Genomic DNA, 50849 nt, shown 5'->3' with positions numbered 1-50849 from the left:
CTCTGTAATTTCGCCATCATGCTTGTCAGTTTGTAAATAATAAACTGTCAACCTATATCAGGACAAGACACTTATACCTTATACCTTCCGCCTTACCACTCATTCCGATCTTTTCATTATCTTTGCGTTGATAACTGCGAATCGTTCTTATGCCTATATTAGACCAACACATCCTTTATGAAGACGCGCATTTAGTCGCCATTAACAAGCCATCCGGTTATTTGGTGGAGGCGTCTGCCAAAGAAAAAACAGCCTTAGAAGAGATGTTAAGTGCTTTTTTGAGCGAAAAACATCATCAGACGATTCAGGTACGGGCGGTTCATCGACTCGATCGTCGGGTCAGCGGATTGTTACTTTTTGCAAAAACGTCCGAGGCTTTAGCAGGGATGATTGCACTGTTCAAAGCAAAACAAGTCAAAAAAACCTACTGGGCCATTGTGGCCAACCGCCCGGCTATTCCTTCCGATACACTTGTGCACTGGTTAACGAGAGACAAAGAGCAGAATATTACCTTTACCCACAATGAGCCTCAAGCCCATAGCGTCGAGGCAACATTGGCCTATCGCCTGCTCGAAGAAGCGAATCACTTCTTTCTAATCGAGGTCTTCCCTTTTACAGGTCGTACACATCAAATCAGAGCCCAGTTAGCGGCCATCGGCTGCCCCATAGTCGGCGATTACAAATACGGCTTTCCGCGTGAAAAACCGAGAAAAGCAATTGCCCTTCATGCGAAACAATTGCGCTTCACTCACCCGATAAGTCAGCAGCCCATTTCCCTCGAAGCGGCTATCCCGGATGCGCAGTTATGGAACAGTTTCAGGCATGCTTCTGCGGCGCTTGATAACGATAAACGCTCTTCAGAATAGGTCCGTTCTTGATCCAAAAACCCCAGTGTATTCGACGGATCTTCCCCTTACCTACCGCAGGCAAGCCCGCTTTTTACGGTTAGCCAGACAATTGAAGCGCTGTATAGCGGTGTTGCTCTTTTAAGCGTTTCGCACTTTTTCACACCTTGTAATCTAAATCTGTAGACATCGCCTCCGCCTATTTTAAGTATATTTGCCTAGGACTGTCCTTAAATCGTCACGAAGTATCTTATCGATCATGCTGGATGCTACTTTTTACACCAACGTTCTCTTTCAGATTATTTTATTCCTTTATTTCTTAAATGTAAACGGCACACTTACGAAACATCAGCATTTTAGGTTTAACAATGTGCTGGCGTTCCTCTTTGTTCTCTTATTATTCCACATTTTATATATTATTGTTAACATCGGCAGTCCAATCGGCTTATTATACGGCCCGCTATTGTATCAAAGTTCGCTCGCACTGGATGGCAAGACTTTTTCGCGCATCCATTATATTCCCTATCTTTTCTTATCCTTAATGTATTTTTGCTATACCATCGCTTTTCACTTTGCCATATCCGCCCCCTTTCTCGAAGATTTTTACTATCCGCTGTACCTATTCGCTATGCCTTTGTCTATCTCGATTTATTCATTACTGATTGCCTATAGGCATGTAAAAAATCCGTCCGATACCTTATCGCCCCAGCATAGCTTTTTGAGCCTACTAACGGTTTTGAGTTTTTGCGTTTCGGTTCCGCTCTTCCTTTTTGCTACCGCCCCCTTCGAGCATCGCTATGGAGGTATAAATCTTCCATATCTCATTTATCTGCTCCTCGCATTGGCTGGCTTATATATTGCGAGCTATTTCTACGCGGCCAACTTAAACATGTTCAAGGCCCAAGCATCGATATCAAAGCCCGATCTTGACACAAATGCGAGCGCTCCGATTGTTTCAGCAATTCAACGTTGTCTAGCACAAACCCCAATTTATTTAGATGATAGCTTAACGCTGCAAAAATTGGCACAACACATTAACAGCTCTCCACAGGCCTGTTCAAAAGCAATGAACGAACACTTGGGAAAGAACTTTTACGAGCTGCTGGCCGTATATCGAATCGCATATGCAAAGAAATTGATCGAGGAAGATATTTTTGGGAAGCTGACGCTCGAGCACATCGCCCGTCAATCGGGGTTCCGTTCCAAAAGCTCATTCAACCGGTATTTCAAAATGCTTGAAGGCTGCGCTCCGAATGCTTACAGAAAATCCGTAGAAAGTAAATCGGCCTGAGTTAAACATGACGACATTTGCATTCACTCTGATAAACTGGGCGTTGGTAACGCTTGTCACCATTTGCTTTATCAACCTGTATCTGGCTTTAAAAGTCAAAGAAAAAAGCGCGCTGGAAACCGTAATTAACTGGGCGATCTGGTTTTTAAGCATTCATGCGGTTTACGTCTTAATCGTCAGCACATTTTTTCACCGCCTCCCTTACCTTGACTGGGCCGCGCCTTTCGGCTTAGTATATGGCCCTTTATATTTTTTGGGCGTCCAATCGACCATCCATCATAGGCTTAGTCGGCGTAAAACCATCCTCCACTTCATTCCGTTCTTAATTTTTCTAGCCATTTTTGTAGCCGGAATACCCAGTGCTGCCGATCCGCATGCATACAACGCACAGCTTATTCGCCAGTATCTCTACAAAGTCACGGCGGTTTCCTTTATCTCTTACAGTCTTTTGGGAGCCTATCTTTCTAGAAGAAATCAATTTCACCGCTCCTTACTCGTCGGGATACTTGGAAAAGCCTCTTTTATGCTGCTATTAGCCAGCTTTATCTATTTCGCACAAGAGACTTATCGAACGGGATCTTATTGGGCATATAGCTTACCAAGATTGTCTGTGTACAGTTTGCTCATCTTATTTGCTTTACTAATTTTCAATCACAAGGTGACGCTGCTACGGAAAGCGGTTGCTCTTGATCGGCCGCCGGAAGACGAAGCAAAAGCGGCACACCGTAGCGTCGAGAAAAGAAGTTATGCTAAGTCTGCGCTATCGAAAACCGCGCTCCAACATTATCAAGAAAAGCTGGAAACCTGCATTCATGACGAGCAATTATTCCTCGATGCGTCCCTCACCATAGAACGTTTAGGCGATCACTTGAATATACCGAAGCACCATCTTTCTCAGGTTTTCAATACGCAGATCGGCAAAAGCTTTACCTCCTACATGAACGAAGCCCGAATAAACTTCGCATGCAGATTATTAGAACAAGAATCTAACACCCCCATTGAACAATTAGCTTACCAGAGCGGTTTTAACTCTAAAGTTTCATTTTATCGCCAGTTCAAAAACAAGCTGGGATGTACTCCATCCGAGTACCAAAGAACCGTCAAAAGCCGGGAATAAGAAGTTCCATTTTATTGGGAAGTACAAATTTAAGTCGTTTTGAAACGATTTTCTGAACAGGCAAACCTTCTTTTGCACGAAATTTCACAGATATGACAGCTCAGTTCCGCGTATTATACATAGACGACGAAATACCTAACCTCATCAACTTCCAATCCTTGTTTAGGAAGGCACATCAAGTTTTTGTAGCACAAAGCGTCAATGAGGCCAGGCTTATTTTGACACAGCATCCAAATATACACGTCGTGTTTTCAGATCAGCGGATGCCAGACATGATGGGAACCGATTTCTTCGAAGAAATACGTGTGACCCACCCATTGATTATCCGCATTTTAGTAACCGGTTTTGCCGACCTGAACACATCTATTCATGCAATCAATAAAGGACAGGTTTTTCGCTATATCCAAAAACCTTGGAAGACGGAAGACGTCGAACAAGCGTTGTTAGACGCCAGCAAAGAATATCTCCGTTTAACATACTTTCAAACCAGAAATGAAGAACTTGAATCCGCTTACCAGGCGCTGGAAAACTATGCCGACCACATTAGTCATGATATAAGAGGACCGCTGTCAGGCATTCAAACCATTTCGCAGTTAGCTGCAAACAGCCATAGCATCGAAGAACTCAACGAAATTTTACTGCTGATAGAAAGCACCTCAGCGCAACTTAGCCAGTACACGGCCGACTTGCAACATTTTTATCGGGTCCAACGCGGTAAGATCGCGTTAAAAACCACAGATATGGCGCTGTTAGTACAGGAAATAAAAGCGGTATACCAAGCTCCCATTAGCGCAGCAGGCATTACATTCCAGATTAAAAACGAGGTAGATCAGCCGGTACCGACCGATCCTACTGCATTGAAATTAATTATTCATAATCTGATATCCAATGCCGTCAAATACCAACAGCCCGAACATTCGGAACCTTGGATACATGTTCACCTCTTTTTAAAAACGTCCATCCTTTACATTGAGGTAAGCGATGGGGGGATTGGCATGAAACCCGATCAGCTGGCGCAAATCTTCACCCGTTTCTATCAATCCGATCCCACGAAGGAAGGATACGGCGTTGGCTTATTCCATGCGCAGCAAATGGCTACCAAATTGAATGGCAGATTAAGTGCAACGTCCACGTATCTAAAAGGCAGCGCCTTTTTGTTGGAAATACCGGTTTCGCTTTAGTCGTCCTCAGGCATCTCCGAGATTTCATCCAGACAGATGATATCCCCCGGTTGATTAATTAAATAGTTAATATCATAATAATGCAGCCTACCCAGTCGATTTATTACATCGTAGCTGTAAATTGCCTTGATGTGCGTCATGGCGTCAGCCTCTTCGTGCGGGTTATAGACATAGGTCATCGGCTGTGAAGGAAATTGGACGAAATCCGGATCATCAAAAAAAATAGCAGCATAAAACATCGCATTGTGAAGAGGCTCCTTTTCCAAAGCTTTACAAAAAGCGGCAAGATCTTTTTTGGTTACCAAATCCCCCATTAAGAACAGCTGGATCAGGTAAACCTTTGAAGCGTTTGTTTCGATTCGTTTCTTCACAAACGTTATTTTATTCTTTTCCATAGAGTAGTATAGATGTATTGCTATTTTAAGGTAAAGCAATTTCGTCAATATCTTTATAACTTTAGCATTTATTTTGATTTTGCACCTGCTTATCTATCTTTGTATGTTTGGCAAAGTCGCCAACTGCAGCTGAACATTATAATCCGCTATTATGCTACATCCTCTGTACCGCCTTTTTTTCAGTATGGCCCTGATAAGTGCCATGGTGTCCTGTGCCCCTACTAATACGCACTCCACAAAAGCAGGTCTCGATAGGCGCCATTTCGAGTCGCTCGTCAACGGCGATTCTACCCATTTGTATACATTGAGCAATACCAAAGGGATGGAGGTAGGCGTCACCAACTACGGAGGTCGCATCGTCTCGCTTTTGGTTCCCGATAAAAACAATAAAATGCGCGACGTCGTTTTGGGATTTGATCGTATTGACGATTACCTCGCAAAGCCCAATTCTTTCGGTGCCACCATGGGACGTGTAACCAATCGCATCGCGAAAGGCACCTTTCTGCTCGACGGAGACACCATTCGGATTGATAAAAACAATGGACAACATGCTATTCATGGCGGGCGCGAGGGCTGGCGCCAACAGGTATTTCATGGACGCCAACTCAACGATAGTGTCCTGTTGCTTTCCTATTTTTCGCCCGATGGAGAGTCGGGCTTTCCGGGCAATGTACAAGCAGAAGTACGGTACACGCTGACGGAAGCGGGCGCGCTCATCATCAACTACACCGCGGAAACCGACAAAAAGACGGTCGTAAACCTAACCAATCACAGCTTTTTTAACCTCAGCGGTAACCCGCAACGCCCGGTGCTCGACGATATCCTTTTTGTCAATGGCAAACATTTTACGCCCATTGACAGTGAAGCGATTCCGACCGGCGATATCTTAGCCGTATCGAACACGCCTTTCGACTTTACCCGGCCCATCAGCATCCGGGAAGCGATTGAACGCGACAGCACGCACCAGCAGCTGCAGCTGGTGTCCGGTTTAGATCACAATTGGGTGTTGGACACCAAAGGGGATTTACAGGTTCCCGCCGCAACGGTATATGCACCGTCCAGTGGTATTAAGTTAACGGTCTTTACCAACGAGCCTGGTTTGCAGGTTTACACCGCTAATAGTTTAGATGGAACGGAAAAAGGAAAAGGAGGAACCCCCTTCCAGCAGTACGGTGCCATCTGCCTCGAAACGCAGCACTTTCCTGATTCGCCAAATAAACCACAGTGGCCTTCCACAGTATTACAGCCCGGCAGCCAATATCGTAGCACCTGCATCTATCATTTCAGCGTTGAAAAGGCCGAATAAGGAGCATTTGCATTTACTCACCAATTTTTCTTATGTTTGATGAAAGGGAAAAGACATGAAATCATATAGCCTAATTAGCAGCTTCCTCATTCAACTGCTATGCATTATATCATTGCAGGCCCAAGAATCAGTCTCACCAAAAAGGCCGAATATCATATTCATCATGAGCGATGACCATGCCTACCAAGCGATCAGTGCCTACGGCCATAACTTGAACAAAACGCCTAACATCGACCAATTGGCCGAGGAAGGAGCCCTATTTACACGAGCCACCGTTACCAACTCCTTATGCGCACCCAGTCGGGCTGTGCTGCTCACCGGAAAACATAGCTTTATCAACGGCAAGGTAGACAACGTATCGCGCTTCGATTGGAACCAAGACAACTTTCCAAAACTGCTCCAGAAGGCCGGTTACCAAACAGCATTGATCGGGAAAATCCACATGGACGGCTTGCCACAGGGTTTTGACCATTCGGCGGTGCTGATCGATCAGGGAGAATATTACAATCCGAACTTCATCATCAATGGCCAAAAAAAGCAACTAAAAGGCTATGTTACAGACCTTACTACCGACATGGCTATTCAGTGGTTAAAAGATCGCCAAATCGACCAGCCTTTTTGTCTTTTATATCATCAAAAAGCACCACATCGCGAATGGTTGCCTGCCCTTCGCCACATCAAAGAATACACCCAGCTAAAGGTGAAAGAGCCCGCGACACTATATGACGACTATCACGGACGTGGCACAGCAGCCAAAACTGCCGAAATGAACATCCTAAAAGATATGAACTGGGCCGCCGATAACAAGGTTCCTCCCCATATCATGGACGAACTTGGATTGAAAGAGCGACTTGATTGGGACAAGAACGCCTATAAAAACAACCTGGGACGGATGACCGAGGAAGAACGTGCTGCCTGGGATGCCGTTTATAATCCCATTATTGAGAAGTTTAAAGCCGAATATCCCAGCATGTCAGCACAAGAGCAGATGCAGTGGCGCTATCAACGTTATATGCAGGACTATTTAGGCTGCATTGCTTCCATTGATGAAGGAGTTGGCAAATTAATGGCCTATCTAAAAGCGAACAACTTGAGCGATAATACCATTATAGTCTACACTTCAGATCAAGGCTTCTATTTAGGTGAGCACGGCTGGTTCGACAAACGCTTCATGTATGAAGAATCACTCCGTACACCACTTATTGTCCGGTATCCGAAGGAAATCAAAGCGGGTACCAGGATCGATAAGCTCGTACAGAACCTCGACTTCGCTCCTACTTTTTTAGACTATGCGGGCGTAGATATTCCTTCCGATATGCAAGGGGCCTCCTTTCGCAAATTAGTAAGCAACGAAATTTCTTCTTGGCGAGATGCGATTTATTACACCTATTATGAATACCCCTCTATCCACATGGTGAAACGCCATTATGGTATCCGTACCGAACGCTATAAACTTATCTACTTTTACTACGATGTGGATGAATGGGAATTATATGACTTAAAAAACGATCCGCAAGAGCTAAACAATGTGTATAACGATTCAAATTATGCAGATATTAAGAAGGACCTACATGCTCGGCTGGTGGAATTACGGAAGCAGTATGGGGATTCAGACGAACATGACGCCCGTTTTCTGAAAGCCTATTTAAAAAATTAGCAGCAAATGCTTCTTCGACCATATCGAAAGCCTCCCACAGCTTACGGCCTACTGCGTACAGCCTAGCAAAAACACAAAATCTGCTCTTTTTTTCACTATTAGCTATCTGTTTACCACCTAAACAACCGCTAATTTCGGCGTCAAAAATTACCTTGTAGACATCTTAAAGGCCGAAATTTCACACTTTCATATTTATCACATTTTTTACACAATTTTCTCCGTACTTTTGCAACCGTTCAACCGAAATTGAGAGAATACATTGGCACAACGCATTCTACAACCCGATCCTACCGTCATCCTAACGTTCCTTTTTCTCGACTTTTCATTTTTAACAACTTAAAAGTAAACGTATGAAACATTTTTTTCGCGGGGGTTTAGGACTTGTCCTGTTCCTTTGTTGCACAGCTTGCGATAAAACCCCTGTACCCGGTGGAGAAAACGACCTTCAACCAGCCTCCCCTATTGTCAGCAGCAAACCTGCACCAACAGACACCATTGCGCCAAGCACTTTTTACCTTGGGGTAAACGGCCACCCGTTAAATCAAGAAGCGTATGCCACGCTTTCGGCCGAAGAGCAAATGCAGCTACTCAAGTCGCTCGGCATGAACCTCTACCGAGTAGATTTCACCGTAACGGGTCAAGGAAAGATCGTTCCCTCGCAGCGGTATGAAAAACTGCGGGCCGCTGCCAATGCTGCGGGTATCACCATTTTACCTATGCTACCGGATGCTAAATTAGATTACAACGGAACGGAAGAAGCAGCATATCAGCAAGGCTACGCAAGGGGATATGGCTTCGCTGAAGAAAATGGAAACGATTTTACCTATTACAACATCGGCAACGAATTAGACAATGATTGCATTCTTCCCAACAAATCAGGAAGAGCCGCCGAACACTATGATTTGAAAAAGTTCCGTGTAATCGCCGCACACTTAAAAGGGATGGACGATGGGATCAAAGCTATTGATCATACTGCACAAACCATGATCAATGCCGGATGGATGCACTATAAATACCTCCAAATGCTGGAAGACTATGGCGTTAAGTATGACATCATCGCCTATCACTGGTATAGCGATATGGAAAGTGCCGCCGCCAGCGCTTATCAGATAAATGATATCACTGAATTCCTAGCTACACAGTTTACAAAACCTATATGGTTCACAGAGATCAATATACGAAATAAAACCGGATCGGTTTCAGACGAGGTACAACGCGACTTTTTAAATACCGTAATAGCCAAATGTCAAAAAAATCCGAGAGTAAAAGCTGTCGTGGTTTATGAGTTGTTCAATCAACCTGTTTTCAAGAGCATCGAGTCGCATTTTGGCTTGTTCGATTGGGAAAAGCCTTACAGTAAATACAAACCTAAATTGTGGGCTTCTGAACAAATGGAAAAGTCTTTGAAATAGGCTAAAAAAAACACTGCTTATCTCGGGCGAGATAAGCAGTCTCTACATTGATCAAGTATCCAACCGTAACCTTAGTAGAAGTATCGTTTTCTAATCTATAGAATAACCGTTTGTTTTAATGAGATCAAAGTTAACTATAAAAAGCGTAATTTATTGCCTCTTTTATCACTTGTGTATTTTTTGTATAAAAATGAGCAATTTCGTAAAACAGAATAAGACTAGATAATATCTCCGAACTCCTTTATCATCCACAATTTAAGTTCTTCCCGATCTATTTTCCGTCAAGTATAATCGGTCAGATCATTCAATTCGATATCTGCTGTTTCAAAGCTCTCCGTCAGCACCCAACGGGCGTTGATACGAAGGTAAGGAATGCTAAACAAATTATTATACTCAATTTCCTTACACAATAACTCACTTAAGTCCTTTAAGTTAAATTGCATTTTGTTTTTTTATTAAGCCAAAGTTAATATACATCAACCATTCTTCATAAAATAAAGTACAATATACCTGAAAACCGGGATCATACGCTCCCATACAAACCTCGATTCCCTATACACGTTTACCGAACAAAAAGCGCTCTTTACCGAATTCTTTCTGTCGCTAGCCTAATTCCACTGGGGCAGGCAGGAAATGCGTACTACCTTTGAATCAAAGAATAAAACATAAAGCAAATAATAAAATATTAACCCTTAAAAACGTAAGTCATGAAAACGTCCATCAAATTATTCATTGTCGCTATCATCCTCTTTTCTTCAAGCGCCTTCGCTAGTGCGACAGAAGACCGAAACTTGAGTACCGCAGAAAACGCCATCCACGAATATATCGATGGTATCACGCTAGGCCGTACAGAAAATATTGAAGCACTGTTTGCAGAGAGCTTCAAGCGCAATACGGCAGGCAATGGAGCCGTTTATAGCCATAGCAAAAAGCAGGTGGTCGACTTCCTAAAGCAAAACAGAAATTTAAAGCAAAACTGTATAACGCAGTACGACGTTATTGAACAAAGTGCTCAATTTGCGTTGGCGAAACTTGAAATGCGCTATCCGGAATTTACCAAAATAGAATATGTACAATTATGTCGGGAAGGCAGTGAATGGAAAATCAACCAAGTCACTACTACGTACAAACAGTAAGCGCGAAATCGGTGCGCGATCGCTCCACTCCCCTGAAGTGGGGGAGTGGTCGAAATAACAGCAAACCGATGGGCTACTACATACGGGCAATCCAGTGAGCATCCTGTCCATAGCTTTGCGGCTCTTTCGCAGCAGTAATTACCAGTTCCCCCCCTGCCTGCAGCTCTGCATGGCTTATCCAAAGTTTATTAATATCCTTTCCATTCAACGTTACCCGCTTTATGTAATGATTTTCAGGACTAAAGTTCTCCACACGAATGTGAAAAAGTTTATTAGTGCCTTTCAACACAATTCGCTCAAAGAGCGGAACATTCAGGTAATAAATAGGCTCCCCCACACAGGCTTGCTGCATACCGATAGCCGTTAACACGAACCAAGCGGACATCGCCCCTGCATCGTCGTCCATTGTTCGTATATATGCCTTCGGCTCATTCTTATAAATCCGATCAATATGAGAACCGATGCCCCGACTGTTATCATTAAAATAATGCTGTATCACCGTATCTACCGCCAACTGATGCACCAGCTGCTGATATTTCCAAGGCTTGTCGCTTGCATAATACAGCATTTGGGCCTGCATATCCGGCTCATTTGCGCGATTAAAATAGTGATGATCAAAAAAATCGTCCAATTGCCGAGTAAAAGCCGACTTACCACCGGCGAGTTCGACCAACCCCTTCACATCAAAAGGAACAGCCCAACGGTATTGCCGAATCGTTCCCTGGTACATCCCCCGAGCCGACATACGGTCCACATCTCTTTTGGTCAAGTCCTTAAAATCCGTGTTCCACTGTGTTCTATACTGCAGTGCTTTTGCGCGATAGTCCCGAGCCCCCTTATCGTCTCCCAATAAGTTACCGATACCGGCGAGCGCCCATAAATCATAAGCCGACTCCAAGGCCCTGTCGGGCTTCGTATGATCTAGCCGATCAGCTTCTGCTAATAAGGAGTCTTTTATAGAAACAAAGTCAACGGGGTAGCCTTTTTTTGCGGCATCCAGTAATACCACCACGGCATGCTCAGTGCGAACCGTATTGCTAGGCTCGGTAGGCCCTGCAAAATCCTTTTTACCATAAGGATAAAGGTTGGCAATAGCACTTACAATATCGCCATACAAAGCAGGATAAGCGATCGACAACAAAGGAAGTTGTGTTTTATAGTTATCCCAAATAGCCCAGCCATGGTATGTTGGCTGCTCCGTACGGTATAGCTTACCATCAATCGCCCGATAAGTTCCGTCTTGTTCCGAAATCCGATACGGACTCTGTAAGGTTCTATATAATAGGGAATAAAAAAGTTGCTGCCTATCGGGATCGCCAAGCACCTCGATCTGTCCGAGTAAAGACTCCCAAGCCTGCTCACTTTCACGTCGGAGAGAAGACGGAGCGGCTTCCTGTGCATTTTCAGCAGCATGCCGTTCGTCCACGGATGATGTCCCGACGACCAAACGAAGCTCTTTTAGTCCCGGTGGCAATAGGGCAACCACCCCATGCTCACCCTGCTTCTTCCAGATTACGTTCTCTGGCAATCGTATCTGATAGTACAGCCGGTACGTACCCACGTGGCAGGTGGTCTTAGCCGCCACCCAACCGGTAACTGTGTTGCCCGACAGCCGGTGTTCTTCCTCGACAAAAGCTGCATTGAAGCTATGGGCCAAATCGAGACTTATTCCTTTTTCGCCTTGCGGAAAAGTATAGTGGTGTAAACCTGTCTGCTTGTTCACCACCATCTCGGCCTTAATTCCGTTGGTAAAAGAGATCCCATACGTCCCGGGAGCAGCCTGTTCGGTCACTTTCATTAAAGGAGCTCCATCGTCTTGCGCCCCAAGAAAGGGTTTTATCAGCAATAAACCGCCACTCCCTTGGCATCCTACTCCCTCGAAGCGATTGTGTGTAAATCCCCAAACTTCTTTTGCTAAAAATTCATAGCCCGTATGGGTATGGGGATAAGTTTGCGGCGCTATACTGAGTGCACTAAACGGGTAGGACGCAGCCGGAGACAGCTGCCCATGATCCCCTGATGATCCCAAAAAAACATTAACCTGCTCAAGCCTTCTTGTCTCGGTCTGTTGCGCCATAAGCAATTTGGCACTCATTAAAAAAATAGCAATTGATAGTCGTATATTAAATATTTGCATGCGGTACAGCTAAATCAACAAAAAAACCAAAGATACGCAATACTCCGTTTAGGAATCGTTAATGATTTGTTAAGTGTCAGGACATTGGAACAGCATGGCTGCAGCTTATAACGCCTGCCTGTCGCAGGCAGGTAAAACTTATAACTTAAAACTTACTACTTAAAACTTACAACTTACAACTTATAACTCCCTTATAGCCTCCAACACCTGGTGTAGATTATCAAATGTTCGGTCGACTACGAGCGACTTTCTAATATGCTCATGCGTCTGCACCGCCCAACAAGTAAGGCCAGCTGCATCGGCGGCTTTTGTGCCTGTGAGCGAATCTTCCAGCACCAGACAATCCTCCTTATTGAACCCCAGCTGCGCTATACACATCAGATAAGGTTCTGGATGCGGCTTAGTATGCGTAACCTCCGTCCGCGTAACAAGCAGCTTGAAATACTTCATTAGATCGTGCGCCTCCAGGTAGTAAGTAGCAACCTCCCGCTTACTGGAAGTCACAAGTGCCAGGGTCACCTGTTTGCCGTGCAAATAAGTGATCAGCTCTTTCGCACCCGGCATCAAAGGCACAAGTTCTTCCTCATACTGTTGCGCTATCGCGGATTTGACCCGCTCCAAAAAGGGCTCGACCTCCGTTTGGAAGCCATGTTCACCTTGCAACACTTCCATTGCCTGCACATCCGTTTTACCCGCAAGTGACGTGAGCCAGGTATCGCTATCCAGCTCAAAGCCGTACTCGGCCAACACCTTTTTCCACGCTTTGTAGTAAAACCACTCCGAATCTATTATCGTTCCGTCTAAATCAAACAATACTGCTTTCAGTTTCTTTCTCATATTTTTCGTTTCTGCTAATAAATACTTAATAGACACTAGTCGTATGCAAAATGCAAAGAAAAGTCGGCTTTTACCCTATCCTAAAAACAAATAGTTACAGCTTGTTCCGAGCGACTTACTATGCTTTGGTACGGCTATTGCATTACGAAGTACATTGTTGACTTTAAAGCCCTTTTACTATGGAAATTACAACGACTACCATACACGATTTACATTGGGACTTTCCAAATGCACAAGATTTTTCCGCGCAGATTATTAATAATAAAATCACGAAACTTTGCTTTCAGGACGTGGGAGAGCTGACAAACTCACATCTCGATTCACTTAATGAGAAATACCTACGCAATATCCATCGGGCCCTCAGCGATTTATTTCAGCATATCGACCAAGTGCGCGGCGTAGGCAATATTCCTGTTCATGAAGACGACAGCGACGCAATTACTGCAGCGGAGCGTGCCCAGCTGCAAAAAGACGAAAAAGATATGTTAGAACACCGGGAGAGCATCATGAATAGAATTAGGAAGTTATAAGGCCAAAAGCAAGGTTATATAGAGCAAAGAAAGGCTGCCTAAAAAGTCGCTTTCTTAGCGTCATGTCGAACGTAATCTCTCCCGAAGTATCGGGGTTCGCTCGAAATGACGGCCAAGTGATCCTGTTTTAGACAGCCGTGGTATCGCTTACAAAAGCGATGTTATTTCTCCCACCACACTTTCGTCATGATGTTATCGCCGCCAATACGGTCGGCCGCCTCTTGATAATGCGTTGGATTGTAGCGACGTACCTCCGTCGGGTACATAAAACGCTTGGGCATCACTCCGTCGTGTAACATGTATTCCGTTTTTGGAAGTTCAGGAAGACCTGTCCGCCTGTATTCAAACCATTGCTGATAATCATTATAAAAAAGTGCGATATACTTTTGTTCCATCAATTGCTTCATCGTTCCATCGAAAGCAACCGCTGGATGCTGTAGATAATTCACCGGCACGGCTCCGTTTTTCCACTGCGTAATCCCTGCTACAATCCCTTTTTCATAAGCCTGTTGTGCAGCACTTAAATCGCCGGCACGCAGAGCCACCTCCGCCTTGATCAATTCTACCTCTGCATAGCTCATCATCACTTCAATGACCTCGGTACCCAAAGTCGTGTATACCATTAGATCTGCGTTCGGCTGACTTGGATTAAAATTAAATTGTGAAGCATCGCCCGAGTGCGCCGCGGGCACACCGACATAGCCTATATCCACCAATTGGCCATTTTCCAAGCGGCTTCCTCTTGTCATAAACAACGCGCGGCGGGGATCCTCCTTTTCATTTAACAAATCGACAAAGAAAGAGGCCATCGCCTTTGCGTTGGCATAGTCCTGCCTTCTACCCCAAGCATAATCGTAAGGTGAATTTCCGGTGATGGTTACGAAGGCTGCTTCATCATTGCTGGTAAATACCGGATATTGTTCCGGGTTGCTAATAATCGCCTGTAAGCGCTCATAACTGTTCATCTCCGGACGGTTTGAGGCGCGCAGTAACAAACGCAACAATAACGAATTATTAAAGCGTTGCCACTTCGTTTTGTCGTTACTGTAAAGTAAATCCTCGCCGAACATCTGCGAATCGTCGGTAGCATAAATGGTATTAGCTTCTTCCAACTGCGCAATTAAATGTTCGTAGATTTCCTGCTGCGTATCGAAGCGCGGCTGGGTGATACCCGCAGCAGCCTGCATCGCTTCCAAGAAAGGTACATCTCCGAAGCTATCCGTTAAAATACCTACAATGTATGCTCTCAGCGTGGCAGCTACCGCCCGATATACCGGCAGGTTGTAATTATCCGCTGCTGTTTCCATCTCACGGATATTGGCCAGCCATGTATAACAAGTATTCCAGGTACCGTTGCCCGAATTCTCGTTCAGGTCGTAACGGTGAATCCCATTAGAAACGCTGGGATGTGGAATACAGACCTGCATCAGTTGCCAGTCGAAGTTGTAGCTCTGCGAAGTAAAGTAGGTACTCATGTTATAAATAACAGGCGTCAGCATACTTCCCGGCGATACCACCTCCAGTTTATTCGGATCGACGTTGATCTCTTCAAAATCTTTGGTACAAGCACTAAAGCCCAGTAAGAAAACGGTTGCAAAAGGCTTGATATATTGTTTTATATTCATCTCTCAAAAAAAATTAGAATTTCACACTCAGATTCATCCCCCAGGTTCTTGGCGTAGGCATTTGGCCCATTTCTACCCCCGGAATAATCGTAGCACCGTTGAGTGCTGCCGTTTCCGGATCAAAAATCGGGAACTTGGAAATCATCGCCAGGTCGCGTCCAAATAGGGCGACGCTCGCACTTCCCACCCGCAATTTATTGCAGAGCTCTTTTGGCAGTCCGTATTCAATGCGTACTTCCCTCAATTTAACATAGGAAGCGTCAAAGCTATTGGTCTCCACATTCGCTCGTCTGTAATAATCCGCGTACCAGGTATTAATAGCTACCGGCGTGGTATTAGGCGAGTAGCTGCCATCGGCATTTTGCACCACCCCATCGCCAATCACGGTTCCTGTTTCCCGGCCCAGTAAGGTGTGTCCTAGTTTTCCTTGTTCCGTCATTTTGTGGTGACTCTGTGAGTAGACAATACCACCGTATTGCCCGTCGATCGACACCGCTAAACGCCAGTTTTTATAGGAGAATTCATTCTGCCAACCGCCACGCCATAAAGGATAAGCGTTTCCTATTTTCTCTACATCTGCGGGACGCAAAGCCAAGCCCGTGTTTCCGTCAAACACGACTTGTCCGGCCTCGTTCCTTACCAGTCCGTAACCATATAAATCACCGATCGAACCACCTTTCGTTGCATAAAAATAAACCGTACCGCTCTCCGCATAAAGTTGCTGATCTACACCCATATCTTCGCTCAGCGTCAAAATCTTATTGACGTTCTTGGCCCAGGTAATGGTGGTGTTCCAATTGAAGTTTTTACCAACTACAGGTCGACCACTCAATAGAAGCTCAATCCCTTGGTTCTGGATTTTTCCGGCATTGATAAAGCGCTCACTATAGCCGGTGGTCACATCAAGTGGTACCCTGAGCACCTGGTTTACCGTATTGTTGGTATACAGGTTCACATCCGCATTTACGCGATTATTGAATAGTACCACATTCACCCCTCCTTCCCAGGAAGTAGAAATCTCCGGCTTCAGGTTATCGTTAAACAATACACTGGGAGCCCCCGCAGAACCCGGGAAAGGCGAAGTCTCAAAATAACTGCGCGTGCGATATGGATCGGTATCGGTACCTACCTGTGCCCAAGATAGGCGTGCTTTGGCAAAGGAAATGACTTCCGGTAATTGGAAGAGCTCGCTCAATATATAGCTCGAGCTTACCGATGGATAGAAATAAGAATTATTGCCATTTGGTAAGGTGGAAGACCAATCGTTTCTTCCTGTTATATCCAAGAAAATTTTATCTCTCCAGCCTAAGTTAACCAAACCATATACGCTATGCGTTTTACGCTCGATGGCTTGATTTTCCGCAACAGCTTGTCCCAAAGCATTTGAAAGCTTATAGATTCCGGGAACCATCAAGCCCCTAACGATTCCGTTACTTGTTTTAACCTGACTGTGCATGAAGTTGGCACCGACGGATCCGGTAAAAGAGAAGTCCTCGCTTAAGTTATCGCGGTAAGTTAATAACCCATCCGTATTCGTTTCCTTGAAAAACACATCCTGTTGCTTATAATAGCCTTGCGGAAAATTGGACGTATTGTAGGGGCGCCGTTGCTCGCGTTGGTCCTGCCTCATATTCAAGCCCGAGCGCAGCATCAGCTCCCATTTATTGTTAAAGCTATAGATTCCCTGCAAGTTACCCTCCAAGTTCGTGCTTTTCAAGCTGTTGGTCATTTCGTAGGCAATCAGGAACGGATTTTCGATGTAGGAGCTGAAAGGGTGAATCTGTTCAATGTTCTCCATCCCCGGTTTCCAGATTGGGCGGTACCAATCCAAATCAACGTTCGGGTTCTGAAATATCATGAAGTAGCCGATCGACTGGTTATTATAGCCTGTCCCCGGCAAGTTATCGCTACTCTTATCGGTAAAAGACATCTTCGCGTTTAGCTTCAACTTTTCGGTCAGCTGTGCGCTGGTGTTCAAACTAGCCACTAAACGGTCGAACCCGGTATTCGGCATGATCCATTTGTTTTTGGTATGCGTAATCGACGCCCGTGCAGAAAAGCGATCCGTTGCACCGTCCAAGGCCACGCTATTAGTAAAATTGGTTCCCGTTCGCCAGAAACTTTTGATGTTATCTTTATAGGGCACCCAAGGTACACGCGTAGCCGACTGCCCTCCAGTGTTCGGATCGTATTGGTAGTACGACTGCCCGTCAAACTTAGGTCCGAACGCACTGGACGTGGAACCTGTATTGGCACCGTCTTCCGACAGGTCGTATGAATAATAAAGTTCTCCGGCTGCATTGCGGTTCTGCACTCCTTGTCCGTACTCATACTGATAATCCGGCCAACGCAAGACATCGCTGATGCTTGTATTCGAATTGAAACTAACACCGATGCCACCTTCATGCTTCGCCCCGGATTTAGTGGTGATGATCAAGGCTCCGTTAGCGGCGCGACTACCATACAACGCTGTTGCCGCAGCACCTTTTAATACCGTGACCGATTCGATATCGTCCGGATTAATATCCCCTAAACCGTTACCGAAGTCGATCGGCACATCCTTGTCCACCCCACTCGCGCCAGCACCATAAGCTTGGTCGACACCCGAGCTTACATTACCATTAATCATCGGAATACCATCCACCACGATGAGGGCTTGGTTTTTAGTAGGGTCTAAGGACAAGTTACCCCGAAGATTGATGCGCGAAGTGTTAACCGGCCCCGAGCCCGATTGTATAATGTTCAAGCCAGCTACCTTTCCTTTCAGCGCTTCCGACCAGTTATTTGGCATTGCTTCAGTAAGATCTTTATTGTCGAGCTTGGATACAGCATAACCCAATGCTTTTTCATCCCTTTTGATACCCAATGCCGTTACTACCACCTCGCTTAAATCGGTACTTGAACTCCCCAAAGAGATGAGTAGGTTCTGGTTTTCCTCTGTAAAACTAGCTTGGTAAGGCTGATAACCCATGTATTGAAAGCGGACCTCCACGCCACGCGGAACCCGCACCCGGAACTTTCCGTTTACATCGGTTATCCCCACCGCCTTTCCTCCGGCTACAATGGAAACGGAAGGAATTGTTTCGCCGGTTTCGGCGGACTTCACCAAACCACCGATGGTAATTTCTTCCTGTGGTTCATTTAATGTAATGTTGTTGTTCAGTTTGGCCAAACTTACCTGTTGCGTCACCGTGAGGCTGGCAACCAATAAGCTTGTAAAAAAACAGGGTTTAAAATGTCTCATGCTACCTTTCAAATTTGGCGCAAGAATAGCCCAATCATGTTAAGTACCTGTTAACTTTTTGTTATGTAAAAAAGTTGTTCGCTAATAGTCGCGCCTATTGCCCGTCAAGGCATTTTATCTGTTTTTAGCAACAAATCCCTTCCATAGCTTCCAAAATTACAGCAACTGTCCACTAAACTGGACAGCCCTGCCCTATTCTTTACCTTAATTGCATGGTCTGTTAACCCAAGCTTCTCTTTGTGCATCGCTCAAAGCCGTAGCATAAAACAACAAATAATCCTATTTTACCCGTCACGGCACCTAAAATGACGTAATAAGACCGTTCTCGCCCAACATTTCAAAGAGCAAATAGATTTTGGCACATGCTTTGAATAAATAATGGCAGGTTTAGGTTGATTAAAAAAAGAAGAACGCCCAGCATCCCCAAAAGCTGGGCGTTCTGTTTTTATAAGAATAAAGGAACTACATTCCGTCAAACTGAAAATCGAAATCAAGCTTGGCATCGTTGTTTGCCTCAATCACTATCGTGTATGTCCCAAGCGGCAACGCGCTTGAAACCGCATCGCGAGTCAGCGTAAGTGCGGTACTAGTAAATGGCGCCAAGGGCTGAAGTCTTCCGCCTGCCACTCGTTCCTTTCGCCCTTTATGCAAGTGATAGAGTGAAACCTCCGCTTCTTCTGAGATTATCTCTCCAAAATTCTCAATCTGGACGGTAAAAACGCCTTTGTCCTTTAAAAAAACAGGTTTACGCGCTGATAAGATGGACGATCGGTAACTTTGCCAAGGCGCACGCATGTAGCCATAAAGCAACTTTCCTTTTTTCGTCTTACCGATTAACTTTGGAGCAAATTCAGCTTCCGTAATTCCGTGCTCCACCCCATCGAACGTCACCAACAGATCCCTTCCACTAGCGGTGGCGCGAAGTGCTTTACTTCCACCGCCGAAATTAACCTGATCCGACGCACCAAACCGTAAAGTGGCCAAGTCTATTTCCTCCAAGGGATCAAAGCCCGGTTCCGCATGTATCTTAACTTGGATCGTCTTCATTTCAGGCGTCGGCATGTCTTTATTAAGCAAAGTAATCAGCAATCCTGGGTTCAGGGGAATCGCTATGTTTTTTGAACTGTGATTGTCGCCACCCTTATCTTCGTCTTTTAACACATCAATCACCGCGAAATTTGCTTGTATGGCCCGACCGTAGGAGTCCTGAAACACTTTCATCCGCTCAAATTTAAACCATTCCTCTTTCGTGCCGTCCGTATGTTGCGCAATCTGGTTTGTATACGCCTCGCCCGGATCGGTAACCCAATGCACTCCATCTTTTGATCGAAGATAAAAAGCGATGCGTCCGAGCCAGTCATTCACGATCAAATGATACTGAACGTGATCACGCCATACTACCGGATCTTCAAACTCACCCGCTACTGCGGGGTAGACCCGCTTATCGGTTACCTGATGGTAGGTAGACAAACCATCGCGACTAAACCAAACACCGCCACCCCGGCATACCATCAGGTACGAACCGTCAGACCGTTGGGCAAAGGTAAGATTGGATAGACCTTCGATAATTTTTCGACCTCTGGAGTCGAAGTGGAAGGTATCTTGCTTCCAAGGCCCCTGCGGCGAAGGAGCTGTATAGCGCTTGTCAATTACATATAATACATAGGTTCCATTTTTCGCGCGAAAAAGCTCGGGATTATGACCCGATCCGATGGTATCCTTAATGAGATAGGGCCCTTGCATTTGCTTACTAACCGCTCGATACACGATCGAATAGGGCCACTGATGGTGCCCCTTTACCGATTTTTCATCCCAACCACAGACGTACAAATTATAAAGGTCCGTTGCGCGGTCGTACCGAATATTACCGCCCCAATACGAACGCAGGCTGTCCTCTATCCCATTATCTACATAACGGTCCTGCACGCCCTTAGCGCCCCACACGCCCTCTCCGCTATGCCCCCTCACCATCGGTAAAAAGCGATCAATAAAGCGCCCGCCCAACACCAAGCTGTCCCAGCGTGCAGGCCGCGGCCGTTCAACCACTTGCCCGTTGGCGAAGCCAGCCATGATGAACGAAGCGAAAACAGCACAGATTAGATTTTTCATATTCTACTGAATGATATTAATAATTCGGGTTCTGCACTAACACACCTTCACTTTTGTCAATTTCCGTTTGCGGCAGGGGCCACTCGTAAAAACGTTCTTCGAAGCGATAAGTTAAAACACCGTCGTTCACATTATTGAGCACTTCTTCTGCTATGCGCCAACGTTTCAGATCGAAGTAACGCAAGCCCTCGAAGGCCAGTTCCATCCGCCGCTCATGCCGGATGGCTTCACGCATTTCGTCCTTCGTTAGACTCGCCGCAAGCGGCTGCAAACCTGCCCGCCCGCGTATCGTATTCAAAGCATCTAAAACCTCCGGCGTTGGTCCCGACAACTCGTTTTCAGCTTCCGCAAACAACAGTAAAACCTCAGCATAACGCAACATGACCCAATCTTGCTGACTTTGCGTAGAATAACCATAAGGAATTAAGCCCGGACTGAGAAACTTCTTTAAGCCATATCCCGTCGGAACGTTATTTGAAGGCCGATGTATGACTCCGTCAAAATTCACTTCCCTATCAAAGATTGTCAGGTCGCGCCGGAGATCTCCCGGTTCAAACGCGTTGAATAGATTCGGTAAGGGGCTTACTACGGCCCAATCACCGTACCACTGATCCATCGTCGTTGCGTTGTCCGGTGCTAAGAATTTAATGGAAAAAATGATTTCAGGGTTACCTTCTTGCATCCCGTCTCTAAAAACGCTTTCAAAAGCCGGAGCCAGTGTATAGCCAGCCGTCCTAATTTCCCTCGCAAGCGCACTTGCCTCTGCCAATAGTAGCGGATCCGGTACGCCTTCCCGGTTATAAGCGGCATACATCAGCACCCGCAACTTCAAGCTCTGCGCAGCGGTTTTTACGGCATGGCCTCCACCGTTTGCATACAAAATGGACGGCAAAGTATTGATGGCAACATCCAAGTCGGCCAAGGTCTGATTCAGCACTTCCGAGGCTGCAGCCTTAGGCTGCGCCTGATTGTCGAGCGTTAAAGGTTCCGTAACAACAGGCACCGCTCCATAGCAGGCATAGAGCATATAATAGTAAAAGCCGCGCATGAACCGCGCCTCTCCTTCGTAACGGGCACGACTCGCAGCATCCAATTCCGAGCCGTCGTAGGCGCTTAAATTAAACAAAAAACTATTAGCCCGTGCTATTCCGGCGTAACTCGCATTATAGATATCGGTGATGTAGCCGCCGGAAGAGGGAAAAATTTCTCCCCTTACTATACCTTGACTCCCGTTGTAGTTATGCTGACCATAACCGTTATCTGTCAGCACATCCCAATTGGGCATACCATAAGAAAAGATACTATTCTGCAACTGCCCGTAGATAGCTGTCAAAGCCATATCAAAGTCGGCCTTCGTTTTCCAATATTGATCGGCCGTCAGTCTGTCCAAAGGGTCTTTATCAAGAAAATCTTTACCGCAACCGCCTAAGCCTAATAAAAAAACGGTGGTGCACGCGAGCAATATATACTTTTTCATAGGAATCTGCTTAAAATTGTACATTAAGTCCAAAGGAATAAATCTTGTTTTGCGGATAGCCAACGAACACCCCGTTACCGCCCCGTTCCGGATCCAGCCCCGGATAGTTCGTTATTGTAAACAAGTTATCGCCCGAAAAGAATAAGCGAAGTTTTTTCAACCCAATTCGCTCGACTAGCGCAGCGGGAAATGTATAACCAAGCGTAACATTCTTTAAACGAAGATAAGATGCGTCTTGTAAATAATAACTGGAAGTACGTCGAATCTTGGCCGGCGCATCGAAGCCCCAATAGATGCGCGGCATGGTGTTAGAAGGGTTTTCAGGCGTCCAGCGGCCGCGCCACTCCGTCGTGGGCGGCGAGCCTTGCACAAACGGTACCGTACCCCAATCGGCTACATAGATCTTCCGGCCTTCCACACCTTGGAACATAAATGAGAGATCAAGATTTTTCCAGCTGGCATTTCCTGTAAACGCGTATTCAAAAGACGGATATTGCCCACCAAGATAGGTCCGGTCATCATCATTAACCACGCCATCCCCATTATGATCCTTAAAAATGAGATCGCCTGGCTGTGTATCGTCATTATATTGCCGCGGCGCAGCCTGTATTTGCTCCTCCGTTTGAAAGATCCCGATCCACTCCAACATATAGAAGGTGTCCCACGGGCGGCCTTCCTCTTTAATGGTGTTACTTCCAATTTCCCGTTGACCAAAAGTCACCAGCTTATTTCGAAAACGATCGATATTCCCCCCAAAGCTATACGACAGCCCCTCGAAAGCGCCAGATGTTACCTGATGGCTATAACGTAGCGCCAGCTCAATCCCCTCGTTCTGCATGGTGCCGTTGTTGACATTCGGAGCAGTAAGCCCCACCACCCCCGTCACTTGAGAAGGCCGCAGGATATTGCTGGTCGTCTTCCTATACCAATCGAGAGTCAGGTCCAAACCATTAAACACCGCTAAGTCGAGTCCGACATCAGCGATCTTTGTTGTTTCCCAAGTAAGGAGTTGATTTGCTAAAGCTGTTTGAGCTGCTCCGGTTGTCAGGTTGGTATTATCAAAAGGATAATTCCCCGTATAGTTCAACACTTCCTGATACGGATAAGGGTACGTTTCCTGATAAGCGTAAGGATAGGGTGAGCTGCCGCGGACATCTATATTAATATTCTGGTTACCAAGCTCTCCATAAGAAGCCCTTACTTTCAAGTTATTAAGCCACTGGAAATCACCGTCTTTTATAAAGGACTCCTCCGAAATCCGCCAAGCTCCCGACACCGAAGGGAAAGCGCCCCAACGGTGGTCGCTATGCAGACGCGAAGTACCATCATAACGCATATTGGCTTCCAATAAATAACGCTCTTTATAGTTATAGGTTAACCTACCAAAGAAAGATTGCATCGCCCATTCATAGGTAGAGCCACTTGAATTCTGCACGGCCAGTCCACCGGCGTCCAATTCACGTAAATCATTACTAAAAAAATCCCGTCGGTAACCATACAAGTATTCGTGCTTGTTGGCCTCCTGACTAAGACCAAGCTGTGCCGACACGTTGTGGCCTATGCCCAGCTCATCCTCATATTTTAAATAGGTGAAGAGGTTGGTATACCTATTTTCACTGCTGTTAACACCAAGGCCTTTTCCACCGACATCCAGGTCGGTCGCAAAATCACCGGTCTGATAATTATAAAGCGGCACCACCGGACGCCAGTCCTTTGATTTGTCAAAATCACCTACAATAGCGGCTTTAGAATACCAGTTCAGCTTTTTGCTCAACTGCACGTCTAGCCAGCCTTGTAGATTGACGGAATAGTCACGATTTCTCCAAAAGACCTCATTCTCTACAATGGCCAGCATGTTCTTGTTGTTATATTCGAAATCATAGGCCTTAAACGAATAGCGTCCGTCCGGCAGTTTAGGTAGGTAAGTAGGCGCTTGGGATATCGTTGCGATAAAAGCATCTTCCGCCCCCTGTCTTGGCCTGGAAATATCACCTTGTTTTACACTGATGTTTGCACCCACCTTAATGTGGTCGTTAATAGACGAACCGATGTTAAAACGGGCATTATACCTTTTGTATTCAAAGCCCTTCATTACCCCCGGTTGATCGATATAACCAACCGATAAGTTATAATGTGTACCTCCGGCACCTCCACTGATGCCGAGATTATGCGTTTGCACAAAAACCGGATTAAACATGATGTCCAACCAGTCTGCATTCGGGTATTGAGTCCTGTCAGTGGCATTCCGATACAAATCGATGGTTTCCTGCGGGTAAAGTCCTGCGGCATTACCATTATTTCGTCGTGCCTCGTTCCAAAGCTCCATATATTCCGCAGAGTTGGTAATCAGATCGAACAAGCGAGTCGGCGTGTGTACCGCACCATTAAACGTATAATCTACCACGAATCCACCCGATTGCCCTACTTTGGTGGTGACCAAAATCACGCCGTTGGCCGCTCTTGACCCATAGATTGAAGCCGATGCAGCATCCTTAAGCACCGATACGTTCTCAATATCATTCGGGTTCACGTCACTCAAGCTTCCCTCTACCCCATCTATCAGCACGAGCGGATTCGAGCCCGCCCCGCTGAAGGTTCCCTGTCCGCGGATGCGCACGGAGAGCCCTTCATTTCCTGGTTCTCCAGAATTCTGCACCACCCTTAAGCCGGGCACTTGCCCCTGCAACATAGACGCCGCATTTGTTACAGGCCGCCTCACCAGATCTTCTCCGTTTACCGTTGCTACGGCCCCGGTTAGATTGGCCTTTTTCTGCGTGCCGAAACCTACTACGACCACCTCATCCAGATTCGCTGGATCTTCCACCATCGTAATCTCCAAAGATATCCGGTTGTTCAATGGCACTTCCTGCTCCTGGTAGCCGACATAGCGAAATATCAAGGTGGCATTAGCGGGCACCGAAATGGAAAAGGCACCCGCCTCGTCCGTAGAAGTACCTTTTCCCGCCGCATTTTTTAATAGCACTGATACGCCGCTCAAAGGTAAGCCACCTTTATCACGCACTATACCTTTAATAGCCACTTGCTTATGTCCACGCGCCCGCTTCAATACAATGTTATTGCCCGAAGCTTCATAAGCAAGCTGTAAAGGGTCTAATAGTTCGTCGAGCAGCTCTTCTAATGGCTTTTCCTCCGCTTTGATTTCGATAGTCTGGTTCACGTCAATAAGCGCCGGACTATAAATAAAATGGATGTCGAACGACTGTTCGATATCTTTTAACAGGGTATGCAATGACGCGCCCTTTTTAGAGAACGTGATGCGTTCATTGAGTATTCCCTGTGCGCGGGTATCCGCCGCCCACGTGCTCCCCAGCAGGAATACAGCCATTAATAATTGTAATGTGCCTCTCCTCATGACAACAGTAAATGTTGATTTTTTTTCCATACATTTGGTTGTTAGGTTTTAGTGAAAATTTAACAAAAGAGCCCCCTAACCGTTCGAACAGACGGTTATACACGACAATGGGCCACAAAACCCGCTAATCATGTTTCCAGCTTTTTAGCGGGTTTGTTGTATACTTACCTCTAGGTTTGCTTCGTTTTATTCATATGATTTTATTGTTGGTTAATATTTAAGGTAAAAATGATAATGCCATCTTCCAATTGATAATAAGCTTCCACAGCCTTTGCAATTAAACTTAGTTTTTCTTGTAAAGAAACGTTGCCTAAAAAAGCGGTAATCGGCCGTTCTTCCAATAAAGGGTCTTTAATCTGCACGCTTACACCATAATGCGCCTGCAATACTTCGGCGACTTCGCGCATGGGGCTATTTTCGAAATCAAAAGCTTTTCCCAGATCTTCTTTGAGGTGCAAAGCATGTGCAGAGGGCACCGCTACCCACGTTCGGTCGCCGAAGAGCCGCGTTTCCTCGCCGGCTTGTAACACCAACCCCCTGTCGTGATGAGCCGCGTCAGCGCCTTCTTTTTCTTTGCCTTTTACCCGAACGGCACCACTGGTTACCAACACGCTGTGACTTGCTATATTAGGCCTAGCATCAACAAAAAAACTAGTTCCCAAAACGGTTGAGCTCAATTGATCCGTATGAACAATAAAAGGAGCCTGCATACGCTTACTGACATCAAAAAAGGCATTACCCACCAATTGGACTTCCCGTTTGGACATAAAAGAATCCACGCAATAAGTTAGGCTGGCTTCCGGTTGCAAGACAACTGTTGATTCGTCGGGCAGTGCGACCAGTAATGCTATATCCGCTGTATTCTTCACTTGCTTACTGCCGGCACCATCCAGACTAGCAACAGCCAGTTTCGTCGACCGATAGGTGGGTACCTTCCAAATCCAATAGCCCAGAACCATCAGCACAAGTGCCGCCGCAATCCAACTAGTGAACTTAGGGATAACGAAGAATTTTGGTAATTCGACGAGGCCTGGACTTTGCCATGCAGCTGCAATAATAGTCTCCTTTAATCCGGCAGCATCACGATTCAAAGGCTTTATTTTCATATTCAGTAAGAGACGCCGAGCCTCGGACGCATAAGGTTCGAGTAGAGGAAAAAGCACCAACACTTCCTGCCAATACAGATCGCTTGCCGACTGCGGTGACTGCACCCAATCTATGAAATCATCATCGCTCAAGAAATCGATCGTTTTATAATGTTTATAGCGTTGCATTGGTTAGTTTGCGTGTGTATCTGTTAGTATATAGACACACCAGTACAAAATCTACCTATGTTTTTCGATTTTTTTTAAAAAAACGGTATATTGAAACAGAGGAGCATACACAAATGCGTAATAAGGGCTTCATAATCTACCTTTTTCTTCAACGCGAGCAGCGCGCTGCGCAACAAGTTGTAAACCGATTGACTCGTTAGATTCATTATTTCCGCAATTTTTTGCTGCTTAATGCCTTCATAAAACCGTAAATAGAGAATCTCGCGCTGCCGAGGAGACAGCTGATCGATATACATTTTCATTTGTAGTTGCACCGTATAGGCTGGTTCATCCGGATCTTCAAGCGTAACAGTAAAGTCGGGAACATGGCAAGCGGCCGTACTCAACTCGTCATTCATCTGCCATTTAGGAAGCTCGCGAAAAATCTTGTTCCGAACGGCCTTCATTAAGTAGAATTTAATTGAAGCAGGCTGTTGAAGAAATGTCCTTCGCCTCCACATGAAAAGAAACACTTCTTGTATGCAATCTTTTACGAGCTCCTCGTCTTGGCATAAACGTATTCCATAGGTATACAGTGTATCGGTATAACAGGTTACTAAGGCCGTAAAAGCGTGCTTTTGTCCGCTAACCAATCCATTCCACATAGACCGGTCATCCCATTCGAATTGCTCCCTCATAACAGGTTTATTTACTTGTGTTAGTATATTTTTTATTGAGGAAATACAAAACTAATTATTAGCCTATGAAAAAAATTACATGATATACTCCAATGTCTCAGCAATCTTAACATGTTATGGCTTTCCGCCAGTATGAGCAAGCCCATCCGTCACGTCTACCGGAACTTCTCGTCATGTCGAGCGGAACGCAGTGCAGCCGAGACATCAGTCGGTATATACACAGATACTTCCGCTACGGTCGGTATGACGGTTACCATTCGGATATTTCGTTCCATAAGTCGTTCCAAGCCGGATTAGTAGAGTTTATTAACAGTTCCTTTTTTAATCGGCTCCATTTTTTTAATTGTTTTTCTCTCGCAATGGCTTCCTCAATTCGGGAAAAGTTCTCATAGTAAACACATACCTCAAGATTGTATCTGTTTGAAAAGGACTCCGGATGAATTCTCATTTTATGTTGAGTAATTCTGTTTCTTAGATTTTTCGTTACCCCAATATAGAGTGTTGTTCTGGTTTTATTGGTTAATATGTAAATGCTTCCGCCATATTCCATATGCTAATTTAGCGTTTCCATTTTAATTAAACATTTCTATTTGTGTCATTAGGTTGTGTGAAGCAAAAATAAAAGGCCTTCTCCTCCGTCATGTCGAGCGGAACACAGTGCAGCCGAGACATCAGTCGGTATTTACGCTCAGATACCTCCGCTACGGTCGGTATGACGACGCCTGGTCGGTATGACGAAGCCCTTTCTCCGTCACGTCTACCGGAACGCAGTGCAGCCGAGACATCAGTCGGTATATACACAGATACTTCCGCTACGGTCGGTATGACGACGCCTTCTCCTCCATCATGTCTACCGGAACTTTTCGTCATGTCGAGCGGAACGCAGTGCAGCCGAGACATCAGTCGGTATATACACACAGATACCTCCGCTACGGTCGGTATGACGACGCCTGGTCGGTATGACGAAGCCAAAATTTACCAAAAGAAAAAATATCCTTACCTTTAAACTGTACAATATCAACAGGCTATGTATAAACCCCTTCTGCTCCCACTGATTTTACTGTTCTTCGCTTGCACCTCTGGTGGCAATAACGATAAGGCTGCCGTTGGCAAAAAGTTAATTTTAAAAAATGCGACACTCATCGATGGAACGGGTGCCGAAGCGCGTCAAACGGATATCACCATTGAACGCGGTAAAATCACCGCCCTCAATTCAACGGTGGATACCGCCGAGGCAGAAGTGATCGACCTCAGTGGAAAAACTGTTCTACCGGCTTTTATCAGCGCGCACGTACATATCGGCACCCTGAAGGGAACATCCGCCAATGCTGAAAACTATACAAGGAAAAACATTCTGCGGCAACTGCAGAATTATCAGCAATATGGCATTCTCCATGTACTGTCCATGGGCACCGATCGCCCCCTCTTGTTTGCTAACCAATTCTATGATTCGCTAAAAAACGGCCAATTAGAGGGTGCGCGACTTTTTTCAGCAGGCATCGGTTTTCATGTGCCGGACGTGAAAACTCCTGCCGGCCCGCCAATGGATTTACTATATAGACCCAAAAGCGCTGCGGAAGTGCCTGCTCTGATGGATTCGCTGATGCAATATAAGCCGCGCGTTGTCAAAATTTGGGTGGACGATTTCGGTGGTAGCGCAAAAAAAATGGACCGCTCCGTATACCAAGCCGTTATTCAGGAGGCTCATAAACAGCAAGTACCGGTGGTAGCGCATGTCTATAACCTAGCCGACGCTCGCCAACTGGTGGCCGACGGGGTGGACGTGCTCGGCCATAGTATCCGCGACCAATTGGTGGATGACGAACTGCTGAAACAAATGAAGGCGAACAAGGTGGCTTATATCCCAACATTGACGCTGGATGAATTTGCTATCGCCTATGCCGGCAATCCGGAATGGATAAATGATCCATTTTTTAAGCAAGCCTTGGAGCCTGGCGTTTACGAAATGCTCCATACAGCCGACTACCGGACAAAGGTGAAAGAAGATCCGCAATACGCCCGAAACGTCCGCGCCTTCCAGCACGCCCTGGCGAATGTGCAGCGTATCGCTCAGGCAGGTATTTTGATCGGATTGGGTACCGATTCGGGCGCTTCGCCCGTCCGCGTACAAGGATTTTCCGAACACCGCGAACTGCAGTTACTGGTAGAGGCCGGACTGACTCCTTTGCAGGCGATTTCCATTGCTACACAAAATGCGGCGAAGATCTTAAGGATCGATGATCAATATGGAACCATCGAGAAAGGTAAAGTGGCCGACTTACTGGTACTCAGTGCCAACCCATTGACCGACATTAAAAACACACAAAAAATCGAGGGAGTCTTAAAGGCAGGCAAATGGGTGCGCGGTGGTAACGATTAGCCAAGGCCTTATTTTATTTCCGAAAAAGCAAAGCCACTTGCTCTCCTCCGGCCATAATAGTCATCTGCAAGGTTTGGTTATCATCGTTTAATACAATATTCGCTTGTTGCCGCTCATTGCCATCTATTAAATAATAGGTTCCGTCTTCATTTATCCAGTCAGATTGAAGTGTTTCCGTCTGGCAGCCGCTTGCATCTTCATTCGGCACCGACAAGGTTAGATTCATGGTGCTTTCGTTGATCGTTAAACGCGAATCGCGAAAGCAGGCACGCTCGGTCACATCAACCGCTTGCCCGCCATCGTAAATGGCTCTCAAATTCCAAGTGCCGATTGCCGGATCGGTTACTTTTAATTCTTCGTCATCGTCTTTTGAGCAGGACAGACTGATGGCAATCAATACCACCGCGAAAAGCATTTTCAGGAAAGTTGGAGCCTTTTTCATTGATCAGAAGTTACTATTAATAATTATACAATCGTTCGATGAGCCAGCTTCACGCCCGACACTCATCTAATTAACAGCCACTAAATTAACGAGAATAGCAATCCCTGTAAATCGCAGAAAACCCTTGTTTTGACTCATGGAATTCAGGGATATTTTTAAAGGGGTTAAGCTTTAGGGTATAAGGCGTATGCTGTAGGCAGTAAGCGCTAGGCTTTAGGCGACAGACAATAATAAATCAATCGCATAGACCCTTCGGCTTCGCTCAGGGTGACGACCGGTAACTGACAACTGGTAACCAATAACCGGCAACTGACAACTGGTAACGACAACTGGCAACTGACAACTGGTAACCGACAACCAACAACTTAATTAACCAATAACGAACTACCGCTCCACCAGTTCCTTTACCTGCTCGCCATAGTAATCTATTTGTCGACCGTCGAGCTTCAACAATTCGTACCACCTTCGGAACGCTCCCACAAATACCACCAACATTAAGAGCATAGCCACCATGGCCAAGACAGCCAATAAATATTCCCCTTTGGGAAGGTAGCTGTCAACGATTTGCAGATAACCGGCCCAAAAAGTAATAAAGGCCATAAAAACACCCGGTATTGCCGCACATAGGGCATGTTTGCCCCGATTTAAACGAATCAGCATGGTCGTACAGACGATCAAGCCACAAGCGGCCAGCAGCTGGTTACTAATACCAAATAAAGGCCAGATACTGCTTACATTACCCGTATAAACCAGATAGCCCCAAGCGAAAGTAAAGAGCAAACTGCTGAAAATAATCCCCGGTGTCCAGTTCTTATCGTTAAACCTAGGCCATACCGATCCCAGCATTTCCTGAAGGAAAAAGCGTCCTACACGCGTGCCGGCGTCAATAGCTGTCAGAATAAAGACCGCCTCAAACATAATCGCAAAGTTATACCAGTAGGCCATCAGCGCATCCATGCCCGGAATTTTATTAAAAATATGTGCCATGCCTACCGCCAGTGATACGGCTCCGCCCGTTCTGCCATGGAGATCCAATCCGATTTTCTCCGAAAAATAATCAATTTCAACGCTATGCAGCGTCGGATGTGCAGCCAAAAAGGCATCGTATCCTTCTTTCGGCGTGTTGATCGCAAAATAGTCGCCCGGCATCAGGGTACAAGCGGCAATCAAAGCCATCAATGCCACAAAACCTTCCACCAACATGGCCCCATAGCCCACAAATAGAATCTCACGTTCATGGGCAATCATTTTCGGCGTCGTTCCCGTTGCAATCACTGCGTGGAAGCCCGATATCGCCCCGCAGGCGATCACAATAAAGATAAAAGGCAGCACCGGCCCGCCGATAACAGGCCCGCCCCCATGGATAAAAGAAGTGAGCGCCGGCATTTCCAACGTGGGATGAATGAAAATGACGCCAATGGCCAGCATCACGATGGTGCCTATTTTAAGGTAAGTAGACAGGTAATCCCTCGGAACCAGCAACAGCCATACCGGGAGTACAGACGCCAGAAATCCATACGCGGGAATGGCTATAGAAATTGTCTTGATATCCCAACTGAAGATATTATTAATCACTTCATATTGCATCAACTCATGACCACCGATAATGCCCGCAATCAGTAGCACACCGCCAAGGATGCTTGCAAACAACACGCTGTTCGCTTTATAACGCATAATCAAACCCATAACAATCGCAATAGGCATGGTTATCAGTACGGTAAAGAGCGACCAGGCCGCCTCATGCATGGCATTAATGCAGGCTAAGGAAAGCCCGGCCAGCGTTAAAATAAGAATAAACAAAATCGCGAAGCCAGCCACTGTTCCGGTGAGCTTACCGATTTCCTTCGAAGCGATGGTTGCTAAACTCTGTCCTTTATGCCTAACGGAAGCGAATAGCACCACCATATCATGGACACCACCTCCCAGCACACAGCCGATCAAGATCCACAAGGTGCCGGGCAAATAACCAAATTGGGCAGCCAACACCGGCCCAACCAAGGGGCCTGCTGCGGCAATGGCTGCAAAGTGATGGCCGAAAAGCACATGCTTATTCGTTGCTACGTAGTCTTTGCCATCGGCAAACTCCAGTGCAGGCGTCTGGTGTTTATTGCTTAATTTCAAGGTTTTATTTGCCAGGTAGATGCCATAAAAGCGGTAAGCTATGGCAAAAAGCAGTATCGATGTAAAAACCAGCGTAAGTGCGTTGATACCATTTAACGATTCCATGGGTTGTTCATAATTAACGGTTTACGATAAAGCGATTACACAAACTTAGAGAAAAACATTGGCATTGGCATTGTTGATTCCTTTTAATTCACCAAAAAACAACATCCCCCAATCAAGTAGGGGGATGCGCTTTATTACTTAGGTGGCTGATCCTCCTTGGCTACCGTAGAAATCGCTGAAGCGACTATTCCAGCGGTTGCTAAGTAACCGGCTATGGTAAGCACTGTTGCCGGTAACGTGATCGGTGCGGTTAATAAGGCGCCGCCAATAGCCCCTAAAGTTAAACCGATGGTTCTTACTTTCTTAAAGAATGTCGGAGTTGGTGATTTGATTCTTTCTGTTATTTCTTTCATTTTCGTTGTTCGTTATTCGTTGTTGGTTGTGAGTGGAAACTAGTAGCAGCGGCTGTTGCAGTAGCAGGAACCCATACGTACTACTTGAAACGTACGACTTAAAACATATTTGTAGTTCGTTGTGAGTGGAAACTAGTAACAGCGGCTGTTGCTTAGCAGGAACCCATACGTACTACTTAAAACGTACGACTTAAAACATGTTCGTTGTTGGTTGTGAGTGGAAACTAGTAGCAGCGGCTGTTGCTTAGCAGGAACCCTTACGTACTACTTAAAACGTACGACTTAAAACATATTTGGCATAATGCCTAAGGCCTAAAGCCATTTTCCAAAAACTCCATCCGTTGCCTTAGTAAATTGTAATTGGCTTTTGTTTCGGACTTTATCAGCTGCATGCTTGCTTTCATTAAAGCGACATCCTGTTCCATTTTACGGATGTTTCCATGTAGCTGTTTTAAGAAATAAGCTATAATTGATAATAAAACACTGATAATAGTTCCCAATAAGGTTATTAATTCTAATGATTTCATTGTTGTCTTTTTTAATTAAAATTTTCATTTTCTTTTCCCCTTTGATGGGAAAAGAAACAAAAGGATCAAGGCTGTCTAGGTCTCGCTAAAAATCCAATTGCCCGTACACCGTTTTGCGGAGCCGCCCCAATCCTCATTTCCTTCCCTTCGCTTCTTCGCATAACGTTTTTTCCTGCTCTTCCAATTGAATTTTCTTTACGCTTACCCTAGAAGGCCGTTTTATCCTACGCGCGAGCGCCTCGTATCAGCACTGCCGTTCCGATCCCTTCCTCACTTCGCTCGACATGACGTAAGAAGGTGCTACTGCTTCTGTTACTGCTACTATTATCGCTCACAACCGGCAACTGGCAACTCACAACTGAACCATTAACGGTTCAATCACTAAACTCCGCCCCTCCTCAGCGGCCTCTGCCAATAAAGGATACACCCGTTTATAGGCATCTGCGGAATGCAGCACGCGGTAATTTCCATCAATCAATTGATAATAGCTTCCGGTTAAAGGGCAGCCTCTGGTATCGCTATGGTAATTCCCAATGTGGATGAACACCAAACTGAAATTGGGGATCCCTTTAATCTCGACCATCCCCCGGTGCATAGAGCTGTACCTACTTCGGTACCTGGCATTCATGCCGGCCACTTTGTTCAGCCCAAGCTGATAGGTTCCGGCGGGGATGGCCGTTTCACCAGGAATTTTTTCATCCCTTACTTTGTCCTCCAGCATATAGCATTGAAAGAGGTTATCTATGTATAGCTGGCCGAGAGTCGTATTGACGCCTTCGGCGATTCTTATTAGTTTAATCATATTATTTAGTTTTTGGGCGTTAGCTGTAGGTTGTGGGCACTATGCAATAGGCTCTAGGCTTTAGGCTTCCACTTACATTCAAAAAAAGCAAACCGACCGAAGTCGGTTCGCTGTGAGATCGCCTACGATACGGTAATCGTACCTGCGTACTGGCTGTTGGAAGTGACCTTACCTTCGCGGTGGGCCATGATTATCCACACGGAAAGCTCATCGCCCGAAAAGACGGTGGGCAATTCCAGATTCAAGCTCCCGTCTGCACGTGTGGTTTCTTCAACAATATCGAAGAAAGCTTTATTCTTGTTATACACTAAGACGATCACCTCGTCGTCAGCAAAAGCATTAAAGCTGTTCATTTTAGGCTGCCAAGTCAAGGTCGCCTCGCCAGGATTCGTCTCCGCTAAGTCGAGCCCGAAAAGAGGAGCCAGTCGCCCGCGGCTAAAATAAACCTCTTCATAAGCAATTTCTAAGTTTGGGTAATCCCCTACAATGCCCTCTTTTAACATATGCCTAAGCGCGACATTGTAGCCCGTCGACTTTGTCTGTTGCAGATCGCTAAAGCCGATATTCAGTAGATCCTTGATAGGACTCAAAAAGGCCACGGCCAAACCGAATTTAGCTCGCTGCGCCAATTGTGCTTCTGTGGCCGGCTTGTTCGACGGTCGCGGCAAACTCCTCATATAATCAACCGAGCGCCAGCGGCTACCGATATTATTACCAACCTTACCTGAAAAAGCACCATTGATTCCCTTTAAAAATGTTCCCATTTGTCTTTTTTTTAAGCGTTTTACATTTTTTAACTCAAGTCAGACACATTATGCATACCGGTATTTTCTGTATCCTTGACGCAAACATAGGGGCAGAAAACAGCCCAGGCAATTAATGATCGGAGACGATTGAAATTGATGGCAGGTGATAGCAGCTGATAGCTTTTCGAAGAACACCGAGCACTTTTTTGGTTAGTATGCAGGCAATGACAAGGAGATGCAGAGGAGACATGCTCCGGACAAGTTCGACAAAGGTTCGAAAAGCCTCGAAAGCTACCGAAGCTACGTCGAAGCCTACCGAAGCATAGCCGAAGGTTTCCCGACCCACACAAAGAGCGAAGTCGAACAAAAGGCGAAGCTACGTCGAAGCCTAAGCGAAGGATTATCGCAGCAGTGTCGAACGAGTCTCGAGGAAGCCTCGAACAATCGCCGAAGCGTATTCGAAGCATAGCCGAAGGGTCGCCGAAGAAGGATCAGATTCGCCCTCGCCTTCGGCTTTCTTCCAGCGCCTCTACCAGGTCGTCCTCGTAGAAATAATGACGATTTCCCTTGATCCGCGGCTTTAGCTCGCCATTTTTTACGTGCCGGTAATAGGTTGCTTCGCTGATTCCTAGCTTGTCCATGACATCTTGGGCACTCAAGAGACGATCAGGCAATTTTTTGCCGCCGTTTTTCGTTCCATGGCCGGTTATATTTTCCAGTAACTTGTGGATCTGTACCACTGTCTGTAATAATAAGTCGAGTTTGTTCATCGTCGTTGAATGGTTAAAAGCAGGTTAACAGGTCAAAAAAACATTATCTACTTAAAGCTTATGCTCATTTAACCAGTCGGAAAAATCTTTGGCAAGTCCTATTCGGGAGATCGGGAGGTGTCGCTTAACGTGATATAGAAAAACCTTTGAATCGGCATAACTCTTATAGTACTCGGTGTTGATAACAAAGGAATTCGATATACGGACGAACAGGTTCTTCGGCAACGCATTATATACACGCACCAGCGGTTCGCTCAAAACAATTTTTTCTTCTTCTGCCAGTACGAGTTGCGCGCCGCCGTCTATCGCTTCAATATAGAGAATATCTTCAAAAAGCACCTTATAATTTTTACGGTTATTCTTTTCGTTCACAATGCAATACCGTGGAGTAACGCGCATACTATTGAGTATCGCATGAAATTGAGGCTCGCGCAAGCGTGTTACCACATCGAAGAATCTGGAAAAATCAATGGGCTTGAGTAAAAAATCAGCCACCCGGTGTTCAAAACCGTCGTACGCATATTCCCTGTGGCCCGTACAAAGGACAACCTTCGTGGGAGGCTTTATCCATTTTATCAGATCAAAGGCCGATAGCTCCGGCATCTCTACGTCCAGGAATAGAATGTCCGGGTGATATTTTCTTAGCTTATCGAGTGCTTCTGTAGGAGCTGTCGTTTGAAAGAGGATGCGGACATGCTGCATTTTGCTTAGATATTTCTTTAATAAGCGTATAGTCTCCGGATCATCATCCACAATGCCACAAGTTAAGATGTCCATGTTTGTTCTGTATTTGCTATAATATCAATGACGTTCAATGGCAAGCAAGAGAATAAACAGATTATCCTCTTGCCAGTAGCTAAGCCTGAACCGCTGCCCCAACAGGTGTTGTAACCTTGCCTTAAGATCCTTAAGCCCCGAAGACCTCGATACTCGGTTCGACTCCCGCTTTGCAACGCCATTGATGGCCGTAATCAGTAAGGTATCGCCCGCAGTCACCACACGTAAAACCGCTTGCTTGTTTACTGCATCCAACACCGCATATTTCAGTATATTTTCTACACAACAGATTATCGTAAAAGCAGGCACCCGAAACGCGCGCATACTGCCCATACACAGCAAGCGAATCGGCATTTCCTCCGTCTCTTGCCCATAGTAAGCGTTAAGCAATTTACCGGTTTCCGATAGTTCACGTTTCAATAAAACCGTTCTTAGTCCCAGCTCGTCCCGATCGCCCATACCATACTTTATGATCTCCGATAGATGGAGAAGCCGCTCCGCTAAGCCCTCGTTTAAATGGTAAATAAGACTATAACAACGGTTAAAGGCATTCATTAAAAAATGAGGGGCAACGCGGGCACCCAGTCCCTGAAGCCGAAAATGATGTAGGCCTTGGCGCAAAATGTGCAAATTCGTCATCAAACGAGCCAACCTCCTCTCCTTTCTTATGTTATGATATAACAAAAAGTAGATAGCAGCGTATTTACCCATTTCCTTCAGCACACGTCCCGCGTTCGCCATAAACTGACCGTGTGAATACAGCCTATCTTCCCGATAGATCTTCCAACCCAGGGCGGGTGTGATTGCATAAACATAGAGCCACATAAAGAGCAAAAACACAAGCACACTGCAAAGTACCGGCCTTAGCGACCGCCTCTTTGGGGATGGCCGAAAAAACCAAAAAAGGAGGGAAAGCAATCCATAAAATACGAGTGCCAAAAGCACGACCAATACGACAATACGTCCCACGGAACGATCTGGATAAGCGTTCAGATTGTGCCGGTACATAATCAGGATATAAATGAGCCAGGCTGCTATATGAAAATAAACAGTCTTACGGCTTACTCTGGGTAACCATTTCATCATAAGCTGTGTTTGTTAAATGTTAGATTTAAGCATGAGGAATTACCCTTCTGCGATTAATCTAGGAAGTAAAAACTTAAATATATAAGTATTTAAGCATATTCACAAAATCGCGGTACAGCCCCTCCCCGATTCGGTAGCTCATCATGGTTTCTGCACACAAAATATAGCATTGGTTGCGGCTTCGATACGGAAAATACCGGTATGCATTCCCTTCCTTTATCTTCCAGGCCCTATTCCTTGGGTATCTACCATTCGGTTGCCCCGAAAGCCAATGTTCCCACTGATGCAAGTGATCAGCTTGCTTTAAGGTGAGCTGCAATATGCCGAAAAGTTGATGCAACACGCTATCCACACCTTCGAATCTGTCGGTATCCTTTGCCACATAAATAGGATTATGGGTAATCAATTTTGGCAGATATGCTTTTGTTCGCGGAACGATAACCGGATAGATGGGACATGCTGCAAGCTTGGCAAGCATGGGAATGCCCCTTGGGACAAGGAGATTTACTGCGAAGAAAGGGATGGATGCAGCGTTATTCAGATCACGTCGCACGGCGAGTCCGCGCCCTCCATCCGTATAAACCAATACATAATAACCTTGCTTAATATAATTACACATCTTGCGGACAACATATGGGTCTTCGGCTAATAAAATCGGCGGCAATCGGAAACCCTGGCTACCGTTAGCGCGCAGATAAGATTGAAAGCCCTTCTGTTTTGCAACCACTTCTGATATGAGCAGAACAAAAGGAATCGCTTGTTGCATTAGCCATCGGCCGAGTAGACGATACGAACCGACATGATAAGTTGCCAGAATACCGGGTTTATCAAGGTAAGCATGCAGTTTACTCCACGCAGGCCGATCAAAGATGGCCAAGGCCTCCGGCTTACGCTGATCAAACAAGGTAATCGCTTGATGAAGACGCGCTTGTCGGAACAATCGAAGCAGTTTTTCCGCTTTCACGCCCGTTTCAAAATGTTGCAATTGGGCGCCAAAAAAAGCAAACGAACGAACGATTGCATCATCGTCAAAAAGCGCTTCCTCACTATATTGTTTGATAAGTGGTTGAATTTTTTCCAGATAAGTATTCATAATTACGATTTTGTTAAAAGTTGATAAAAGGAGGATGCCTTTGCATCCTCCGGTACAGGTTAGAAAATCTCAAATGGGCATTTATTCTCATCGTCATCCAATTCATTCCTTTCAATGAGTTGGTTTAACGAAAGAGGTGTCCCAAGTGTAGGCAATACGCGATTGATCAGTTCAATTTGTAACTGTGACATATTTAACTCCATTAATTTTTGAAACATCGCCCTATTTACGGAGAAGGGCACTTCCGACTTCTTATCTGGCCAGGCAGAAGGTTTTCTTGGTGATCACGTTTCAAAAGTGATACTTCCGGGTATGAAGTCAAAGGAATTTCTTTACCTTACCGTTTTTGGAGATCAATTGCCGGAAAAAGCTAAAATTCTACCATCTAAGCCGAAAAAAACGTCAACTAAGCCCCAAATTCCGCATAGTAATACTTTTTAAACGCCCAGCCGTTCTTTTTTCAGAACTTGCCTTACAAGAAACAGACAGCGGTGCCTATGGTAAAACCTGTACTTATTGATTTACCGACCGACAAGGAATCCGATATACTACACGGTGAGCGACTGCCTGCCACCACATCCCAACGCTTGGCCCTGGCAGCAATCAACTATTGGCAAAACCGACAGTTTTCGGTAATTGAGCAATATTACGATGCCCCGGATGCTTTTATCTGTTTAGCCGAAGTCGATTCAACATTCCCGCTGCAACTGGAGCTGAGGTTCCAACGATCCGATTTATATTGGCTTTACCAATTACAAGGACAACATCGCATTCACTGTATCGACCGCCTAGCACAGCAAGTGCTGCAAACAAAGGAAGCCCATTATACACAGGCCTACATCCCGGCAGGCAAGTACACCGTCCACTTCGCAGGTGGCAGGCATCAGCTATTTTATTTTGTGATCAAAGCGAATTGGTTGAGACGATATGGAAGACGTAGTATGGAGGGTTTCAATCATCTCCTCGATAGCCAGCGGGCACAACAGCAAGAAGCACAACACAACCAGTTCTGTCCCATCCATGAAGAAATACACAAGCAGCTTCTCAGCCTTTTCACTTTGCCCAAGGTCAAACGCTTTCATTATGATCTTCTGATTTATAAGCACTGCTTTGCCCTCTTAGATTTAAGTCAGGAAGAGCTCAAAAGAAAAAACGCATCGGCATCAAAAAATAAAGACCCGCTCACTTCCATCCGGAACTACATAAAAGAACAGATACCAAAGGGAAATCTTATTTCAATCGCAGCGATAGCTGCATTTTTTAAAGTAAATTACCGGACCCTACGACGCCAGCATTATCAAATTTATGGTTATAGTTTGGCGGAATTCATTCAACAGAAACGGATGGAACAGGCGGCTGATCTCCTCGTCCATACCGATATGCCGATCAAAGAAATTGCTCATTTTTTAGGCTATACCGTAAACACCTCCTTTCACCAACGCTTTAAGCGGCATTACGGTATTTCTCCAAGTTCATACCGTCTGCGCCATCTTAAAACGCCCCCGGCAAAATGACCAAAAGAAACAACATAGATGGCCAAAAAACGCTAACTGCCAAGCAGATACATGCACTAACTTTACTTTTAAATGGAAAGGGAAAGGTAGAAGTTGCCGGGTGAATCAATCGCCGGCCGCTGGTTAAAAAGAAAGGAGAAGTGAAATGAAAAGAGAAAAAATAATCAATGCACTTACGGCTTTTATAGCGATGATGTTTTTCTATGCTATTGTTAGCAAACTTTCGGACTATGAAGAAGCACATCGACAGATGCGCAACCAGGTCTTTCCCGATGCGATTGCAGACATACTGACTTGGCTGATACCATTGATTGAACTACTGATTCTCGGGTGTTTAGTTTATAAACCTAAAAAGCTGCTTGGCCTATGGGCTTCTTTTGCTTTGCTCAGTGGATTTTGCCTATACATCATCCTAGGGATGAATAAGTTCTTTGATAGGATACCCTGTAGCTGTGGAGGCATTCTTTCTGAGGATGGCACCTATCGGGATCAATTAAACTTTAACCTGGTATTCATTGTCTTTGCCCTTATCGCCATTGCCCTTGAAAAAAGATGGTTCAACCGGCTTATTCAATTTAAGAAATACAAACGGCATATACAGACTATTGGATAGGCCTCAATGCAGGGTACGGATTTCCCCTGTGAAATAAAAAACGGTTAACCGCAACGGTTTAGATCCCGGGAAACCCAAGCGGCAGGTAATGTGACTGTACCTGAGGAATTCAGCACTTCACTCAATGGTTTTAGTATCATGAAAAACTTACTAAAAAGGATGAATGTGATTGCCATTCTAGGAATGTTAATCACAGGAAGTGTAGCCTACGCCGGAGCAAACGGCACATCCTTCTTCCATGCCAGTAAGAGAGCAACCACTTATTATGTTATCGGCGAAACCGCTAACACCTATTTGCTTTCCCAAAATCCAGAGCAAGGAGAAGAATGTAATCTTACAGGCTCTCGTCCATGCCAGGTTACTACTACAGGCTCTGCCACACTTCCCAGCGAGGTGGACAAGCAAGTAATAGATAACCAGATGAATCTCACCATAGATGCGTGGCGTGATTCATTTTAATAAGAAAAGGGCTCAGGGCCCTTTTCTTATTTACTACCTACCAACGATGCTATTTTATTTCGCAGTTTTACCAAATCATGTAAATCATTAGAGTTAAAGTCCAAAACTTTTCGATTCCCATCGATCAATATCAGTGTAGGGAAAAATGTTATTTTATTATCTGCTAATATGCTTTTGTCGACGTCGTTTACACGGAGGTTAATCGCTCTATCACCAGTATATTCTCCCGACGCTACGCCTTTTAACCATTTTTCTCTGTCCTTATCAATGTTTATTGATAGAAAAACCAGTTCACTACTATCAACAAATTCCTTTTCAAGTGTGCTAAGCACCTGTTTGTACAATTTGGTACAATAACCGCATCCTACAAACCAAAAATCGATCAACGCCACTTTCCCTTTAAATTCGTCTAAACAAATGTCACCTCCTTCCATACGCTCAAAACAATAATTTGCCAATTGCCTTTTGGAAGTGATGGCAAGCTGTCGTTTCAAAACCGATACCGCCATAGGATCCTCAATGAAGGAGAGCATGTGTCGATAAAGGACATCTTGTTTTTTCCCTTTCGCCAAAACAACCACCATGTATGCTAAGAGCCTGTCACGTAATAACCCATTAAAATTAGTATTAATCAAGTTAAAAACACCTGCTAACAATTCTTCCTCCTTTTGAGCTATATTCACATACGCTGAAAATCTCTTCAAAGTAAAATCAAGATATGCTTTCGATAAACTCAATGCTTCGGGAGCAAGGTCAAGATAAGAATCAGGTTTTCTCAATATATCTACCGAGGCTATCTGTGATCCTAAATCCGTTAGATGGTTTACTTCTAGATCCAGCATAGTCTTTTTGTATTGAAACAATATATCTGCTTTGATCAGATCATACGCTAATCTACTCGTCATCGGTCTATAATGCTGCAATATTTCCAACTGATCAAGCTGCCGATCGGTCAAGGCGTAAAGATCAGAAAGCAGACTTCTGTTCTTCAGTTCCGTTTGAACGTTCGTCGCAGATTGCTCTGAAAAAACCTTATATCGTGCAGTATATTTCGCTGATCCTTCACCGGAAAAAGCACATTGGGAATATATTCCTCCAAATGTTTCTCGATACGCCAACTCCAAAGAAACATCGTCCCCCTTTTCCCAAAACTGCTTTTCAATCACCATAGCCATTTTATTTGGGCCGCCCTTATAGCTAAATGTTCTAGTTTTTAACAAAAAGAAAAAACCGTAACTCTCCTCATTAGTAATATTAAATTGATAAACCCCTCGGCTATTTCTCCCAACGGTAAATTGTTGTCCGCTGTTATAATTGTCAAAAATCCCATCGGCTACGACCAATGTTAACGAATCACCCTCCTTACTGTCCTGGAGGTCCACCGTTATTCGGAATGTGTAAGAACTTTCGGAAGCAAAAACTGAGATATTAGTCAATGTAGACAGTAAATTGATCAAGACAACTGCCGCAGTGTACGTTATACAAGATCTTATAAAGTTTTTCATTAATATTACCTTTCGTTTTGGTGTATCCCACTTTGTTCTATTTCCTGCATAGGTATCGGCATAACATAGCGGATATCATTTGGAGGGAGCGTATACTCCCTATCTCCCACTCTTCTTGTTAAAGTTTTTTGAAATGCCGTCTCTCGATTCAACCGTTTAAGATCTTCCCATCGTAAATTACCCGTAAATGGCAATTCTTTTCGGCGCTCCAAAAGAATCGCCTCCAACAAGCCTTGTTGAGTATTTATAGTCAAAGGACGATAAGTACCGTGGGCAAACCGATGCTCCAATAGATAATCCAGATCTGCAGAAGCCAGTTCCAATGCCCCCAGTCTAGCCCTAGCTTCCGCCCTAATTAATAACACTTCATTATTTGCTATGCCGCAGAAATTTGCTAGGGTTCCCGAATAACCTCCAATAAACTTTGGATAACCTTCGGCGATTCTATAGAAGAAGCGTTTACGCAAATCATTATCCTCGTAACTTGAATAAAGTGAAGAGTCTATAATGCCGTAACTTGAGGTCAATGGACGAACGGAGCGATAAGCAATAGCATCGGCGTAAAAGGATACTTCCGGATTACCGTTTCCTTTTGCCGGAAATCTGTAGGTAATATTCTCTGAAACGAGGTCACTGTTAAAATCGAGCAGATTATCGTTGATGGATAACGCTTGATCTGCATAATATTCTGCCTGTCCGTAATCAGCCATATTTAGGTATATTTTTGCAAGCAATGCCAAAGCGGCTGCTTTAGATGGCCTCTGTATATACTTTTGTTCATCAGGCAAGAGGGCCGCTGCCTCTTGAGCATCTGCCAACATTTGCTGAAATGTATCAGATAAAGAGGCACGGGACACGATGATATTTACATCAGTCGTTAACCGCAATGGAATGCCCTGATCAAGGGAGGCAGTTGAAGCATCATAAGCCTTACAAAAAGCCTGCGTAATGTTGTAAAAAGCATAAGCCCTGAAAAAATAAGCTTGCCCCTTTACATTCGCATATTCTGACTGTGCCTCATCTAAATCATCCAGACCTTCTAAAACCAAATTGGCATACTCAACGATCGCATACATGAGATTCCATTCCGCACTTGTTCCATCGGCCCATATTTCGTCTGCCCAGAGGTATAGATTCCGTTCGGTCTCCGTAGCGGTTGGCAATATTTCATCCGGTATATATAAATTGTCCGAGCCAACTAGACCCGGGGTGGAAAAATTGCCATTCATCACATTGGAATTATCCAACAAGGCTTGAAAATCATTAAGCGTTTCAGGCACTACAAAACCCTTGCTACTTTTGACATCAAGCCATTCATCCTTTTTGCTACAGGAACCAAAGCTTAGTAGCAAAGTAATCAGCATTATATAGCTTATTATCTGTTTCATATTGATTAAATTTTATGTTAAAGGTGAAAAGAAGCGCCAAATGACCAATAAGTTGGGGCAGGATAATTGCCATAATAAATAGCTAAAGGATCAAGTCCCAGTTTATTTTTGCGCCACAAAATGCCCAGGTTTTTAGCGTAGCAAAAAATCTCTAAATTTTTAATCCCACTTCGTCCCCATAACCGATCATTGAAATGATAGGACAAACGTACGTCCTGCAGACGAATATGGTCACCATCTTCCACCAACGCCTCCGAATACTGGTAGAATATACTACGATTCGTATTGCTGGCATAACTGATAGAAGGCACCTGAGTATGCTGCTCGTCTCCCGGTTGCTGCCACCGTTGCAGGTAATCGCTATGTAGTCCTGTAGCCAATAAGTTTGCATAATTGAGATTCACGGAAGACCTACGGAAAACATAACCCAACTGATAAGTAATATTGAAAGAAAGGCTAAAATTACGGTAACTGACGTCCTGCCGAAATGCGCCGAAAGCAGTAGGCCGAATCGTTCCGTTATACACCAGGCTGTCAGGACTATAGTTATTCCGTATAGCGTTATAATCGTTGCTGACCGTCCCCTGAAGAAATCCTAAAGGATCACCGCTTTGCGGGTCGAGACCAGCCCAACGGTAACTAAAGAGGCCATACATAGGCCTGCCCACCACCCCTCCGGCAGATTGGATACTTGTAGAAGTCAGCGGAGCATCGTACCGTATCACCTTATCGTTCACGGTACTCAATAATAAGGTACTATTCCACTTGAAAGCCTTTACCAAAATCTTAGCATTGAGGTTTAGTTCCAAACCTTGCGTATTGCTACTGGCTGTATTGGCCATAAAAGTGGTAAATCCTGTTTGCGGAGCAAGGTTGGTGGGTTGGATCAAATCCCGTCCTTTTTTCCAGTAAAATTCCAACGTTCCGGAAATCCTATTTGCTTTAGATGCAAAGTCAACCCCAAGATTGGTATTCCTTACTTTTTCCCAAGCCAGTTCAGGATTTGGAGCTTTGGCGCCCACAATGACCTTTGCGCCGGTTTGTGTGTCTGTGGAATAAGACCCAGTGAGATAAGCCGAACCATAATTGTATACGTTGCCATTAACGCCATAGGTTGCCCGAAGTTTTAAATAGGGCAACCATGCCAAAGGATAAAAATGTTCTTTGCTCAATAGCCAACCCAACCCGGCAGACCAAAGCGGGGTAACCCTTTGATTGGGCTTTGTACCGAAGAGATTTGCTCCATCCTTCCGGCCACTCAGATTTAACAGATATCTACCTGCATAAGAATAACCAAGATTGGTATAATAAGAAACATATCGGTTCAATTGGCCGTCTATGCCACTTGGCGGTGCAGGAATCAGTGCAGAACCTGATGGATTTGCTGGGTACCATGTAGTATAGTCGAGAAAACCCACTCCGGTACCAAACTGATCGTCATAGCCATAAAAGCTATTATTATAGCCTTCGGTTTTCAATTCTCGCAGTTCAGTTCCAAGGATACCATTCAGCTCATGAAGGCCAAACGCCTGATTATAGTCCAATTGTCCTCTCGCATTCTGGGAAAGCCATTCATAATTGCCCAGATCCAGCAGGCCGCCTTGTGGAAAATTATACTGCCAATCGTTGGCATCTTCCCCTCTGACTACGAATCTGTTGACCATATTACGCGCATTATACGATAGTGGGTTGCTATAATCATAGCTATTGATCGTCTGTCTTTCGTTCTGGTAAAACAGGCGTGCGGTGAATCCGGGCACAACTTGATAATCAGCCGAAACCCTCAACAGCAGGTCGTTAACTTTGGTAAAATTGTCAGTTAAATGAATTTCATCTAAGGGCCGATAACGCCAATCCATGCCTCCTTCGGTTTCCCATTCGTTGAGATAAATACCATTGATCCCTCGTAGAATATCAGCATTGGAACCGTCTGCATTCTTCAATCGTGCGTAAGGATAAATACGATTGTATTTACCTCCTACGGAACTATAGGATCCATATGCAAAATCATTGTTCTGTGTCGTTTTATTTTGGCTATAGTTTAACCCTAGGGATACTGAAAATTTTGTTGAAAAAGAGTAGGTTTGATTGCTATTTATGGACGTACGCTGAAACTGGTTAGCTACAAGGCTTTCACGATTACGGTCATGCCCAACAGAAAAATTATAAGCCAGTTTGTTGTTCCCTCCGCGCACGCCAATATAATATTGCTGATTGATAGCCGGTTGGTATATAAAGTTCGCATAATCCTGGCGCACATCGTTGCTAGCAAGCTGAGCCAACCTATCGTTAACTTCAGTTTCGGTCAACTCACCGTTCCTTTGTTTAGCCAGCCAATCTACTACGGGTGTTATAGACGGCCATGAGCGCCTATCATTGAGGTCGGTATCAAAATATCCTTGATTAAAGAGATACCGTTCTAACTCGATATAATCGCTAGCCCCCACATAAAAAGGATCATAGAAAAGATTAGGCTTTTCCGTAATACTCACATTAGCCGAAACATTCAGCTTCAGCGGTTCATTCTGTTTTCCGCTCTTTGTAGTAATCACGATCACCCCATTACCAGCTCTCGCGCCCCATATGGAAGCGGCTGCAGCATCTTTAAGAATAGTAATAGACTCGACATCATTAGGATTGATATTACTAATCTCGCCTTCATAAGGAAAATTATCCACAACGATCAGTGGGTCAGTAGAGCTGTTGAAGGTACTTTCACCGCGAATGTTGATCCCCGTATTTTTCAATAGTGGAGAGGTCGCTATATTTCCGGTATTGGCCCGATTAAAGTATATCCCTGTGGACATCCCGTCTAAACGATCAAGAATATTCGTTGAAATCCTTCTGTTTAGTAAAGCACTATCCATGTGCACAAAACTCCCCGTTGCCCTTTCTTTGGGTAAAACTTGGTATCCTGTACTCACCTGCACTTCTTCCAGCTGGGTGCCATTGCTTTCCAATCGAACCTTTAACGGGGTCGATTGGCTCCCTCCGAAGGGAACTTCGGCAATCTTATAGCCTACATAACTGACGAGCAAAATCCCACCTGTATCGGGCACTGTCAACCGGAACATACCATCCGCATCCGTCAAGACCTTGACATTCTGTTCCCATATTTTTACAGTAGCTCCATCCAGTGGTTCATTTGTTTCGGCAGATACAACTTGTCCATTAAGTAGATAAAAACTTTGCAAAGCCACGCCGTGGGCAGCCTCCGGGGAGGAGGACTGCCGGGCGTGTGCCAAACAAACACAGAACAAAATCTTTAAGGTTATAAGGTAAAAGGCATAAGGTTTAAGGGGGCGCAAGGCCTGCCCTTTAGTAGGTCGTTCGTCTCTACCGGAAGTCGTTCGTCGCTTTCTTTTATCTTTATTTCTCTTTTTGATCTGGTATCCAGCCGATAGCTGACAGCTGATTTCTGACAGCTTGTGCTTCGGCCATAGCACAGCCCTTACGATTTTATCGTTCATTTTTTTGAATAGGTTGGGTTAAAAAATCTTGTTAGGTACTCAAAGAAATTTTAACCGGAGCTATTCGGGCTTACGGATAATGTTTTTGAAGAGAAATTTACGGGAATGTAATTGACTTACATAACAAGGCGCATGTTCTAATGCTTTAGAACGTTGGTTGGATTGGTTTGGATTAGGTTTTCTTTTCATAACTCGCTTCAATGGGCAAGTCTCTTTAGCAGCGAAGCCTTTCACTATAGCCCGGGCTCCATCAACCGCACTGCAGGCTTCCGACGGCCGAACGGAACGGATTTACGATAGAGCCCGTGGCGCTATAGTGATACAAATGTACACAAAAGCCACCACAGGCATTAACCTACCGCCTCGTCCGTTCGCAAAGTGTCGGAATTTGCAGTCGAGACTCTTTAATTAATGCCTAAGGTTTCTCAAATTGGAAACCACATTCAAAACTACTATATTTTTCATTTAAATCATAATATATTATGTTTTATACATAAACAATTATGAATAAAACATAATAACGCATTGAATATCAAGCATTTACATTTTGAAAATCAGCTATAAATGTGCTATTTTAGCTGCAATAAACGTACGATGGCTAAAAAATCAAGGAAAGAGGCAATATTTAGAATTGGTGCAATACTTGCTGAACAAGGCGTCAAAAAGCAGGTGTTCGCGGAGCTAGTGGGTGTAAATACAGGTACCGTTTCAGAATGGATCAATCATAAGACTTATCCGGAAACCAATAAATTACCGTTAATTGCGAAAATTTTAAATGTAGATATTAGAGAACTACTGATTTCAACTCCAACTAAATCCGGAAAATCTGAAGCACAAGTTAAAAGCCATGAAAAACAATAAGGAACAATTGGTTTTACCCTTGTTTCTATAAGTTCAAAACTTATTAAGATACTATCTGTCACTTGTCGTTCATCATTGGGAAGATTTAATATTTCTTTTCAATAGTATCCTTGAGAAAGAAAACGATGATGCTTTTGCCAATGGCGAATAAGACCCTACATCACCAAGCATAAAATCCCCTATTCAACGATAGGAAAAAAAATAAAAAAGATTTAGGCTTTGAAGAAGATTGGATTCAGGAGGACTTAAGCAGATAAATGTGACGGTGTGACGAGAGCAAAAATCAGTAAAATCGAAAATACTTATGAAGATTATACGTTCTCAATCTTACTTAAAGTCTGTGTGGGCGTTAAAGAAACCGCTGGAAGAGATATCAAAAGAAAACTAGTAAAAGGATTATGCCTATGCTAAAATCTCCTCTAGCGTATACATAAGTTGATACGAAACGCTAAAAACATTTCTCGAAATACTCCTATTTTCACTATATTAGAGCCATAAACAGTAGTCAATCTAAACCCTTGATTAGCCATGACCGAAACCAAATCAATAGATGACAGATCCGTTATACCCGATGAAATAGTAATTAATAAAATATATTTTATTCGAGAGCAGAAAGTAATGTTAGATAGCGACCTAGCAGAACTATATGGAGTAACCACAAAGCGCCTAAATGAGCAGGTTAAACGTAATATGGCTCGTTTCCCCGAAGACTTCATGTTTCAATTGAATGAAATCGAATGGGAATCTTTGAGGTCGCAATTTGCGACCTCAAAAGCAGGAAGAGGAGGCAGAACCTATCTGCCTAATGTTTTCACAGAACATGGTATTTTGATGCTATCCAGCGTTTTAAACAGCGAGCAAGCCATCCAGGTAAATATCCAGATCATGCGCATCTATACTAAAATTCGAGAGCTACTCTTAGCTCATAAAGATGTGTTCTTAAGGGTTGAACAAGTAGAAAAACAAATGATCAAGCAAGACCAGAAAATAGAAGTACTGTTCAGTTACCTCAGTAAATTCATCGAAAAAGGGGAAAAACCGAGAAAAAAGGTTGGATATGAGATTGGGAAGAACAAGGGATAAGTGATCACCATGGATACAGCAATATTGGTAGAAGATTTATATGAAAAGGGAAAGGAATTGATTATTGCTTTGGACAAACAGGGAATTTCTGTACCTACGGCATTCCTGATGAGAATTTCTGAAGAAGACTATAACTGGTCGCTCGTTTTGGCCATGGAGGGTGTCAAGGACAATGGTTCTAGACAATATTATCAAAAGATTCTTTCCACCATACAAGAAAACGGAATACCATTATCCTTGGCAGACATACGCGTCATTGATAAAGATGAGGAGACAATCCGTGCTTTGCAAAGGATGATCCATACAGGAAACACGATTAGCAGAATTAACTTTTTCGGTAATTATATCAACGGACAAAGATTCCCTGATTCTGTTATCTATCGAGCTTCCTAAATCCATTGGTATGACGGATCCAAAACCTCCACCGGTTAAAATTTTCTTATAATTTGGCTTGAGAATGACCTCTTCAACATAATAGCCACCAAAGTATCCAGACCTGCTTGAAAAATGTAGGGCCGACTGTCAAAAGTACCAAGCCTTCGTAAATAGCGTCAACCGGACGGATACACATCACGGGAGAACAGCGTCCTTAAAAGTCGACGCGTATCGAGTCAGGCTGCCAATCCGGATCCAAGGTTGCATATACGCCTCCACGGGTACTGTAAGGATCACCTCTTAAAATAGTTGCGCGGTTCGCCTGGATGGGCACATCGTGAACAATTACCCGATTCATCAGCTCTCCATACCAATTATAAATTTCGACAGCAAAGTGCTGCGCCGAGTTATGCGGAGCAAAGAAGCCCCGCACGAAACGTGCCGCCGCGTGCTCTTCTTCGGTAAACGTATGACTAATCGTATAATTAAAATCATATGTAAAACCACTAAAGCTACCCGAGTAATAACTAAACAGGTATGGCCAGTAAGCAGGGTCGTTATACTCGTCTACCGCACGGACATGTACTGATTGCGCTTCTTCAGGCAAAGCCGTAAAATCCAACACTAATTTGCCGATGGAGCGTTGTAACTCAATCTCCCGCACATTGGTAGTAGGTTCATCCAAAAACTCAAATTCCGTTGACGAGGAGAACAAATCACCCAATGTACTCGGCATATAAGCCAAACCACGGCGAA

The 50849-nt window shown here is 44.7% G+C and carries 44 protein-coding genes (1 of these 44 cut by a window edge); 17 read left to right on the top strand and 27 right to left on the bottom strand.

Annotated elements, in window-relative coordinates:
- The first annotated feature begins 149 nt into the window (after nucleotides 1-149).
- The 4 genes from EPX21_RS12940 (at nucleotide 150) to EPX21_RS12925 (ending at nucleotide 4434) form a co-directional block, all read left to right on the top strand.
- Nucleotides 150-866, top strand: coding sequence for an RluA family pseudouridine synthase (locus EPX21_RS12940; RefSeq protein WP_134090113.1), 717 nt, complete (start codon nucleotides 150-152; stop codon nucleotides 864-866).
- A 238-nt stretch (nucleotides 867-1104) separates the two neighbouring features.
- Nucleotides 1105-2136: an AraC family transcriptional regulator gene (locus EPX21_RS12935; RefSeq protein ID WP_134090112.1), complete on the top strand. Its 1032-nt coding sequence runs from the start codon at nucleotides 1105-1107 to the stop codon at nucleotides 2134-2136.
- Between the two features lie 7 nt (nucleotides 2137-2143).
- On the top strand, nucleotides 2144-3253 hold the full coding sequence (locus tag EPX21_RS12930) for an AraC family transcriptional regulator (RefSeq protein WP_134090111.1): 1110 nt from the start codon (nucleotides 2144-2146) through the stop codon (nucleotides 3251-3253).
- A gap of 92 nt (nucleotides 3254-3345) precedes the next feature.
- Nucleotides 3346-4434: a hybrid sensor histidine kinase/response regulator gene (locus EPX21_RS12925; RefSeq protein ID WP_134090110.1), complete on the top strand. Its 1089-nt coding sequence runs from the start codon at nucleotides 3346-3348 to the stop codon at nucleotides 4432-4434.
- Here the strand turns inward: EPX21_RS12925 and EPX21_RS12920 are convergent.
- Complete coding sequence (locus EPX21_RS12920) at nucleotides 4431-4805, bottom strand: hypothetical protein (protein ID WP_134090109.1); 375 nt, start codon at nucleotides 4803-4805, stop codon at nucleotides 4431-4433. The genes EPX21_RS12925 and EPX21_RS12920 overlap by 4 nt on opposite strands.
- 175 nt (nucleotides 4806-4980) lie before the next feature.
- Here EPX21_RS12920 and EPX21_RS12915 point away from each other — a divergent pair, with 175 nt between their 5' ends.
- The 3 genes from EPX21_RS12915 (at nucleotide 4981) to EPX21_RS12905 (ending at nucleotide 9204) form a co-directional block, all read left to right on the top strand.
- On the top strand, nucleotides 4981-6135 hold the full coding sequence (locus tag EPX21_RS12915; protein WP_206106060.1) for an aldose epimerase family protein: 1155 nt from the start codon (nucleotides 4981-4983) through the stop codon (nucleotides 6133-6135).
- A 55-nt stretch (nucleotides 6136-6190) separates the two neighbouring features.
- Nucleotides 6191-7792, top strand: coding sequence for a sulfatase (locus EPX21_RS12910; protein ID WP_134090108.1), 1602 nt, complete (start codon nucleotides 6191-6193; stop codon nucleotides 7790-7792).
- 350 nt (nucleotides 7793-8142) lie between these two features.
- Complete coding sequence (locus tag EPX21_RS12905; RefSeq protein ID WP_134090107.1) at nucleotides 8143-9204, top strand: glycosyl hydrolase; 1062 nt, start codon at nucleotides 8143-8145, stop codon at nucleotides 9202-9204.
- Nucleotides 9205-9485: 281 nt separating this feature from the next.
- Here the strand turns inward: EPX21_RS12905 and EPX21_RS22705 are convergent, their stop codons facing one another.
- Nucleotides 9486-9647 carry a hypothetical protein gene (locus tag EPX21_RS22705; protein ID WP_166670756.1) on the bottom strand — a complete coding sequence of 54 codons (162 nt, stop codon included), beginning with the start codon at nucleotides 9645-9647 and terminating at the stop codon, nucleotides 9486-9488.
- A gap of 264 nt (nucleotides 9648-9911) precedes the next feature.
- Between EPX21_RS22705 and EPX21_RS12900 the strand changes: the two genes are divergently transcribed.
- Nucleotides 9912-10340, top strand: a complete 429-nt coding sequence (locus tag EPX21_RS12900; RefSeq protein WP_134090106.1) for a nuclear transport factor 2 family protein — start codon at nucleotides 9912-9914, stop codon at nucleotides 10338-10340.
- Nucleotides 10341-10416: 76 nt separating this feature from the next.
- On the opposite strand, the gene EPX21_RS12895 is transcribed toward EPX21_RS12900, so the two are convergent.
- Both EPX21_RS12895 and EPX21_RS12890 read right to left on the bottom strand, forming a co-directional pair.
- Complete coding sequence (locus EPX21_RS12895) at nucleotides 10417-12477, bottom strand: glycoside hydrolase domain-containing protein (protein WP_134090105.1); 2061 nt, start codon at nucleotides 12475-12477, stop codon at nucleotides 10417-10419.
- A 180-nt stretch (nucleotides 12478-12657) separates the two neighbouring features.
- On the bottom strand, nucleotides 12658-13314 hold the full coding sequence (locus EPX21_RS12890; RefSeq protein WP_134090104.1) for an HAD family phosphatase: 657 nt from the start codon (nucleotides 13312-13314) through the stop codon (nucleotides 12658-12660).
- A gap of 179 nt (nucleotides 13315-13493) precedes the next feature.
- On the opposite strand from EPX21_RS12890, the gene EPX21_RS12885 reads away from it, so the two are divergent.
- Nucleotides 13494-13844 carry a hypothetical protein gene (locus tag EPX21_RS12885; RefSeq protein ID WP_134090103.1) on the top strand — a complete coding sequence of 117 codons (351 nt, stop codon included), beginning with the start codon at nucleotides 13494-13496 and terminating at the stop codon, nucleotides 13842-13844.
- 161 nt (nucleotides 13845-14005) lie between these two features.
- Here the strand turns inward: EPX21_RS12885 and EPX21_RS12880 are convergent, their stop codons facing one another.
- From EPX21_RS12880 to EPX21_RS12845, 8 genes are all read right to left on the bottom strand, one after another.
- A complete protein-coding gene (locus EPX21_RS12880) occupies nucleotides 14006-15469 on the bottom strand; it encodes a SusD/RagB family nutrient-binding outer membrane lipoprotein (protein WP_134090102.1) in 1464 nt (487 codons plus the stop codon).
- Nucleotides 15470-15482: 13 nt separating this feature from the next.
- A complete protein-coding gene (locus EPX21_RS12875; RefSeq protein ID WP_134090101.1) occupies nucleotides 15483-18713 on the bottom strand; it encodes a SusC/RagA family TonB-linked outer membrane protein in 3231 nt (1076 codons plus the stop codon).
- 462 nt (nucleotides 18714-19175) lie between these two features.
- On the bottom strand, nucleotides 19176-20822 hold the full coding sequence (locus tag EPX21_RS12870; protein ID WP_134090100.1) for a glycoside hydrolase family protein: 1647 nt from the start codon (nucleotides 20820-20822) through the stop codon (nucleotides 19176-19178).
- A gap of 16 nt (nucleotides 20823-20838) precedes the next feature.
- Nucleotides 20839-22299 carry a RagB/SusD family nutrient uptake outer membrane protein gene (locus tag EPX21_RS12865; protein WP_134090099.1) on the bottom strand — a complete coding sequence of 487 codons (1461 nt, stop codon included), beginning with the start codon at nucleotides 22297-22299 and terminating at the stop codon, nucleotides 20839-20841.
- Nucleotides 22300-22309: 10 nt separating this feature from the next.
- Entirely contained in the window at nucleotides 22310-25702 is a 3393-nt protein-coding gene (locus EPX21_RS12860) for a TonB-dependent receptor (protein ID WP_134090098.1), read from the bottom strand.
- Between the two features lie 170 nt (nucleotides 25703-25872).
- Nucleotides 25873-26946 carry a FecR family protein gene (locus EPX21_RS12855; RefSeq protein ID WP_134090097.1) on the bottom strand — a complete coding sequence of 358 codons (1074 nt, stop codon included), beginning with the start codon at nucleotides 26944-26946 and terminating at the stop codon, nucleotides 25873-25875.
- Between the two features lie 74 nt (nucleotides 26947-27020).
- Entirely contained in the window at nucleotides 27021-27623 is a 603-nt protein-coding gene (locus tag EPX21_RS12850; RefSeq protein ID WP_134090096.1) for an RNA polymerase sigma factor, read from the bottom strand.
- 250 nt (nucleotides 27624-27873) lie between these two features.
- Nucleotides 27874-28173 (bottom strand): GIY-YIG nuclease family protein, encoded by a 300-nt coding sequence (locus EPX21_RS12845; protein WP_134090095.1) that lies wholly within the window; start codon nucleotides 28171-28173, stop codon nucleotides 27874-27876.
- A 90-nt stretch (nucleotides 28174-28263) separates the two neighbouring features.
- Between EPX21_RS12845 and EPX21_RS12840 the strand changes: the two genes are divergently transcribed.
- Both EPX21_RS12840 and EPX21_RS12835 read left to right on the top strand, forming a co-directional pair.
- Nucleotides 28264-28629, top strand: coding sequence for a hypothetical protein (locus tag EPX21_RS12840; RefSeq protein ID WP_134090094.1), 366 nt, complete (start codon nucleotides 28264-28266; stop codon nucleotides 28627-28629).
- 21 nt (nucleotides 28630-28650) lie between these two features.
- On the top strand, nucleotides 28651-30003 hold the full coding sequence (locus EPX21_RS12835) for an amidohydrolase family protein (RefSeq protein WP_134090093.1): 1353 nt from the start codon (nucleotides 28651-28653) through the stop codon (nucleotides 30001-30003).
- 13 nt (nucleotides 30004-30016) lie between these two features.
- On the opposite strand, the gene EPX21_RS12830 is transcribed toward EPX21_RS12835, so the two are convergent.
- The 11 genes from EPX21_RS12830 to EPX21_RS23290 form a co-directional block, all read right to left on the bottom strand.
- Entirely contained in the window at nucleotides 30017-30445 is a 429-nt protein-coding gene (locus EPX21_RS12830) for a lipocalin family protein (RefSeq protein ID WP_134090092.1), read from the bottom strand.
- A 384-nt stretch (nucleotides 30446-30829) separates the two neighbouring features.
- Nucleotides 30830-32671, bottom strand: coding sequence for a carbon starvation protein A (locus EPX21_RS12825; RefSeq protein WP_134090091.1), 1842 nt, complete (start codon nucleotides 32669-32671; stop codon nucleotides 30830-30832).
- Between the two features lie 134 nt (nucleotides 32672-32805).
- Nucleotides 32806-33024 (bottom strand): hypothetical protein, encoded by a 219-nt coding sequence (locus EPX21_RS12820; RefSeq protein ID WP_134090090.1) that lies wholly within the window; start codon nucleotides 33022-33024, stop codon nucleotides 32806-32808.
- A 305-nt stretch (nucleotides 33025-33329) separates the two neighbouring features.
- On the bottom strand, nucleotides 33330-33551 hold the full coding sequence (locus EPX21_RS12815; RefSeq protein WP_134090089.1) for a hypothetical protein: 222 nt from the start codon (nucleotides 33549-33551) through the stop codon (nucleotides 33330-33332).
- Between the two features lie 352 nt (nucleotides 33552-33903).
- Nucleotides 33904-34353 carry a DUF5675 family protein gene (locus EPX21_RS12810; protein WP_134090088.1) on the bottom strand — a complete coding sequence of 150 codons (450 nt, stop codon included), beginning with the start codon at nucleotides 34351-34353 and terminating at the stop codon, nucleotides 33904-33906.
- 122 nt (nucleotides 34354-34475) lie between these two features.
- The gene (locus tag EPX21_RS12805; protein WP_134090087.1) at nucleotides 34476-35117 is read right to left on the bottom strand and encodes a DUF6266 family protein; all 642 of its coding nucleotides are present in this window, start codon (nucleotides 35115-35117) and stop codon (nucleotides 34476-34478) included.
- Between the two features lie 473 nt (nucleotides 35118-35590).
- Complete coding sequence (locus EPX21_RS12800; protein ID WP_134090086.1) at nucleotides 35591-35869, bottom strand: AlpA family transcriptional regulator; 279 nt, start codon at nucleotides 35867-35869, stop codon at nucleotides 35591-35593.
- Between the two features lie 51 nt (nucleotides 35870-35920).
- Nucleotides 35921-36646 carry a LytTR family DNA-binding domain-containing protein gene (locus EPX21_RS12795; protein WP_134090085.1) on the bottom strand — a complete coding sequence of 242 codons (726 nt, stop codon included), beginning with the start codon at nucleotides 36644-36646 and terminating at the stop codon, nucleotides 35921-35923.
- Nucleotides 36647-36670: 24 nt separating this feature from the next.
- Nucleotides 36671-37732 (bottom strand): histidine kinase, encoded by a 1062-nt coding sequence (locus EPX21_RS12790; RefSeq protein WP_134090084.1) that lies wholly within the window; start codon nucleotides 37730-37732, stop codon nucleotides 36671-36673.
- A 73-nt stretch (nucleotides 37733-37805) separates the two neighbouring features.
- Nucleotides 37806-38825, bottom strand: coding sequence for a hypothetical protein (locus tag EPX21_RS12785; RefSeq protein ID WP_134090083.1), 1020 nt, complete (start codon nucleotides 38823-38825; stop codon nucleotides 37806-37808).
- 59 nt (nucleotides 38826-38884) lie between these two features.
- A complete protein-coding gene (locus EPX21_RS23290) occupies nucleotides 38885-39016 on the bottom strand; it encodes a hypothetical protein (RefSeq protein WP_255502174.1) in 132 nt (43 codons plus the stop codon).
- Nucleotides 39017-39322: 306 nt separating this feature from the next.
- On the opposite strand from EPX21_RS23290, the gene EPX21_RS12780 reads away from it, so the two are divergent.
- From EPX21_RS12780 to EPX21_RS12770, 3 genes are all read left to right on the top strand, one after another.
- Nucleotides 39323-40339, top strand: coding sequence for a helix-turn-helix domain-containing protein (locus tag EPX21_RS12780; protein WP_134090082.1), 1017 nt, complete (start codon nucleotides 39323-39325; stop codon nucleotides 40337-40339).
- A gap of 145 nt (nucleotides 40340-40484) precedes the next feature.
- Nucleotides 40485-40952 (top strand): MauE/DoxX family redox-associated membrane protein, encoded by a 468-nt coding sequence (locus EPX21_RS12775; protein WP_134090081.1) that lies wholly within the window; start codon nucleotides 40485-40487, stop codon nucleotides 40950-40952.
- 165 nt (nucleotides 40953-41117) lie between these two features.
- Nucleotides 41118-41411 carry a hypothetical protein gene (locus EPX21_RS12770; protein ID WP_134090080.1) on the top strand — a complete coding sequence of 98 codons (294 nt, stop codon included), beginning with the start codon at nucleotides 41118-41120 and terminating at the stop codon, nucleotides 41409-41411.
- Nucleotides 41412-41437: 26 nt separating this feature from the next.
- On the opposite strand, the gene EPX21_RS12765 is transcribed toward EPX21_RS12770, so the two are convergent.
- The 3 genes from EPX21_RS12765 to EPX21_RS12755 all read right to left on the bottom strand — a co-directional run bounded on the left by EPX21_RS12765 (nucleotide 41438) and on the right by EPX21_RS12755 (nucleotide 47774).
- Complete coding sequence (locus tag EPX21_RS12765; RefSeq protein ID WP_166670755.1) at nucleotides 41438-42847, bottom strand: thioredoxin family protein; 1410 nt, start codon at nucleotides 42845-42847, stop codon at nucleotides 41438-41440.
- A 74-nt stretch (nucleotides 42848-42921) separates the two neighbouring features.
- Entirely contained in the window at nucleotides 42922-44304 is a 1383-nt protein-coding gene (locus EPX21_RS12760; protein WP_134090078.1) for a RagB/SusD family nutrient uptake outer membrane protein, read from the bottom strand.
- A gap of 17 nt (nucleotides 44305-44321) precedes the next feature.
- On the bottom strand, nucleotides 44322-47774 hold the full coding sequence (locus tag EPX21_RS12755; RefSeq protein ID WP_134090077.1) for a SusC/RagA family TonB-linked outer membrane protein: 3453 nt from the start codon (nucleotides 47772-47774) through the stop codon (nucleotides 44322-44324).
- 594 nt (nucleotides 47775-48368) lie between these two features.
- Between EPX21_RS12755 and EPX21_RS12750 the strand changes: the two genes are divergently transcribed.
- The 3 genes from EPX21_RS12750 (at nucleotide 48369) to EPX21_RS12740 (ending at nucleotide 50111) form a co-directional block, all read left to right on the top strand.
- A complete protein-coding gene (locus EPX21_RS12750; RefSeq protein ID WP_166670754.1) occupies nucleotides 48369-48635 on the top strand; it encodes a helix-turn-helix domain-containing protein in 267 nt (88 codons plus the stop codon).
- A 528-nt stretch (nucleotides 48636-49163) separates the two neighbouring features.
- Complete coding sequence (locus EPX21_RS12745; protein ID WP_134090075.1) at nucleotides 49164-49718, top strand: ORF6N domain-containing protein; 555 nt, start codon at nucleotides 49164-49166, stop codon at nucleotides 49716-49718.
- Nucleotides 49719-49727: 9 nt separating this feature from the next.
- Nucleotides 49728-50111 (top strand): hypothetical protein, encoded by a 384-nt coding sequence (locus tag EPX21_RS12740; RefSeq protein WP_134090074.1) that lies wholly within the window; start codon nucleotides 49728-49730, stop codon nucleotides 50109-50111.
- 196 nt (nucleotides 50112-50307) lie between these two features.
- Here the strand turns inward: EPX21_RS12740 and EPX21_RS12735 are convergent, their stop codons facing one another.
- A protein-coding gene (locus tag EPX21_RS12735; RefSeq protein ID WP_134090073.1) for a hypothetical protein crosses the window boundary here: on the bottom strand, nucleotides 50308-50849 show its 3' portion. 391 nt of this gene lie beyond the right edge of the window; 542 of the gene's 933 nt are visible here — the last part of the coding sequence; its start codon lies off the right edge, out of view; it ends in the stop codon at nucleotides 50308-50310.

The organism is Olivibacter sp. XZL3, from assembly GCF_004368405.1.
Lineage (GTDB): Bacteria > Bacteroidota > Bacteroidia > Sphingobacteriales > Sphingobacteriaceae > Olivibacter.
Note: the sequence above shows the minus strand (reverse complement) of the source record. Positions and strands in the feature narration are given on the sequence as shown.

What these genes read in the sequence shown, in the direction of transcription:
- EPX21_RS12905 (WP_134090107.1), top strand. Translation starts at nt 8,143, where the DNA reads ATGAAACATTTTTTTCGCGGGGGTTTAGGACTTGTCCTGTTCCTTTGT.
- EPX21_RS12910 (WP_134090108.1), top strand. Translation starts at nt 6,191, where the DNA reads ATGAAATCATATAGCCTAATTAGCAGCTTCCTCATTCAACTGCTATGC.
- EPX21_RS12745 (WP_134090075.1), top strand. Translation starts at nt 49,164, where the DNA reads ATGACCGAAACCAAATCAATAGATGACAGATCCGTTATACCCGATGAA.
- EPX21_RS12815 (WP_134090089.1), bottom strand. Translation starts at nt 33,551, where the DNA reads ATGAAATCATTAGAATTAATAACCTTATTGGGAACTATTATCAGTGTT.
- EPX21_RS12915 (WP_206106060.1), top strand. Translation starts at nt 4,981, where the DNA reads ATGCTACATCCTCTGTACCGCCTTTTTTTCAGTATGGCCCTGATAAGT.
- EPX21_RS12900 (WP_134090106.1), top strand. Translation starts at nt 9,912, where the DNA reads ATGAAAACGTCCATCAAATTATTCATTGTCGCTATCATCCTCTTTTCT.
- EPX21_RS12935 (WP_134090112.1), top strand. Translation starts at nt 1,105, where the DNA reads ATGCTGGATGCTACTTTTTACACCAACGTTCTCTTTCAGATTATTTTA.
- EPX21_RS12760 (WP_134090078.1), bottom strand. Translation starts at nt 44,304, where the DNA reads ATGAAACAGATAATAAGCTATATAATGCTGATTACTTTGCTACTAAGC.
- EPX21_RS12805 (WP_134090087.1), bottom strand. Translation starts at nt 35,117, where the DNA reads ATGGGAACATTTTTAAAGGGAATCAATGGTGCTTTTTCAGGTAAGGTT.
- EPX21_RS12845 (WP_134090095.1), bottom strand. Translation starts at nt 28,173, where the DNA reads ATGGAATATGGCGGAAGCATTTACATATTAACCAATAAAACCAGAACA.
- EPX21_RS12930 (WP_134090111.1), top strand. Translation starts at nt 2,144, where the DNA reads ATGACGACATTTGCATTCACTCTGATAAACTGGGCGTTGGTAACGCTT.
- EPX21_RS12780 (WP_134090082.1), top strand. Translation starts at nt 39,323, where the DNA reads ATGGTAAAACCTGTACTTATTGATTTACCGACCGACAAGGAATCCGAT.
- EPX21_RS23290 (WP_255502174.1), bottom strand. Translation starts at nt 39,016, where the DNA reads ATGTCACAGTTACAAATTGAACTGATCAATCGCGTATTGCCTACACTT.
- EPX21_RS12775 (WP_134090081.1), top strand. Translation starts at nt 40,485, where the DNA reads ATGAAAAGAGAAAAAATAATCAATGCACTTACGGCTTTTATAGCGATG.
- EPX21_RS12840 (WP_134090094.1), top strand. Translation starts at nt 28,264, where the DNA reads ATGTCGAGCGGAACACAGTGCAGCCGAGACATCAGTCGGTATTTACGC.
- EPX21_RS12860 (WP_134090098.1), bottom strand. Translation starts at nt 25,702, where the DNA reads ATGGAAAAAAAATCAACATTTACTGTTGTCATGAGGAGAGGCACATTA.
- EPX21_RS12800 (WP_134090086.1), bottom strand. Translation starts at nt 35,869, where the DNA reads ATGAACAAACTCGACTTATTATTACAGACAGTGGTACAGATCCACAAG.
- EPX21_RS12880 (WP_134090102.1), bottom strand. Translation starts at nt 15,469, where the DNA reads ATGAATATAAAACAATATATCAAGCCTTTTGCAACCGTTTTCTTACTG.
- EPX21_RS12850 (WP_134090096.1), bottom strand. Translation starts at nt 27,623, where the DNA reads ATGAGGGAGCAATTCGAATGGGATGACCGGTCTATGTGGAATGGATTG.
- EPX21_RS12790 (WP_134090084.1), bottom strand. Translation starts at nt 37,732, where the DNA reads ATGATGAAATGGTTACCCAGAGTAAGCCGTAAGACTGTTTATTTTCAT.
- EPX21_RS12885 (WP_134090103.1), top strand. Translation starts at nt 13,494, where the DNA reads ATGGAAATTACAACGACTACCATACACGATTTACATTGGGACTTTCCA.
- EPX21_RS12890 (WP_134090104.1), bottom strand. Translation starts at nt 13,314, where the DNA reads ATGAGAAAGAAACTGAAAGCAGTATTGTTTGATTTAGACGGAACGATA.
- EPX21_RS12820 (WP_134090090.1), bottom strand. Translation starts at nt 33,024, where the DNA reads ATGAAAGAAATAACAGAAAGAATCAAATCACCAACTCCGACATTCTTT.
- EPX21_RS12835 (WP_134090093.1), top strand. Translation starts at nt 28,651, where the DNA reads ATGTATAAACCCCTTCTGCTCCCACTGATTTTACTGTTCTTCGCTTGC.
- EPX21_RS12870 (WP_134090100.1), bottom strand. Translation starts at nt 20,822, where the DNA reads ATGAAAAATCTAATCTGTGCTGTTTTCGCTTCGTTCATCATGGCTGGC.
- EPX21_RS12810 (WP_134090088.1), bottom strand. Translation starts at nt 34,353, where the DNA reads ATGATTAAACTAATAAGAATCGCCGAAGGCGTCAATACGACTCTCGGC.
- EPX21_RS12940 (WP_134090113.1), top strand. Translation starts at nt 150, where the DNA reads ATGCCTATATTAGACCAACACATCCTTTATGAAGACGCGCATTTAGTC.
- EPX21_RS22705 (WP_166670756.1), bottom strand. Translation starts at nt 9,647, where the DNA reads ATGCAATTTAACTTAAAGGACTTAAGTGAGTTATTGTGTAAGGAAATT.
- EPX21_RS12865 (WP_134090099.1), bottom strand. Translation starts at nt 22,299, where the DNA reads ATGAAAAAGTATATATTGCTCGCGTGCACCACCGTTTTTTTATTAGGC.
- EPX21_RS12750 (WP_166670754.1), top strand. Translation starts at nt 48,369, where the DNA reads ATGGCTAAAAAATCAAGGAAAGAGGCAATATTTAGAATTGGTGCAATA.
- EPX21_RS12825 (WP_134090091.1), bottom strand. Translation starts at nt 32,671, where the DNA reads ATGGAATCGTTAAATGGTATCAACGCACTTACGCTGGTTTTTACATCG.
- EPX21_RS12785 (WP_134090083.1), bottom strand. Translation starts at nt 38,825, where the DNA reads ATGAATACTTATCTGGAAAAAATTCAACCACTTATCAAACAATATAGT.
- EPX21_RS12740 (WP_134090074.1), top strand. Translation starts at nt 49,728, where the DNA reads ATGGATACAGCAATATTGGTAGAAGATTTATATGAAAAGGGAAAGGAA.
- EPX21_RS12830 (WP_134090092.1), bottom strand. Translation starts at nt 30,445, where the DNA reads ATGAAAAAGGCTCCAACTTTCCTGAAAATGCTTTTCGCGGTGGTATTG.
- EPX21_RS12795 (WP_134090085.1), bottom strand. Translation starts at nt 36,646, where the DNA reads ATGGACATCTTAACTTGTGGCATTGTGGATGATGATCCGGAGACTATA.
- EPX21_RS12895 (WP_134090105.1), bottom strand. Translation starts at nt 12,477, where the DNA reads ATGCAAATATTTAATATACGACTATCAATTGCTATTTTTTTAATGAGT.
- EPX21_RS12875 (WP_134090101.1), bottom strand. Translation starts at nt 18,713, where the DNA reads ATGAGACATTTTAAACCCTGTTTTTTTACAAGCTTATTGGTTGCCAGC.
- EPX21_RS12855 (WP_134090097.1), bottom strand. Translation starts at nt 26,946, where the DNA reads ATGCAACGCTATAAACATTATAAAACGATCGATTTCTTGAGCGATGAT.
- EPX21_RS12755 (WP_134090077.1), bottom strand. Translation starts at nt 47,774, where the DNA reads ATGAACGATAAAATCGTAAGGGCTGTGCTATGGCCGAAGCACAAGCTG.
- EPX21_RS12925 (WP_134090110.1), top strand. Translation starts at nt 3,346, where the DNA reads ATGACAGCTCAGTTCCGCGTATTATACATAGACGACGAAATACCTAAC.